Origin of the sequence: Amycolatopsis sp. lyj-23, assembly GCF_046549135.1 — a bacterium.
Taxonomy (GTDB): Bacteria; Actinomycetota; Actinomycetes; order Mycobacteriales; family Pseudonocardiaceae; genus Amycolatopsis.
Window position 1 is genome coordinate 1 of the sequence record NZ_JAJPWN010000033.1, and the last position, 54,612, is coordinate 54,612.

At 69.7% G+C, this 54,612-nt stretch carries 65 protein-coding genes (1 of these 65 only partly in view); 24 read left to right on the forward strand and 41 right to left on the reverse strand.

What is annotated here, in order from left to right:
- Positions 1-91 precede the first annotated feature (91 nt).
- A complete protein-coding gene (locus tag ACLJPY_RS48565) occupies positions 92-313 on the reverse strand; it encodes a hypothetical protein (RefSeq protein WP_410597797.1) in 222 nt (73 codons plus the stop codon).
- An 837-nt stretch (positions 314-1,150) separates the two neighbouring features.
- Here ACLJPY_RS48565 and ACLJPY_RS48570 point away from each other — a divergent pair.
- Positions 1,151-1,597: a hypothetical protein gene (locus ACLJPY_RS48570; protein WP_410597798.1), complete on the forward strand. Its 447-nt coding sequence runs from the start codon at positions 1,151-1,153 to the stop codon at positions 1,595-1,597.
- A 233-nt stretch (positions 1,598-1,830) separates the two neighbouring features.
- Here ACLJPY_RS48570 and ACLJPY_RS48575 read toward each other — a convergent pair whose 3' ends face one another.
- Positions 1,831-2,334: an ATP-binding protein gene (locus ACLJPY_RS48575; protein WP_410597799.1), complete on the reverse strand. Its 504-nt coding sequence runs from the start codon at positions 2,332-2,334 to the stop codon at positions 1,831-1,833.
- Positions 2,331-2,753, reverse strand: coding sequence for an STAS domain-containing protein (locus ACLJPY_RS48580; RefSeq protein ID WP_410597800.1), 423 nt, complete (start codon positions 2,751-2,753; stop codon positions 2,331-2,333). The genes ACLJPY_RS48575 and ACLJPY_RS48580 overlap by 4 nt, the downstream gene beginning before the upstream one ends.
- Positions 2,754-3,062: 309 nt before the next feature.
- On the opposite strand from ACLJPY_RS48580, the gene ACLJPY_RS48585 reads away from it, so the two are divergent.
- Positions 3,063-3,356 (forward strand): ANTAR domain-containing protein, encoded by a 294-nt coding sequence (locus ACLJPY_RS48585; RefSeq protein WP_410597801.1) that lies wholly within the window; start codon positions 3,063-3,065, stop codon positions 3,354-3,356.
- Positions 3,357-3,490: 134 nt separating this feature from the next.
- Here ACLJPY_RS48585 and ACLJPY_RS48590 read toward each other — a convergent pair whose 3' ends face one another.
- Positions 3,491-4,363, reverse strand: a complete 873-nt coding sequence (locus ACLJPY_RS48590) for a recombinase family protein (RefSeq protein WP_410597802.1) — start codon at positions 4,361-4,363, stop codon at positions 3,491-3,493.
- A 215-nt stretch (positions 4,364-4,578) separates the two neighbouring features.
- On the opposite strand from ACLJPY_RS48590, the gene ACLJPY_RS48595 reads away from it, so the two are divergent.
- From ACLJPY_RS48595 to ACLJPY_RS48605, 3 genes are read left to right on the forward strand one after another with little or no spacing between them, the layout of a single operon-like run.
- Positions 4,579-5,007 (forward strand): hypothetical protein, encoded by a 429-nt coding sequence (locus ACLJPY_RS48595; protein ID WP_410597803.1) that lies wholly within the window; start codon positions 4,579-4,581, stop codon positions 5,005-5,007.
- 5 nt (positions 5,008-5,012) lie between these two features.
- On the forward strand, positions 5,013-5,348 hold the full coding sequence (locus tag ACLJPY_RS48600; protein WP_410597804.1) for a hypothetical protein: 336 nt from the start codon (positions 5,013-5,015) through the stop codon (positions 5,346-5,348).
- 55 nt (positions 5,349-5,403) lie between these two features.
- Positions 5,404-5,850 (forward strand): ASCH domain-containing protein, encoded by a 447-nt coding sequence (locus ACLJPY_RS48605; protein ID WP_410597805.1) that lies wholly within the window; start codon positions 5,404-5,406, stop codon positions 5,848-5,850.
- Between the two features lie 108 nt (positions 5,851-5,958).
- Here the strand turns inward: ACLJPY_RS48605 and ACLJPY_RS48610 are convergent, their stop codons facing one another.
- From ACLJPY_RS48610 to ACLJPY_RS48645, 8 genes are all read right to left on the reverse strand, one after another.
- The gene (locus tag ACLJPY_RS48610) at positions 5,959-6,426 is read right to left on the reverse strand and encodes a hypothetical protein (protein ID WP_410597806.1); all 468 of its coding nucleotides are present in this window, start codon (positions 6,424-6,426) and stop codon (positions 5,959-5,961) included.
- Positions 6,423-7,358, reverse strand: a complete 936-nt coding sequence (locus tag ACLJPY_RS48615; RefSeq protein ID WP_410597807.1) for an NYN domain-containing protein — start codon at positions 7,356-7,358, stop codon at positions 6,423-6,425. The genes ACLJPY_RS48610 and ACLJPY_RS48615 overlap by 4 nt, the downstream gene beginning before the upstream one ends.
- A complete protein-coding gene (locus ACLJPY_RS48620) occupies positions 7,355-7,729 on the reverse strand; it encodes a hypothetical protein (RefSeq protein WP_410597808.1) in 375 nt (124 codons plus the stop codon). Before ACLJPY_RS48620 ends, ACLJPY_RS48615 begins: the two co-directional genes overlap by 4 nt.
- Positions 7,730-10,882 (reverse strand): Tn3 family transposase, encoded by a 3,153-nt coding sequence (locus ACLJPY_RS48625; protein WP_410597809.1) that lies wholly within the window; start codon positions 10,880-10,882, stop codon positions 7,730-7,732.
- 275 nt (positions 10,883-11,157) lie between these two features.
- The gene (locus tag ACLJPY_RS48630; RefSeq protein WP_410597810.1) at positions 11,158-13,161 is read right to left on the reverse strand and encodes a helix-turn-helix domain-containing protein; all 2,004 of its coding nucleotides are present in this window, start codon (positions 13,159-13,161) and stop codon (positions 11,158-11,160) included.
- Between the two features lie 315 nt (positions 13,162-13,476).
- Entirely contained in the window at positions 13,477-13,611 is a 135-nt protein-coding gene (locus tag ACLJPY_RS48635) for a hypothetical protein (protein WP_410597811.1), read from the reverse strand.
- Between the two features lie 594 nt (positions 13,612-14,205).
- Positions 14,206-14,379: a hypothetical protein gene (locus tag ACLJPY_RS48640; RefSeq protein WP_410597812.1), complete on the reverse strand. Its 174-nt coding sequence runs from the start codon at positions 14,377-14,379 to the stop codon at positions 14,206-14,208.
- Positions 14,376-14,663, reverse strand: coding sequence for a hypothetical protein (locus ACLJPY_RS48645; protein ID WP_410597813.1), 288 nt, complete (start codon positions 14,661-14,663; stop codon positions 14,376-14,378). Before ACLJPY_RS48645 ends, ACLJPY_RS48640 begins: the two co-directional genes overlap by 4 nt.
- Before the next feature lie 179 nt (positions 14,664-14,842).
- On the opposite strand from ACLJPY_RS48645, the gene ACLJPY_RS48650 reads away from it, so the two are divergent.
- From ACLJPY_RS48650 to ACLJPY_RS48660, 3 genes are all read left to right on the forward strand, one after another.
- A complete protein-coding gene (locus tag ACLJPY_RS48650) occupies positions 14,843-15,676 on the forward strand; it encodes a ParA family protein (protein ID WP_410597814.1) in 834 nt (277 codons plus the stop codon).
- A gap of 161 nt (positions 15,677-15,837) precedes the next feature.
- On the forward strand, positions 15,838-16,092 hold the full coding sequence (locus ACLJPY_RS48655; RefSeq protein ID WP_410597815.1) for a hypothetical protein: 255 nt from the start codon (positions 15,838-15,840) through the stop codon (positions 16,090-16,092).
- Positions 16,093-16,180: 88 nt separating this feature from the next.
- Positions 16,181-17,494: a hypothetical protein gene (locus ACLJPY_RS48660; protein WP_410597816.1), complete on the forward strand. Its 1,314-nt coding sequence runs from the start codon at positions 16,181-16,183 to the stop codon at positions 17,492-17,494.
- A gap of 120 nt (positions 17,495-17,614) precedes the next feature.
- Here the strand turns inward: ACLJPY_RS48660 and ACLJPY_RS48665 are convergent, their stop codons facing one another.
- Positions 17,615-19,273: a 2-oxoglutarate dehydrogenase E1 subunit family protein gene (locus ACLJPY_RS48665; protein WP_410597817.1), complete on the reverse strand. Its 1,659-nt coding sequence runs from the start codon at positions 19,271-19,273 to the stop codon at positions 17,615-17,617.
- A 242-nt stretch (positions 19,274-19,515) separates the two neighbouring features.
- Between ACLJPY_RS48665 and ACLJPY_RS48670 the strand changes: the two genes are divergently transcribed.
- Positions 19,516-19,707 (forward strand): hypothetical protein, encoded by a 192-nt coding sequence (locus ACLJPY_RS48670; RefSeq protein WP_410597818.1) that lies wholly within the window; start codon positions 19,516-19,518, stop codon positions 19,705-19,707.
- Positions 19,708-19,850: 143 nt separating this feature from the next.
- On the opposite strand, the gene ACLJPY_RS48675 is transcribed toward ACLJPY_RS48670, so the two are convergent.
- Both ACLJPY_RS48675 and ACLJPY_RS48680 read right to left on the reverse strand, forming a co-directional pair.
- Positions 19,851-20,063 (reverse strand): hypothetical protein, encoded by a 213-nt coding sequence (locus ACLJPY_RS48675; protein WP_410597819.1) that lies wholly within the window; start codon positions 20,061-20,063, stop codon positions 19,851-19,853.
- Between the two features lie 10 nt (positions 20,064-20,073).
- A complete protein-coding gene (locus tag ACLJPY_RS48680; RefSeq protein ID WP_410597820.1) occupies positions 20,074-20,322 on the reverse strand; it encodes a hypothetical protein in 249 nt (82 codons plus the stop codon).
- Between the two features lie 528 nt (positions 20,323-20,850).
- On the opposite strand from ACLJPY_RS48680, the gene ACLJPY_RS48685 reads away from it, so the two are divergent.
- The gene (locus tag ACLJPY_RS48685) at positions 20,851-21,744 is read left to right on the forward strand and encodes a hypothetical protein (protein WP_410597821.1); all 894 of its coding nucleotides are present in this window, start codon (positions 20,851-20,853) and stop codon (positions 21,742-21,744) included.
- 80 nt (positions 21,745-21,824) lie between these two features.
- Here the strand turns inward: ACLJPY_RS48685 and ACLJPY_RS48690 are convergent, their stop codons facing one another.
- From ACLJPY_RS48690 to ACLJPY_RS48710, 5 genes are all read right to left on the reverse strand, one after another.
- Positions 21,825-22,190: a hypothetical protein gene (locus ACLJPY_RS48690; protein WP_410597822.1), complete on the reverse strand. Its 366-nt coding sequence runs from the start codon at positions 22,188-22,190 to the stop codon at positions 21,825-21,827.
- A 40-nt stretch (positions 22,191-22,230) separates the two neighbouring features.
- Positions 22,231-23,400 (reverse strand): hypothetical protein, encoded by a 1,170-nt coding sequence (locus ACLJPY_RS48695; protein ID WP_410597823.1) that lies wholly within the window; start codon positions 23,398-23,400, stop codon positions 22,231-22,233.
- 890 nt (positions 23,401-24,290) lie between these two features.
- Positions 24,291-24,497: a hypothetical protein gene (locus ACLJPY_RS48700; protein ID WP_410597824.1), complete on the reverse strand. Its 207-nt coding sequence runs from the start codon at positions 24,495-24,497 to the stop codon at positions 24,291-24,293.
- Between the two features lie 55 nt (positions 24,498-24,552).
- Positions 24,553-25,488, reverse strand: a complete 936-nt coding sequence (locus ACLJPY_RS48705) for an NAD(P)-dependent oxidoreductase (protein ID WP_410597825.1) — start codon at positions 25,486-25,488, stop codon at positions 24,553-24,555.
- Positions 25,489-25,519: 31 nt separating this feature from the next.
- Positions 25,520-26,371: a GntR family transcriptional regulator gene (locus ACLJPY_RS48710; RefSeq protein WP_410597826.1), complete on the reverse strand. Its 852-nt coding sequence runs from the start codon at positions 26,369-26,371 to the stop codon at positions 25,520-25,522.
- A 199-nt stretch (positions 26,372-26,570) separates the two neighbouring features.
- Between ACLJPY_RS48710 and ACLJPY_RS48715 the strand changes: the two genes are divergently transcribed.
- The 5 genes from ACLJPY_RS48715 to ACLJPY_RS48735 all read left to right on the forward strand — a co-directional run bounded on the left by ACLJPY_RS48715 (position 26,571) and on the right by ACLJPY_RS48735 (position 30,595).
- A complete protein-coding gene (locus ACLJPY_RS48715) occupies positions 26,571-26,765 on the forward strand; it encodes a hypothetical protein (RefSeq protein WP_410597827.1) in 195 nt (64 codons plus the stop codon).
- Positions 26,762-27,064 carry a hypothetical protein gene (locus ACLJPY_RS48720; RefSeq protein ID WP_410597828.1) on the forward strand — a complete coding sequence of 101 codons (303 nt, stop codon included), beginning with the start codon at positions 26,762-26,764 and terminating at the stop codon, positions 27,062-27,064. Before ACLJPY_RS48715 ends, ACLJPY_RS48720 begins: the two co-directional genes overlap by 4 nt.
- Positions 27,051-28,796: a type IV secretory system conjugative DNA transfer family protein gene (locus ACLJPY_RS48725; protein ID WP_410597829.1), complete on the forward strand. Its 1,746-nt coding sequence runs from the start codon at positions 27,051-27,053 to the stop codon at positions 28,794-28,796. Before ACLJPY_RS48720 ends, ACLJPY_RS48725 begins: the two co-directional genes overlap by 14 nt.
- Entirely contained in the window at positions 28,793-29,710 is a 918-nt protein-coding gene (locus ACLJPY_RS48730) for a hypothetical protein (protein WP_410597830.1), read from the forward strand. Before ACLJPY_RS48725 ends, ACLJPY_RS48730 begins: the two co-directional genes overlap by 4 nt.
- A 195-nt stretch (positions 29,711-29,905) precedes the next feature.
- Positions 29,906-30,595, forward strand: coding sequence for a hypothetical protein (locus ACLJPY_RS48735; protein WP_410597831.1), 690 nt, complete (start codon positions 29,906-29,908; stop codon positions 30,593-30,595).
- Positions 30,596-30,608: 13 nt separating this feature from the next.
- On the opposite strand, the gene mobF is transcribed toward ACLJPY_RS48735, so the two are convergent.
- The 9 genes from mobF to ACLJPY_RS48780 all read right to left on the reverse strand — a co-directional run bounded on the left by mobF (position 30,609) and on the right by ACLJPY_RS48780 (position 42,686).
- On the reverse strand, positions 30,609-35,558 hold the full coding sequence (gene mobF / locus ACLJPY_RS48740; protein ID WP_410597832.1) for a MobF family relaxase: 4,950 nt from the start codon (positions 35,556-35,558) through the stop codon (positions 30,609-30,611).
- A 550-nt stretch (positions 35,559-36,108) separates the two neighbouring features.
- The gene (locus tag ACLJPY_RS48745; RefSeq protein WP_410597833.1) at positions 36,109-36,618 is read right to left on the reverse strand and encodes a hypothetical protein; all 510 of its coding nucleotides are present in this window, start codon (positions 36,616-36,618) and stop codon (positions 36,109-36,111) included.
- Between the two features lie 126 nt (positions 36,619-36,744).
- Positions 36,745-38,772: a UvrD-helicase domain-containing protein gene (locus ACLJPY_RS48750; RefSeq protein ID WP_410597834.1), complete on the reverse strand. Its 2,028-nt coding sequence runs from the start codon at positions 38,770-38,772 to the stop codon at positions 36,745-36,747.
- A 114-nt stretch (positions 38,773-38,886) separates the two neighbouring features.
- Positions 38,887-39,141, reverse strand: coding sequence for a hypothetical protein (locus ACLJPY_RS48755; RefSeq protein ID WP_410597835.1), 255 nt, complete (start codon positions 39,139-39,141; stop codon positions 38,887-38,889).
- Complete coding sequence (locus ACLJPY_RS48760) at positions 39,142-39,477, reverse strand: DUF6247 family protein (protein ID WP_410597836.1); 336 nt, start codon at positions 39,475-39,477, stop codon at positions 39,142-39,144. It lies immediately after the preceding gene.
- Positions 39,478-39,567: 90 nt separating this feature from the next.
- Positions 39,568-40,329: a hypothetical protein gene (locus ACLJPY_RS48765; RefSeq protein ID WP_410597837.1), complete on the reverse strand. Its 762-nt coding sequence runs from the start codon at positions 40,327-40,329 to the stop codon at positions 39,568-39,570.
- A 109-nt stretch (positions 40,330-40,438) separates the two neighbouring features.
- Positions 40,439-41,068 (reverse strand): hypothetical protein, encoded by a 630-nt coding sequence (locus tag ACLJPY_RS48770; protein WP_410597838.1) that lies wholly within the window; start codon positions 41,066-41,068, stop codon positions 40,439-40,441.
- 255 nt (positions 41,069-41,323) lie between these two features.
- On the reverse strand, positions 41,324-41,611 hold the full coding sequence (locus tag ACLJPY_RS48775; RefSeq protein ID WP_410597839.1) for a hypothetical protein: 288 nt from the start codon (positions 41,609-41,611) through the stop codon (positions 41,324-41,326).
- A 31-nt stretch (positions 41,612-41,642) separates the two neighbouring features.
- Complete coding sequence (locus ACLJPY_RS48780) at positions 41,643-42,686, reverse strand: sigma-70 family RNA polymerase sigma factor (RefSeq protein WP_410597840.1); 1,044 nt, start codon at positions 42,684-42,686, stop codon at positions 41,643-41,645.
- Between the two features lie 106 nt (positions 42,687-42,792).
- Here ACLJPY_RS48780 and ACLJPY_RS48785 point away from each other — a divergent pair, with 106 nt between their 5' ends.
- Positions 42,793-43,017: a hypothetical protein gene (locus ACLJPY_RS48785; protein ID WP_410597841.1), complete on the forward strand. Its 225-nt coding sequence runs from the start codon at positions 42,793-42,795 to the stop codon at positions 43,015-43,017.
- Between the two features lie 183 nt (positions 43,018-43,200).
- On the opposite strand, the gene ACLJPY_RS48790 is transcribed toward ACLJPY_RS48785, so the two are convergent.
- From ACLJPY_RS48790 to ACLJPY_RS48800, 3 genes are all read right to left on the reverse strand, one after another.
- Complete coding sequence (locus tag ACLJPY_RS48790) at positions 43,201-43,485, reverse strand: hypothetical protein (protein ID WP_410597842.1); 285 nt, start codon at positions 43,483-43,485, stop codon at positions 43,201-43,203.
- A gap of 501 nt (positions 43,486-43,986) precedes the next feature.
- Complete coding sequence (locus ACLJPY_RS48795) at positions 43,987-44,385, reverse strand: hypothetical protein (RefSeq protein ID WP_410597843.1); 399 nt, start codon at positions 44,383-44,385, stop codon at positions 43,987-43,989.
- A 5-nt stretch (positions 44,386-44,390) separates the two neighbouring features.
- Entirely contained in the window at positions 44,391-44,648 is a 258-nt protein-coding gene (locus tag ACLJPY_RS48800; protein WP_410597844.1) for a hypothetical protein, read from the reverse strand.
- Between the two features lie 135 nt (positions 44,649-44,783).
- On the opposite strand from ACLJPY_RS48800, the gene ACLJPY_RS48805 reads away from it, so the two are divergent.
- Positions 44,784-45,812 carry a tyrosine-type recombinase/integrase gene (locus ACLJPY_RS48805; protein ID WP_410597845.1) on the forward strand — a complete coding sequence of 343 codons (1,029 nt, stop codon included), beginning with the start codon at positions 44,784-44,786 and terminating at the stop codon, positions 45,810-45,812.
- Here ACLJPY_RS48805 and ACLJPY_RS48810 read toward each other — a convergent pair whose 3' ends face one another.
- The 3 genes from ACLJPY_RS48810 to ACLJPY_RS48820 form a co-directional block, all read right to left on the reverse strand.
- Complete coding sequence (locus tag ACLJPY_RS48810) at positions 45,813-46,163, reverse strand: hypothetical protein (protein WP_410597846.1); 351 nt, start codon at positions 46,161-46,163, stop codon at positions 45,813-45,815.
- A gap of 128 nt (positions 46,164-46,291) precedes the next feature.
- Complete coding sequence (locus ACLJPY_RS48815) at positions 46,292-46,528, reverse strand: DUF397 domain-containing protein (RefSeq protein WP_410597847.1); 237 nt, start codon at positions 46,526-46,528, stop codon at positions 46,292-46,294.
- Positions 46,529-46,530: 2 nt separating this feature from the next.
- Positions 46,531-47,391, reverse strand: coding sequence for a helix-turn-helix domain-containing protein (locus tag ACLJPY_RS48820; RefSeq protein ID WP_410597848.1), 861 nt, complete (start codon positions 47,389-47,391; stop codon positions 46,531-46,533).
- 366 nt (positions 47,392-47,757) lie between these two features.
- Between ACLJPY_RS48820 and ACLJPY_RS48825 the strand changes: the two genes are divergently transcribed.
- From ACLJPY_RS48825 to ACLJPY_RS48855, 7 genes are all read left to right on the forward strand, one after another.
- The gene (locus tag ACLJPY_RS48825; RefSeq protein ID WP_410597849.1) at positions 47,758-47,880 is read left to right on the forward strand and encodes a hypothetical protein; all 123 of its coding nucleotides are present in this window, start codon (positions 47,758-47,760) and stop codon (positions 47,878-47,880) included.
- Positions 47,873-48,181, forward strand: coding sequence for a hypothetical protein (locus ACLJPY_RS48830; RefSeq protein ID WP_410597850.1), 309 nt, complete (start codon positions 47,873-47,875; stop codon positions 48,179-48,181). Before ACLJPY_RS48825 ends, ACLJPY_RS48830 begins: the two co-directional genes overlap by 8 nt.
- A gap of 49 nt (positions 48,182-48,230) precedes the next feature.
- Positions 48,231-48,548: a hypothetical protein gene (locus ACLJPY_RS48835; protein ID WP_410597851.1), complete on the forward strand. Its 318-nt coding sequence runs from the start codon at positions 48,231-48,233 to the stop codon at positions 48,546-48,548.
- Positions 48,545-48,871 carry a hypothetical protein gene (locus ACLJPY_RS48840; protein WP_410597852.1) on the forward strand — a complete coding sequence of 109 codons (327 nt, stop codon included), beginning with the start codon at positions 48,545-48,547 and terminating at the stop codon, positions 48,869-48,871. The genes ACLJPY_RS48835 and ACLJPY_RS48840 overlap by 4 nt, the downstream gene beginning before the upstream one ends.
- Positions 48,868-49,095, forward strand: coding sequence for a hypothetical protein (locus ACLJPY_RS48845; RefSeq protein WP_410597853.1), 228 nt, complete (start codon positions 48,868-48,870; stop codon positions 49,093-49,095). The genes ACLJPY_RS48840 and ACLJPY_RS48845 overlap by 4 nt, the downstream gene beginning before the upstream one ends.
- A 23-nt stretch (positions 49,096-49,118) precedes the next feature.
- Positions 49,119-49,565 carry a helix-turn-helix domain-containing protein gene (locus ACLJPY_RS48850; protein ID WP_410597854.1) on the forward strand — a complete coding sequence of 149 codons (447 nt, stop codon included), beginning with the start codon at positions 49,119-49,121 and terminating at the stop codon, positions 49,563-49,565.
- A 95-nt stretch (positions 49,566-49,660) separates the two neighbouring features.
- A complete protein-coding gene (locus ACLJPY_RS48855) occupies positions 49,661-49,984 on the forward strand; it encodes a hypothetical protein (protein ID WP_410597855.1) in 324 nt (107 codons plus the stop codon).
- 18 nt (positions 49,985-50,002) lie between these two features.
- On the opposite strand, the gene ACLJPY_RS48860 is transcribed toward ACLJPY_RS48855, so the two are convergent.
- The 6 genes from ACLJPY_RS48860 to ACLJPY_RS48885 form a co-directional block, all read right to left on the reverse strand.
- Positions 50,003-50,896 carry a hypothetical protein gene (locus ACLJPY_RS48860; RefSeq protein ID WP_410597856.1) on the reverse strand — a complete coding sequence of 298 codons (894 nt, stop codon included), beginning with the start codon at positions 50,894-50,896 and terminating at the stop codon, positions 50,003-50,005.
- A gap of 112 nt (positions 50,897-51,008) precedes the next feature.
- Complete coding sequence (locus ACLJPY_RS48865) at positions 51,009-51,137, reverse strand: hypothetical protein (protein ID WP_410597857.1); 129 nt, start codon at positions 51,135-51,137, stop codon at positions 51,009-51,011.
- Between the two features lie 25 nt (positions 51,138-51,162).
- Complete coding sequence (locus tag ACLJPY_RS48870; RefSeq protein ID WP_410597858.1) at positions 51,163-51,630, reverse strand: hypothetical protein; 468 nt, start codon at positions 51,628-51,630, stop codon at positions 51,163-51,165.
- Between the two features lie 16 nt (positions 51,631-51,646).
- Entirely contained in the window at positions 51,647-52,753 is a 1,107-nt protein-coding gene (locus tag ACLJPY_RS48875; protein WP_410597859.1) for a hypothetical protein, read from the reverse strand.
- Positions 52,750-53,568, reverse strand: coding sequence for a hypothetical protein (locus ACLJPY_RS48880; RefSeq protein ID WP_410597860.1), 819 nt, complete (start codon positions 53,566-53,568; stop codon positions 52,750-52,752). Before ACLJPY_RS48880 ends, ACLJPY_RS48875 begins: the two co-directional genes overlap by 4 nt.
- On the reverse strand, positions 53,565-54,612 hold the 3' portion of the coding sequence (locus ACLJPY_RS48885; protein WP_410597861.1) for a hypothetical protein. 512 nt of this gene lie beyond the right edge of the window; 1,048 of the gene's 1,560 nt are visible here — the last part of the coding sequence; the start codon falls outside the window, past its right edge; its stop codon occupies positions 53,565-53,567. The genes ACLJPY_RS48880 and ACLJPY_RS48885 overlap by 4 nt, the downstream gene beginning before the upstream one ends.

Here is a 54,612-nt window from a genome sequence, read left to right on the forward strand (position 1 = left end):
CGAGGTGACGCGCCGTTTGAATGGGGTTCCCGCTGTCTCGCGCGCTGGTTGCGCACCAGGCTTGCGGGGCGGTGGAAGACGGCGCCCTGGGTCAGGGGCGGTAGTCGAGGTACTCCTCGGGCAGCTCGTCTTCACCGTGCGCCTGGGGGCACCAGGCGGGAAAGCGGGCGGCGAGCTTCGCTTCGGTGGTCGGGTCGTGGGGGCTCAGGCGCCAGGCGCCGGAGCCTAGGTGGCCAATCTCGACGTGGGCCAGGACATCGTCGCCGAGTTCCTGGTCGTTGAACTGGGCGTCAGGCACAACGAACGAACGCATCAGGTCTCCTGGGGTCGGTGGTGTGGAGTGCAGGGCCGGGCTTCCGGGGCGCCGTCTTCCGCTCTGGAGTTGTCAACCTGCTGCGGCTGTCCTCAGCAGGGGCCGGGGCGGGCCGGAGCTCGTCTGTCCGGGTGGACCGGCGCGCTTTTCGCCGGTTCACCCGGACGGATCGGTCGGAGGTTCGCCCCGGCCCCTGCTATGCCGTGAGCTGCGGGTCGATCGGCTGCAGAGTGGGGAGGTGACCCGGGAAGCGCGGACCGGAACGGAGCGCCACCGACCCCAGGAGACCCGTCGCCGGCCTGTGGTTGGCGCCGACACGATGCGCTCGGCACCACTGCGCACGCCCGGCCGTATCAGGTGTTCGCGTTACTCAGCTCGCTTTTCGGCGGCGGCCGCGGTGGTGATGTTTGCCGTGAGCGGGCTGGGTGGGGGCCCGCCGGGATACGAGCGAAATGGGCAATATGTGAGGCGACAGCTCGCTGACCCGACAGACGACATCGGGTGTCAGTAGTTCGGCGACACGGGGTGTCAGTGGTTTCGGGTCCATGGGTTGGGCTCGCGGTGCCAGTGATGTCGCCTCGGCGTTGACACTTCGCCCGGTGGGGTCTCCTGGTTCACTTCGGTGAGTTCGGGCGGAGCATCCATGACGGCGCCGTAGAAGCGAATCCGGCGTCGGTGGCGCCGGAGCCGAGCAGCTCGCTTGGACGGGGCGGCAAACAGCGGGTCTGTGGGGCGTAGGAATGCCCGTTGGCGGGTATGACACGGGGGGCTCGTTGTTCGACGTTTTCGAGACGGCCGGGTCCAACGTTGAAGACATCTGGGTGGAGAGGTTCGACGATGGGCCGTACCGAGTTCGCCAACAACCCGAATCGCCCGTGGGCCGACGTGCCGCATGTGCGCGAAGACCTCCGCATCCTGCTGACGCTGCTCACGGCGCCGCAGCAGGCTTTGCTGCTGCGGCTGACTCGACCCGGCTGGCACCCGATCAGCCCTGATCAGGCCTATGCCGCCACGGTTATCAATTGGTGGACCGACACGTTCTGGTTCGCTGACCCGCTGATCCTGTGCCGCGACGGCAAAGCGGTGATGGCGATCAGCGCGCGCCCCATCGTGGCCGCCGTCGTGCGCGCCTGCCCCGCTGTCCCGCCGGCGCACCCCCAGGTGGAACGCCTGCCGGTCCCGGTCCCGCGCCGTCATCCTGCCGGGATGGCGCACCCTGCCCGCGGCTCGCGGCAGCCCGGCCACGGCATCGCTCGCGTGACGTCGGTGGCCGGGCTGGCGTGAACGGGTGCGCGCCACGCGGACGAGTGCATCGATAGCGGATCGTTTCCCGCTCATCACGGGCAGGGAATCGGTGCGAAGGCCGCGCGAGTCCGGCGGGTCCACGGCGACGCTGGTCCACGGCGACGTCGGGCCGGGTTCGTGGTGGACCAGCAGGCACCGGGACGCCCCGGCCACACCGGCGGTAGGAGAAGCGAGGCCGGCCGGATGGGCAGGAGACGAGGTGGTGTCCGGGGTCAGCGGAGTGCGGTGCAGTGCCAGCTCAGGTCGACGGTGGTGCCGGCGGGGCTGGTGGTGAAGGTGGCTTCGTCGGCGAGGGTGTGGATCAGCGGCAGGCCGCGTCCGTGCAGCGCATCCGGTGCGGGCACGGCGGCCGGGCGCCAGGTTCCGCGGTCGGTCACGGTGACGGTGATCGTGTCGCCGTGGCGGCGGGCGTGCAGGTCGAGGGCGCCGGGGTGGCCGTTGTAGGCGTGCGCCACGACGTTGGCCATTGCCTCATAGACCGCCAGCACCAGATCCTGGATCCGGGCTGTGAGCAGCCCGGCCCGGGTGGCCCAGTCGGCCACCTGCCGGCGCAGCCCGTCCAGGATGTGCGGGCTCGCTGCTGAGACGCTGCGTGCGAGATTCTCGACCGGACCGGCCGGTGCTGCCGCACCGGGCTCCTTGCAAGATCCGGCGTCGTCGTCGGCGGCGGTGGGGTGGGCAGGCATCAGCACCGGCCTTTCGTCATCGGCTGTCACCGGCTGTTGCTTGCCGGGCCCGGCGTGCTGCCGGCGGTGCCCGCGTCGCCGCGCAGCGCTTGCTCCAGGGTGGCCGACACCGCGACCAGCTGGTCCACGCCGGTCACGGTGATCACCCGGCCCGCGACCGGGCCGCCCACCACCCGCACCACGGTCCGGTTCCCGGCGCGCTGGCGGGCGGCGACCAGGACGGTCAGGCCGGCCGCGGAGAAGAACCGCACCGCGCTCAGGTCCAGGACCAGCCTCGCCGGTGCCTGATCCACCGCGGCGAACACCAGCTCCTGCAGCACGGGTCCGGTCTGCAGGTCCACCTCACCGGTGACGGCAAGCACCCAGACGCCGGCGGTTTCCCGACGCTCGACCGCCACCCACGCCGACGAGCCGGCCGGGCCGGGCTGCGCCGACGGCAGATCGCTCACCTGCTCATCATGCCCGTCACCGATGATGACCGGTGCGGACCCTCCGGCCTCTCCCGGAAGCGACGCGCAGCCTCTGATGTGGCCGAGAGTGGTGGAGGTTGGCCAGCCGAGGCGGTCGACCCCGCCGGCCGCTTCTTGACCACCGGGGACGACCGCCACGGCCACCGCAGCCCGCCGGTGTCCGCTGCGATGGCGTGGGTCGGCTACCCGTCGCGGTGAGCCACAAACGCGTTCGTGGCCGGCCCCGGCAGGGTGGCGGGGACCCACCGGGGTGGTGCCGCGGCGGGGGAATGCGGTGAGATTCATGGTGTGTGGAGTGCACCGGAGGATCCGGGGTCCGAGGTGGAGCAGCTGCGGGCGGCGTTGGTCACCCAGCCGGTCATCGAGCAGGCCAAAGGCATGATCATGGTGCTGCGGTCTTGCTCGGCCGAGGCCGCGTTCGCGCTGCTGCGGGAGGTTTCCCAGCACATCAATCTCAAGCTCCATCAGGTCGCCGAAGTCCTCGTCGCGACCGGCAGCCACACCCCCGCCGCAGATCCGGAGCGGTCCGCGATCGTGCTGGCGGAGCTGCGCCGGCGAGGACTGGGTGAGGTGTCCGGCTGAATGCACGCTCGCGTGGGCATCCCTCACCCGCCTCGGCGGCGTCGGCTGTGGTCGGAACTCCGTACGCGGAAAGACCGCCGGGACACGGGGAACCTGCCACGGGCCAGGTGGTGCCTGGCCAGGGTGGTGCCTGGTCACGCGCCGGTGTCGGCGAGGGCGCGGTAGAGCGAAGCAACTGAGGGATGCTGTCCGGCGTTCTTGCCGGTTTTGATGGTCAGCTTCTTCACGATGTCGGGCATCGGGGTGCCCTTCTCGCGCAGGGCGCGGGCGAAGAGCACGTCGTCCTCGTCGATCACCTTCGGCCGGCCGCCGTGGTTGCCGCGGGCTGCGGCGGCCTGCTGGCCTTCGAGGGTTTTCTCCCGGATGTAGTCGCGGTCGAGCTGGGCGGCGACGGCGAGCACGGCGAAGAGCATGGAGCCCATGCCGTGCGGGTCGTAGATTCCGGTCAGCGGCCCACTCAGCAGCTCCAGCTGCACCCCGCCGCCCTGCAGCTGAGCCGACAGCGTCATCAGCTCGGCGGCGTTGCGGGCCAGCCGCTTCATCTCGTGCACGGTCAGGATGACCGGCTGGTCCGGTGCGGCGGTCTTGATCTCGTGGGCGAGGGTGAGCGCCTTCTCCAGCTCGGGGCGGATCTTGATGCGGGTGCTGATCTTCTCGGAGAACACCCGCGTGCAGTGCGCGGCCGCGAGCGCGTCGAGCTGGGACTGGAGTTCCTGGGCGGCGGTGGAGCAACGGGCATAGCCGATCCGGATCGGCGCCCCGCTCGGCTCCGGTGCCGCCGCGGCGAGCTCGGGGCCCTGCGTCCACGTCCGGCCCGGTCCGCGGTCGGCGGGGACTGCCACGGTGAGGTCGTCGCGCAGCGCGGGCACGAGGATGAACCGGGCGGTGTGGAACTTCGCGGCGGTCTTCCCGGCGCGGGTCCGGCAGGCGCTGCCGGCGGGCACGCCGCATTGCGGGCAGGGGTGGCGTTCGACCGCGGCCGCGGCGTCGGCGGATCCGGATTGCATGCCGACAGTGTCGCAGAAGTCTGTCAAAACATAGGGCAGTTTTGCGAGGTGTTGTGCGAATCGCGACCTGCGGATCTTCGGCCCGGAACGGCCGGTTCGCAGAACTGTCACAACTGGTCATTTGTGAGAACCTCGCATGAGGTCGCTCGCCGCACCGAAAATCAATCAGTGCACCGTGTTGCGAACACTGAAACGTGTAACGTAGAGTGCATCGCATGGTGAAGAAAGACATCATTGACGAGCTGGTTGACATCCGGCACCCGATGCCGCGCGCGGACGAGATGCTTGAGGGGGACGGGGACGTCTTCAGCGACTGGTGTGCCGAGGTCGCCCGGGAGCGGGACGCCTACGAACGGGAGCTGCGGATGCACGAAGAGCACGAGGAGGGCGACTGGGACCCGCTGTTGTCCGAGATCTACGCCGCGCGGCAGGAAATGCGGGCCGCGGAGGACCGGATGCGGACGCTGGTCGCCTACGGGCGGGAGTTCATCAAGCCCCATCCCTATCAGTTCAAGCAGCTGGCCGAGGCGACCGGTATGTCGATCTCGGGCACCCGCAGCTCCTACACCGTCGACGAGGTCGCCGCGGTCGCCCGCCGTATCGGCCGGCAGCCCCGCTTCCGCACCGACGACACCGGGGAGTGAGCACCGTGGCCGACACCGACGCGACGGCCACCGCGGCCGCGATCGCGGCCGGCTGCGCCTGCAACCCGGCCTGGCCCGCGCTCGCGGTCACCCGCGACGACGGCAGCACCGAACCCGTGCACGCCGCCGATACCCCCGGCCCGCTGGCCCTCCTGTACTACGCGCACTGCACCCGCTGCGGCGTGCAGTATCCCGGCCCCTTCCGGCTTCCGCCCCGCGCCCCGGTCACCGCGCCGAACCTGGCGTGTGTCCAGGGCCGCACCGGCCCGGGCCCCGGCTGGGCGCGCCACCACGCCGCCGCGCACCGGGCCGCGGGCGGGGAACCCGGCGCGGCCCGGTGATCACCTCGGCCGGACTGACCGGCAATGGCCAGACGGCCCAGGCTGGTCAAGGCTTGTGGTTGAGCAGCTGCTGACCGACCCGAAGCACTTCTTCCGCTCGTTCACCGTCAAGGAACTAGGCCGCCTGATGACCGCACGTCCCGCCGAGACCGTCGTCCGCGCCCACGAGATGGGCATCTACAAGCGCTACTTCGACCTGATCGCCACCGGCCGCAAGACCACCGAGATCCGGGTCAACGACTCCAGCCGCCGCAAGATCAAAGTGGGGTCGCTGATCCGGTTCCGCTGCCAGGGCGATCAGGTCCTCACCCGCGTGACCGCGGTCAACCGGTACGCCAGTTTCGAGGAGATGTTCGACCACCAGGACGTCGCCTCGGTCAACCCGACCGCCACCCGCGAGGACCAGCTGGCGAACATCCGCCAGATCTACCCGCCCGAACGCGAAGCCCTCGGCGTCGTCGCGATCGGCATCGAGCTCATCGACCCGCCCCGTCCCGCCTGACCAGCTGAGGGGAAGGTCCCCGGCGCCACCGAACTCCGGAGCGCCGGGGACACCCACCACCCCGGACCTTGGTGCCCTGGGCAGACGACATCTTGCCTGACCAGCGCCTCAGCGGCGGAAACCGGCCCGTATCCCGACCACGACGGCGGGGTACGGGCCGACGTGGTTGAGGGTGTACCAGCCGCAGATCCAGCGCAGCAGCGCGATCCGCGAGAGCCGCCACTCGTCGGCGGCGTCGATCAGCACCTCGCGGCAGAGGTCTTCCCGCAGCCGGACCAGCATCGTGTCTTCGAGCTGGCCCTCCTCCGCGCGGCTCATGGTCATCCACCACAGGTCACGGGGCAGGTCGAGCACGTCGGTGAGGATCGCCGCGGCGGCGACGCTGGTGCCGTTGCCGTTGTAGCCCCAGCCGAAGGTGTGCCCCTCCATACTGCTGATCTGCGGGCGCAGCCGGCGCAGCACCGTCACCAACTCCCGTTGCGTCGGCCCGCTCGCCGAGGTCTCCACCTCGATCTGGCGCGGCCCCTCCCAGGGCTCATAGCCGTGGTACACCCAGTCCTCGTCGACGTCGCTCACGCCGGGGCACCTTCCGCGATCAGGGCCGTCCCGTCGGCCGGCGGGACGGCGGTCGGGTCGATGAGGGCGAGGGTGATGTCGTTGCCGGACCGGCCGACGGTCCGCACCCGGTGGGCGAGCTGGGCGAGAAAGTCGCGGAAGCTGCGGCAGCCGTAGTTGAGCGTGTCGAACGCCGGGTCCAGCGCGACCATCTTCGACTTCACCTGCGAAGCAGTCGGGGTGGCCGCGGTGATCTGCTCCATCGCCGTGACCAGCAGCGCCTCGGCATCAACCAGCCGGTGCTCGGGTGCCGCGGCCGGCGCCGCGGTCCTGGCCGGGCCGGTCTTGCGGCCGGTCTCGGGCGGCGGGTCGAGCCGGGCGACGATCGAGCCGAACAGCTTGTATTCCGAGCACACCGACACCAGCCGGGCGCTGACGGTCGTCTCGGCGCCGACGCCGATGACGTGCTTGCCGTGCTCGCGCAGCTTCGCCACCAGCGGGGAGAAGTCCGAGTCGCCGGAGACCAGCACGAACGCGTCGACGCTGGGGTGGATGAGCAGGGTCTCCATCGCGTCGACGGCCATCCGGATGTCGGCGCCGTTCTTGCGGGCCGGGCCGTGCCCGATCTGGACCAGGTCGATGCCGTTGCGTTCGAGGGCCTGCTGGTAGCGGCCGAAGCGCGGGTCGGCCCAGTCGGCGTAGGCACGGCGGATCGTCGTGGACCCGTAGGCGCGGCACAGCCAGGTCAGCGCCGTCACCGGCACTGGCTCGTCCCGGCCGGGCAGGCTGGCGATCGCGCCGAGAACCAGGTTCTCGAAGTCGATCAGCAATCCGACTTGCTCGCCGCGGGCCCGGATCTCCGGGACATACGGGCCGCGCCGGGCTGCGGCGGCTTCGGCCTCGCGCACCATCCGCACCGCCTCGCTCTCGGCGCGCAGGTTATCGCTGGTCACGAGCCGCCACCCCGCCGGCGTGGCGGCTCGTACGGGTCGCAGTTGCCGTAGCGGTCTTCCTCGCAGAGCCCGTCGGCGTCGAACCCGTCGAGGTCGAAGCTGTCCTCCCAGTCCATCAGGTCCGGCCAGTCCTGCGGCGGGCCGGGCAGGATCCGCCCGTTCGGCGGGTTGGCCACCCACAGCGCGTGCACCTCGTCCGGGCCGTCTGCGTGGCGGCGGACGAAGTTCTCGTCGTAGATGCAGAACTGGCCCGCATCGTCGCGGTCCTCCCGGGCCTCGCCGGGCAGGGCGACGATCCGGTCGATCGCGTCGTTGTCGCCGTCGATCTCGACCATGACCGGGACGACGTAGCGAACCCAGCGGGTGCTCATTCAGGAACCTTTCCTCGAGGCGGCGCGGAGCAGTTGCCGGGCCGCGACCACGGCCGGCACCGCGGCCGGGGCGATGTCGCCGGGGAACAGCGCGCCGGGCACCAGGTCCAGCGTGGTGACCGGGACCGCGTCGGGCGGGGACAGGTCCAGCACCCAGTCGCCGAAGCGGCGGATGGTGTGGGTGATGTACGGGGAGATCGTGGCCAGGTCGTCGGGGTCGATCGGGTGCCCGTCGGCCGCCAGGGCGTTCGCGGCGGCGGTAATGTCGCAGGCGTTGGAGTAGATCACGCAGTTGGCCAGCAGTTCGTTGAACTTGACGATCTTCTCCTGGTAGTCGGGGTCGTTGCGGCCGATCGCCTCGCCGCCGAAGCGCAGCCACGCGGAGAACCCGTGGAACGCCTCGGCCTTGTTGGTGATCGCAGTGATCTGCTCCCGCAGCTGCGCGTCCGCGAGGAACCGCAGCAGCGTGATCGTCCGGATCACCCTGCCCAGCTCCCGGAACGCCCGGTACAGCCGGTTCTTGCGGGAGTTGTTGCCCAGCCGCCGCAACAGGGTCACCGACGACAGGCGGCCCTCGCTGATGGAGATCGCGGTGCGCAGCAGATCCGTCCAGTGGGTTTCGATCAGGCCCCAGTCGATCACGTTGTCGCCGAACAGCGTGTCGATGTGCTCGTAGCGCGCGTCCGCGGACGGGCGGTAGAAGTTCAGGTCGTGCCAGTTGCGGATCCGCGGCAGCAGGTCGAACCCGAGCAGCGCCGCGAGCCCGAACACCGGCAGTGACTGGCCCTGGGTGTCGGCGTGGATCGTGTCGGGCTGAAGGTCGGAGTCGTTGCGCAGCAACCCTTCGATGATGTACACCGCCTCCCACACCCCGCACGGGATGAACCGGCTGAACAGGGCGATGTAGGTGTCGGAGATGTGCCGGTAGGCGATCCCGCCGTACCCGCCGTAGCGGATGTGCGACTCGGCGAGGATGTTGTTCTCCCAGGTGTCGACCTGCGTGCCGTCTGCGGCGACCACCCGCCCGTCGCCCCACATCCCGGCGACGTCCAGCTTCGCGAACTCGTTGATCACGTCCGTCGAGGCGGCGTCGATCTTCGCGGACGTGGTATGCTTGTTCGCCGCGATCGACAGCTCGTGCGCGGAGACCTGGTCGCGCATGTGCCGCGCGACCTGCGCCGGGCCCAGCAGCGTGCCGTTCGCGAAGACGGTGAGCACGTAGCGGGCCATCGCGTCGCGGATCTTCGGATCCGACCCCGACGCAGGCCCGAAATGCCGCGTCCAGCCCAGTAGGTGCGCGGTACGGGCCAGGATGTCCAGCAGGCCCCGTTCCGGGAGCCGCTGGTGGATCGCGTCCTCCAGCGCGAGCGCCGACGGGCGCCGGTCGGCGCCCTTGCGGCGGCGCAGCACCGGGCGGCCGTCCTCGAAGGACAGGTCGGTGTTGTGCGGGAACCCGGCGTCCACCACCGCGGCGATGTCGCCCAGCGCGGCCCGGTAGTGCACGGTGAGCTCCTGCGGGTCGGCGGGGATCCCGGCCTGGCCGCAGAACTTCCCGGCCAGCGGCTCGCACTCGTCCCAGGACATCAGCTGTGCGTGCAGGTTCGCGAACGAGTCCGCCCCGGCCACCGCAATGTCCCCCGACCGCAGCTCGGAGGCGAGGTAGGAGAACACGCACACCTCCAGGTGCCGGCGCACCAGCTTCCCCGGCCGGTCCTTGACCAGCAGAATCTTGCGCCACGCCTCGGTGACGAAGTCGATATCGATCGCCGCCGTCACCGCCTCGGCGCCGTGTCCGACGGTGACTTTCTCGGGGACGTATTCGCCGGTGCGGCCGCGGATCGCGCGCAGGAACTCCACCGCGTCCAGGACGCTGTGATCCGCGCTGGTCGGCTCCAGCTCCAGGGTGTCGAGCAGGGTGAACAGCGCCGAGCGGTAGCTTTTATAGAACTTCTCCAGCAGCGGCAGGTAGTTGTTGCCGTGATGGGCGGCCACCACCTCGTGCGCGGCCGAGAGCCGTTCGATCCCGCCCGCGTCGGAAAGGGTCTTGAGCAGCAGTCGCCCGGCCCGCTCGGCCACAACAGCCGCGGGTTCCGCCGCGGCCGCGCCGACGGCGTTCTCGGGCGGGTCGGTGGCTTCCCGGGCGCCGGCCAGGACGTCGCCGAACACGTCCAGCAACCGCTCGGATTCGGCCCGGTGCTGTTCGTGCAGCTCGGCCAGGCGCTCCTTGCCCTTCTTGTGGATCACCGCCATCCGCTTGCAGAACATCGTCGCGACCTCGTCCCGCGCAGTGGTCCGGCACTCGTGGATCAGGCTGGCGAGCAGGGTGAGCCGCTTCGCGTCACCGACGTCGCGCATGTCGCCGACGTCGGTCACCCGGGCCTCCCCGGCGAAGTGCGCGATCTTCGTGGCCGGGATGCCCTCCAGCCACTGCTCGGTCGCGCCGAGCTCGTCGAGCGCTTGCAGGTGGGCCAGGCGCAGCTTGAACTTGCCCAGCGACGCCGCCTTCGCCGGCGCCTTCAGCCGGTCGAACTCACTGCGTCCCGACGTCGGGTCCAGCCACAGCAGCCGCGTCAGCCGGGCCTTGGCAGCCAGGTCGATCCGGGCCGCCACCATCGCGTACAGCGCGGTGTTCGTCTCCGCGCGGATCGCCGCGACCAGCCGGTCCAGCGTGGAGAACCCGGGCAACTCGCGCCGCGCCCGCACCAGCTCCTCCAGCGCCACGTTGATCAGGTCGGCCGGGTTGTCCTTCGTGGTGACCGCCTTGCGGATCGCCTCCTCGGCGACCGCGCGGGACATGCCCGCGTCGTACTTCACGCCCACCAACGCCCGCACCAGCCCGCGATGCCACTTCGCGGTCCGGTCCGCGTCATGCTCCGCCCTCACCTCGCCGGGCAGCTCCAGCAAACCGCGTACGTGCTCGACCACCACCGCGGGGATCTCGTCCAGCTTCGGGAAATACCCCAGCCGCTGATACGACTTCAGCCACACCACCAACGCCAGCAGATACTGATCGCTCTGCGTCTTCTCCCGCGCCCACGCGACCTCGGAGACCGTCGGCGTGAACGCCTCAGCCAGCTCCCGAGCGGGAACCACCCTCTTGAACCGCGGATACGCGGTCCGATCGATCGCCGTCACAACCCAGACCCCGAGCACCAAGCCGACGTAACGCAGAGGAGCCTATCCAGCACGCGCGGTCCGTTGCCGCGCGGGTTTTGCTACACCGAACTGATCAACCACGCAAGTCGCGGACCTCTGAGCACGTCTCCCCGACCAGCAACGTCGCCGACTCATTGCCCGTTTCGCTCATATCCCGGCGGTCCCCCTGGGTGGTGAGCGGCGGGAGCTGCGCAGGGTGAGCACGCTGGAAGTACGACGGATCGGTTGCTTCTCTTGGGTTTCGACGGTGGCGACCGCCTGCAGGCCGGGCATCACCGGCTCCACCGACGCCGTGACCAGCTGTTTCGCGCGGACCCCGTCTGACCGCGGCGGAACCCTGCGACCGCCGCGCGAGCCTTCTCGTGGCGCTGCTGCGGCGTGAGCGCGTCCTGCTCGGCGAGCACCTGCGGGTCGGCGGCCGGAGTGTTGACGGCGCCGGTCGCGGTGGCCAGCTGGGCACGGGCCTGCTCGAGCTGCTCGCGGTGGCTGTCCACGATCGTGGCGTGCCGGTCGGCGGCTGCGCGGGCACGTTTCTCGGCGGTCGTCGCGTCGAACTTCTCGCGTGCCTGGTCACGGGTTTGCTCGCTCGCGGCCGCCGACGGGGCCGGCCGATTCGATGCGCGCTCGTCGACGGCCTGGTGCTGGCGGAGCTCGGCGGCGACGCGGCGGCCGAACTCGGCGACGACGTCGGCGGTCAGCCCCGTCCCGGTGACGACGTCCGGTCCGGTGTGCTGCAGCAGCCGAACGCCGGCGCGGCCGTGGCGGTCGGCGACGGCGCGGCGGATCGCGACCCGGCGGCCGCGGTTCTGGTAGTAGCCGGGCAGGACGTGCCCGTCGGCGTCGCGCCAGGCGTCGAGCCGTCCGGTGATCCAGTTCGACACCGCGGCGTAGTACCGCCACGTACGTGGCTGACCAGCGGAAACGTTGCGGAGGATCGCGTCGGGGCCGCGGCGGTGGGGCGCGAGGGTGGTCGCGCCGAACGGGCTGGGGGCGTGGTCCATCGCGTGGACGATGTCGAGGTTCGACCATCCCGCTTCGTATAACGACTTACACGCGGTGCGGACGGCGAATCGGCTCAGCTGGGCGAAGATCGGCAGCCTGTGGCGCAGCCAGGCGGCAGCGCACAGCATCTGAAAGTCGCTGGTCGGGACTCTAGAAGCCCAGTTCACGGGCTCTTCGCGGTCTGAGCGCGCCCGGAGGGCGCTCTTTTGATCGTTTCCGCCCCAGCGGTCGCTGATCGGTGCTCCGCAGTCATCCACAGCGGTGGCCTCGCGCGCGAAACCACCTTCTTCGGCGACTTCCCCTTCGGGGAAGTCGAAAGTAGGCCACCCCTTTTTGTCCCCACCGGAAAAGGGTTCGGCCTGGTCAGTGGCGGTTTCCGGGTCGCGGAGCCGGTCGAGGTAAGTCGCCAGCATCGCGCGGATCTCGGGGTCGTCCTGCAGCGCCAGGAGGCGCAGCTGCTCGGCGGCGGCGCGGGCTTCGTCGCGACGCCGCCGGGCAGCGTCGATCTCCGGGTCGACCAGTTCGTCGTCGGTGAGGCTGTGCTCGGCGATCAGCTCGCGGGCTTTGGCCTCCAGGGCGACGCGCTCGGGATCGTAGGCGGTGCTGAGGGCCTTGAGCAGCAGGCCGCGGGCGCGGGCACCGGCGCGGGCTCGCCGGCGGGCGGCGTCGGCCTCGGCGGCGCGCGCGGCTTCGGCGGCGGCCTCGGCCGCGATGGTCTGGGCGGCCCAAGCGATCGCTTCGTCCGGGGAGAGCGGGATCCGCAGGGCGTAGACGGCGCGGCGGTTGCCCTCGAGGAAGACTTCGGTGCCGTCGAGCAGGGTCATGCTGCGCAGGGCCATCGGCCTGGTCAGCGGGGTTGAGCCGGTCTCGACGACGACCAGCCATCCGCGCAGCTTCAGCTCCTGCAGCCAGCGCTGGATCGTGGTCTCCGACAGCCCGGTGCGGGCGCAGAGGGTTTCCCAGCCGGGCCAGGTCTCCAGCGTCTCCCAGTTGGCAGTGAGCGCCAGGACGCGGGCGATGGCGAGCAGGTTGTCCCGGCCGTCGATGCGGACGTCCTGGACCCAGTCGGCGCGGGCGAGGGCGGCGAGGTAGCCGCGCTGGCCTTTCGGGTAGCGCAGCGGCGCGGTGGTTTTCGGCGCGGCGGCGATCTCGCCAGCGTCGGGTTTGCCGCCGTGGGCGGCCCAGCAGGGTCCGCAGACGACGGTGAAGAGCCTGGTCAGACGGCGTCGACCAGGGGAAACATGACACGTAACACAAGGACCGTCGAACGACACACCAGCCGGTGCCTGGTGTGTCGGGGCCCCAGGACTTATCCTGGGCACGCGAAAGGACCCCTTTCGTGGGTGGGCATGAGAAAGCCCGCTGTGTCCTGGGAGGGACATAAAGCCCGGTTGACAGCCGGGTATCTGGCCAGTCAGCCGGGGTGGTGCCCGGCACGGTTGACCAGTGCATACGGCGATCTGGGGAGTCAGATCGCCCGCAACGTTCGGCGAGGCGGTTCCGTGGGTAGCGGAGCCGCCTCGCTGCGTTAGATGACCATCACGGCCTCCGGACGTCGGGGTCGCCGGAGCTTTGCGTCACGCATAACGTCACGCGCTCTCGGCGAGTTCAGGCTGGGTGGGGTTGGCAAGTTCCCTGGTCACCCACTGCTCGAACAAGTCGACCGGCCGGACCTTGCGCGCCTTGCAGTAGGCGATCAGGTCCCGCTTCAGGTCCGACTTCACCGGGATCTTGATCTCGGCGTCTCGGCCTGTCGGGGGTCGGCCTCGGCCTCGTCCGTTTGCCATGCCGCTTTTTTATCGCCTGGGCGGGAACTCCCCCGGCCCGACACGCCGTCGGTGATCAGTTTTTTCCGGCCCCAATAATTGTCCCGGGGTAGAACTCACGCAGCTGGGCCCCGGCACGCTGCGTGCCGGGGCCCAGCTTTGGCGCAAGATCGTCAGCGGGGGCTGATCTCCAACTCTGGTCCGGACTCTTCGCGCTGGTCAGCACGCTCGGTCTGCCGCTCGTGGTGGCGGTGCGCGGACCATGCGGCGTGAGTGCCGGATTCCTGTTCGACGAGGCAGCCGTGCCACGCTCCGCTGTCGCCGCTCACCGGGCGGCCAGCTTCCCAAAGATCTTCTTGACGTCGGTCCAGCCGGCGTCGTCGTCGTCGGGCGTCCGGTTGGCGAGGGTGGTCGATACCATGGGGTGCTCCTTCGGAGTGGCGCTTGGCCGGGTGGGTCTTTGACGGGAATCACCTGGTCGAGCGTGCTTTCTTGGTCCGGACGGACCCGGCGGCCCCCAGCTCGGGGCTGAGCTGGCGGCCACCGGCTCGATCAGGACTCCGGGACGACGTCCTGCAGCTCGGCGAGCAGGTCGAGCTGGCCGGCGACCGGGTCACGCGGCACGCCGGTGCGGCCGGGCGGGCGCGGTGCCGGGACGTCCCGCTCGGCAACTGGTGCCTGTTCGAGGCGTTGGCGGGCGCGTCGATCGAGATCGCGCCTGGTCACGGCTGCTGCCCCTCGGCGGCCGCGAGTTCGCGGGCCCGACGTTCGCGGGCGGCGACGACGTCACGGCCGCGGCGGGCGTACTTCCGTTCGTTGGAGATGGTGCAGAAGGTGTGCCATCCCGCGGCCGAGATCGGCAGCAGAGCGAGCGCGCCGACCCACCACAGGCCGGTTCCGGCGGCGGCCGCCGCCAGGCCGGTGGTCACCACGGCGGCCGGCGTGTTCTCGATGCACAGGTTGCGTGCGGTGCGCGGACGAAGATCCTGGTCAGGGGCGATACTGGGCACGGGCGTCCTCGATTCCTAAGTCGGGTGGACGTTCATGCCTCGGCGGTGTGTCCGCACCGTCGAGGCCCTTCCGAAAGTTGCTAGCAACTTTGCTAGCAACATTGCTAGCAGACTTTCGGGCTTCGACACAAGCTCGCGTGTGTGCCTACATTCGCGCCGGGGTGCTACCGTCCTCGCTTGTGAGCGCGCCACTTGTGCCGAAACCCCTGGTCAAGCCGTGGGTGATCGCTGTTGCGAACCAGAAGGGCGGCGTGGGCAAGACGACCTCGACCGTCAACCTCGCCACCGGATTGGCTGAGTTCGGGCTTCCGGTGATCGTGGTGGATCTCGATCCGCAGTCGAACGCGACCGACGGTCTCGGCGTCACGCTCGACCGGAAGACGCCCACCATCTACGAGGTGCTCGACCCGGAGTTCGAGAATCGCGTTCCGCTCGCGGGCGCCCTGGTCAGGACCGAGTACGGACCGGGCCTGATCGCCGGCGCGACCGCCATGGCAGCGATCGAGAAGAACGGCAACGGCGCCGGGGGCGATACGTCACTGGCCATGGCGATCGCCGATGCGCCCGCGCCGGCGATCTACGTGATCGACACCCCGCCCAACCTCGGCCGGCTGACGACGATGGCACTGGTCGCCGCGGGCGCCGAAGAGGGCGGCGGCGAAGTGCTCGTGCCGGTCTCGCCGGGGCCGTACCAGATCAAGGGCCTGTACCAGCTGATGACGACGGTCGCGGCGTTGAAGAAGAACGGCCAGGCCCGGCACCTGTCGCTGGGCACGGTGATCACGGCCAACTTCGACGGCCGCAACCAGGTGAGCCAGGAAAGCCGGGCGCACCTGCGGAACACCTTCGAGCCGGAGTACCTCGGCGAGGTCAGCCACACGGTGAAGGTCGACGAGGCCGCCGGCCGCCGGATGCCGCTGTGCGTCTACCGGCCGGACTCCACCGCGGCGAAGGACTACCGGAGGCTCGCGCGCGCGTACGCACTCAAGAAGGGTCTGGTGACGGCCGGATGAGCCCGGCAGCGGGGATGGGCGACGCCTTCAAGGACTGGGTTTCGCCGCGCGAACGTGCGGAGCAGGATTTCTTCCAGCCGGATCCGCCACCCGAAGAGCCTGACCAGGCGAAACAGACTGCTAGCAAAGTTGCTAGCAAAAGTGCTAGCGAAACTGCTAGCGTGAGTGGAAACGAAGATCGAGGGGAGACCCACGACGTGTCCACTCCGCTGGCGGAAACCCCGCAAGCACCGCCACCGCCGCCGACGAGGCGTAGTCCCGGGCGGGTGCAGTTCAACCACCGGATCCGCGCGGATCGGGACCGGCTGCTGCAGAAGTACAAGAACAAGCACGAGACGTCGATGCAGGCGATCGTCGACCAGATGGTCGACGAGTACCTCTCGGCTCGTGGCTTGCTTCCGCAGGATTCCGAATAAATAGGTCAGCCCCGGAGTGCGGGAACACGGACCGGGGCTGAGCGGACAAAACGAAAGGATCGGCATGTCCGTCACCCATGATAGGCCCTTGGAGACCAGGGCAAACGCACCCGAGGGCCGTCGGCGGTGGCTGCGCCGCGCTGCGCCTGCTGAGCAGGCGGAAGTGCCGGCGGTGCCGCTGTCCGAGCGTGTCGCGGCCGCGGAGGAGCGGGTCCGCGTCATCGAGCGGAGCAATGCGCTGTTTGAAGCGCCGTCCGATGACGAGATCGACGCGAGGATCGCGGCCGGTCGGCGGCTGCGGGCGCTCGCGCTCGATCAGGAGGTCCGCGAGGGCGAGGCGGAGATCGAGGCGCGCGAGCTCGAGGCGAGCCGGCTGCGGGCGCTGGCGCGCAAGGACGCGGCCGAGCAGGACCGCCGGCGGGCCGAAGAGGCGGAGATCCGCCGGTGGAAGCTGCGGGCGGGGGACAAGGCCGAGCAGCTGACCAGCAAGTCTGCGCAGCTGGCAGAGACGGCGAAGCTGCTGGTCACCGGGAAGCGCGCGATCATCGCGGGGATCGTGTTGCTGCTGATCTGGAGCGGGGTGAACGTCCAGCAGCAGCTGGTGCCCGGCAACGACGTCGGCGACCCGCTGTTCTGGATTTCCTACGCCTTGGACGTGACGCTCGGCGGCACGCTGGTGCTGCTGATGCTGACGTCGGCGACGACGGCGCGGGCCGGGATGAACCACCGGAACGAGCTGGTCAAGGGCTGGAAGTGGTCGCGGTACCTGCAGGAGGCGGCGATCCTCGGCGCGTCGCTGGCGCTGAACACGGCGACGCATCTGCGCAACGGCGAGCACCTGCTGGCGGCGAAGAGCGCGATCCCGCCGATCATGGTCGGGATGCTGGTGTGGGCGTACAACCACATCACCAACCAGCTGTCGGAGACGCTGCTGAAGCTCACCGACGACCTGGAGACGCACGAACAGCTCGTCCGAGACCTGGAAGCGGCCCGCAGCGAGATCGACGCGCAGCGGCAGCGTGAGGAGGCGCTGCAGGGCCAGCTCGCCGAGCAGGCCGCGGCGCTGCAGTCGCTGAACGCGGAGACGGCGATGCTGGTCGCCGAGCGGGACAGCCGCGAGGAGATCGTGCTCGACGAGAAGACGCTGCCGCTGCTGCCGCACGCGCTGCGCGGATTCGAGGGCATGGCCACCGGCGCGCTGACCGCGTCGATCGTCGCCGACGGCGGCGGGGTGCCGGCGGGCAGCCAGCTCGCGTCCCGGCTGGGGCTGTCGAAGCCGGTCGCGAACGATGTGCGCGACCTGATGAAGAAGCTGGCGACGGGGAACGCGAAGCTCGTCGTCGGCGAGCCGGAGACCGTCGAGGAGGCGCCGGTGATGCCGATGCTGACCCGCGCCCTGTAGTCCGAACGTCAACGAGGCCTCCACCGAGCTTGGTGGAGGCCTCGTTCACGTTTCTCGGGGTCGAGCGTGCCTTCGGCCGTGCGGCCACCCGCGGCTGCTGACCGCCAGCACGATCCGCACTCAAGAGGTTTGAGGGGCAGCTGCGAGCGTCGCGTACGGCAGCGGACGCTCCTTGTTCAGGCGGGTGAGGATCAAGGAAGCGGCGTAGCTTCCCTCCTCGCGGGCCTCCTCAAGTAGCAAACGGGCAGCGGCGATCGGGGTCGCAAGATTCTCGGTGTTCGTCGACAGGAGGTGATACGCGCGCCGAACAAGGGGATTACCCGCCGCGCTCGCGTCGTCGAGCAACTCCAGAACATGCCCCGGGGATTCAATTTGTACGGCCTTAAGCATCCTGAGGGCGTCGCGAGGATCACCCTCAATGATAGCGTCCTGGAAGGCCGCGACGGCCTTTTCGAACCTCTTGCGCTTCAGGTATTTCTTTCCCCGAGTGAGAGCTTCACTCGCGCGTCTGCTCGACTCGTGCACCCAGTCTGCTGGAAGCGGCCTGTCTCTCACGAGCCGTGCCAGGTGAGACGCTGCGTCCTGGTTGTTGACCCGCTTGACGATTCGGTTGCCCGGCATGGCGTTTCCACCGTGGCGGGCGAGCAGCTCAGCAACCGTCCTCTGCCTCTGGTCCGGTTCGGGTGCTGAGGTCTTCTTCAACCCGAGCTTCTCGCTCATCGTCTTTTGCCCCTTTGGCACGAGCAATTCGCTCAGCGGGGTGCGGCGCGCAGCAGCCAGACGCTCGCCGACAGTCTTTTCCTTCTCATGCTGAGATGGCTCGGCCTTCGCCTCGTCGTCGAACGGGTCGCCGAACGGCGTGAGGATGCTCTCGAAAGGATTCACAGGCACCGTGGGGCCGTCGGCCGGCAGATTCTCGGCCGGTATCACTTCCAGCACCTCGGTACGCGGCCACTCGATAGCGTCCTCCTGGTCAGGCGCTTCTGCGCCGGGCTCGGAGGTCACCCGGGCGGCTGCAGCTGCGGCTACGGCCGCAGCCGACGGTGTGAAGTCGGCGAACAGCTCTGCCCAGGCTGGGTCGACCGAGGTCGGGTCGGTGAGGAACTGCTCGTAGATCTCTTCGACGAGCCATTGGTTGGCCCCGAAGTCGGTGCCGGGCTTGGCTTTGGCGTCGGGGAGAACCTGCACCGCGTCTTCCTTGGTCACGACAGCGACGTCGGTGCCGCCGGGTTCCGCGGTTACCACGGCGGCGTTGAAGGGCTCGCTCTCGTCGTTCCGCTCGCGCTCGCTGGATGACGCGTTCGCTGGGGGGCTGTCGTTGGTCGGGCCTGGTGTTGACGGCTGTGCTTCGTCGACCGGGCTGGGTTCGACAGCTGCGGCTTCTGCTTCTCGATGCTCCGCTGCGGTGAGGGCAGGGTCCGAAGAAGGTTCTGCGGTGAAGGCGTTGTGCCAGTCGAAGGCCTGGCCCCACAGCTGTTCAATCTTGTCGCGGAGCAGGCGTCCGTCCTCGTCTCGGAGTCGGCCGAGTGCTATGAGCGCTTCGACCACGCCGATCATGACGGCCCGGTTGGGCAAATCTGGCTTGATGAGGATGCCGTGCACCCGGGTGTGCGATGGCGCCGGCCAGTCGCCGTCAGGATCAATCTCGCTTCGGGCTTTCAGCCATGCTGCGATCCGGTAGCTGCTGTGGTGCCCGGTGAACGCGTGGAGTCGGTGCAGCTCGTCGTTCAGGTCGCGCAGCGGTCCGGCGGGCAGGTCAGGTCTTCGCCACTTACCCACGGCTCTCCTTGGTGCGCCTCTAGCAGCATGCAGAAGGCAGTGTAAAGCGCCATAAATGATCACTCTTTGTAGGAGCTGTCCAGGTGCCCTGCCGTACGGCCCAAAATCGGGCGAAAACTCTTTATTCAGGCATGTCGTGCTGTAAAGGATCAGCATCTTAGAGGGTTGACCTGCGTAGACGTTCTGCAACACCTCGCGCCAGTCGGGTTTGCGAGGGCACGCAAACTCGGAGGACGACGGCGATGGGTAACTGGCTGTGGATCGGCTCGTCGATCGCAGCGGTGGGGGCCACGGTGACGCGATGCGTGCTGGCCAAGATCCGCGCGGAGAGCCGGCGTCGAACGCTCGAAGTCACCTTGGAGAACGCGACGCCGACCGAGCGCGTGGCGATACTGCGCGCCTTGCGTGACTGGGAAGGACGGGAGCGAAAGTGATGCGCGGTCGCGCCCGTGGCGCGTAACGCGGCTGCTCTCCGGGCGTCTTTCCAGGTAGCGGCTTCACCGCGGCTGGCACGTCGGCGGGCTTCCCCCCACCCGCCGTCGTGCCGGTTATCCGTTCGACGGAGGGTTCCGGGTCCTCAGAGTGCGTCGCCCGGTTCGCTCGGTTCCCCGCGGATCCGCCGGACGTAGGCGGGCGCCTCGCCGCGGCGAACCTCGTCGGGGCTGCGTCGCACGATCTCGTGCATCGCCCAGTACGACCCTGGCATGGGCTCGACGGCCGCGAGTTCGGCGGCCAGGCCCTGCTTGGACGCCGGCGTCGGCGGATGCCCGGGGTTCTCCATCTCGTCCACGTCGAGCACCCTACGCGGCTGACGAACGAAACCGCTGGTCAGCCGCTTCGCATCGCGTTGTCCCGCTCGTGCGGCGTTCCGTCACGGACGTCCGCCGGGGCGGGAGAGGGTTCTTGGCCGGGGTGTGGCCGAGGGCGGCGACCAGCTCTTCGGCCTCCTGCTGTGGCAGTTCGAGCCAGCGCCAGCCGTCGGCGGTGTGGAGGTCGACCGGCTCGCCGATCTCGTCGACGAACACGGGCCAGCCACTTTTGCGATCCACGACGGCCTACGTGCTGGTCAGACGCACCGTGCCGTACCTGGGAGTGATGGTCATCGTGGGGGTCCTCCCTCGGGGTCCGCGCGTCGGTCGATACCGACGCTAGCCGGGAGGGGGACCCGGGTGACAGGGCCTCGATGCCGAAAACCCCGGCCAGGCTGGCTGCCTGGTCCGGGGCCTCGGTGCTGCGCTGCCCGACCTGGCGGGCCGGTTCAGGTACTGCCAGGACCTGTCCGCGCCACGTCCGGCCGCGGCCGGCGCGCCAGCGGGGAGTACTGCCCCGACGTGGCTCCGTGAGCTTCGATGTCCTGCGAGACTGACTGTACACGCAGGTCAGAGGCCCGCAATCCTGCGGGGGTCACGAACCGCAGATGCGTAGCGACGCTAAGTAAAGTTTTCGCAGGGAGACCTACGTTTGCGCATCGAAAAAGTATCTAGCGAAGCGGAGCGGTAAGATACGCTTGCGCATGGGTCTAGCACCGCTTTGTGCGCTGGACTATGAAGAGCTACGAAGTACGGAGGATACCGCCCATGTCAGAGCAGGTTGCGGCCGATGCGCAAGCGCCACGAGTTTCGCTGGCGCCGCTCGGTGGCACCGCGGCGACCGCGGCGAAGGAGTTCGCGGCGAAGCTCGGGGCGAAGCGCCGCGACGCCGGCGCGCCGGTGCGGACCACGTTCGTCGCCGACGACCGGGAGGGCGCGAAGCCGACGATGGCGCGGCTGCTGAGCAGCAGCCCGACCGGTGGCGGCGGCCGCGGCGGCCAGCTGCGGCTGAAGCTCTACCTCTCGCTGTTGTGGGTGTGCGCGGCCGCGCCGTACGAGGCGGTCCGGCCGGCGCGGGCGTGGGCGGCGCTGCTGGGCCTCGAGGACCCCGAAGGGCGCGGCAGCCGTCGGGTCCAGGAGACGCTGCGGGAGCTGCAGGAACGGAACCTCGTGCGGCTGCGCAATCGCGGCGGCGCGGCCACCGGCGTCACCGTGCTGGTGGAGTGGGGCGATGGGCAGCCGTACGAGCCGCCTTCCGAGACGTACAACCGGGCCAAGAAGGCCGGCTACCAGAGCCAGCAGCTGGTCGGGCACCGCTACTTCCGGGTGCCCTCGACGTTGTGGACCAGCGGGCTGATCACGGAGCTGAACGGGCCTGCGTTGGCCATGCTGCTGGTCTTGCGCTGCGAGCAGCAGGGCAAGGACGGTTCGCCGGTGTGGTTCTCGCCGGACCGAGCGGCGTCGCGGTTCGGGCTGTCGGAGAGCACGCGGCGGCAGGGCCTGCAGAAGCTGCGCGAGCTCGGCCTGGTCGTGACGACGACGATGAAGCTCAGCGAGTCCGGCGACTTCATCGATCTCGTGAGGAAGCGGAAGGTGCACACGCTGTACCTGACGCAGGAGATCCCGAAGCCGTCGACCTCCGACTTCTGGGGCTTGAAGTAGCTGGTCAGCGGCTGCGGGTTCGGTAGCCGCTGACCAGGGTCCATGCGTCGCTGCCGGAACGTCTCGGCGTCGTGTCGTTCCTACGTCACCTTCGTCCTGCTGATCTGAGCGCGACGACCGGTCGGAACGGCTCGGGCCGGCCGCGGGCTCGGTTCCTCGTTGCTTGCCGCCCGGCGTTCCAGCTTCTGGCGCCGCCGACGACGGAGCAAGCGATACGTCGCGATGCCGCCGCCGGTGGCGGTGATGCTGCCGCCGGCGGTAAGCCAGCCGGAGGGCGTGGCCGTGGCCGCGGTCTTGCTGACCGTGGTGGCGAGTCCGCCGAGCACGCCGGCGGACGTAAGGCACAAGATCACGATGACGGCCGCGACGATGAGCAGAGCGAATGCGGCGAAGAGCATGCACGGCTTTCGGATGCGCCGGTCGTGCATCCAGCCGTCCACGATCATCTTCCATGACTTTTCGGGGGCGTGGCGGGGATGACGGGTCTTAGGCACGGTCGCTCTCCGCCACCACGACGGTCCTGCTCTCCAGCACTTCGAGCAGCAGGCGGGTTGCTTCTTCGGCACGTCGTTGCACCGTGCGCACATCGCGATCGAGCCAGATCCCCAGCGCGGCGAAACGTAGGTGCAGGGCGGACTGCCTCATCTTGCGCGGCGCGCTCGGTAGGTTCAGCATCGCCGCCGCGATCGTGTCCATCGGCTCCGGGATTTCGTCGACGGCCGCGGTGAGCAAGCTGATGATCGCCTTCTGCTGCATCAGTTCTGGCGCGCCGGACACCCGAGCCAGACGTGCCAGCGCGGGGAACTCGCCGAGGTTGCCGCGCATCACTCCTGCGCCCTTGCGCAGGTAGTAGATCTCGTCGCGCAGGCGACGGTCGCGGAGAAGCGGCTTCGTATCCAGATGCAACACCCGCAAGGGTGTTTCGGTCAGCTTCGGTGTCGGCAGAGACGGCGCCTGCCCACGCGCACGACTTTCGGCCGCCCACCACTCGAGGAGCTCGGCTCCCTCGTCCGAGCGTTCCGGTCCGGCGGTGTCGGGTGCCGTGGCGGCCGTCTGCTCCGGCGCGGTGGCCGTGCCGGGGGGCGCGAACACGTCCTCGACGCTGCCGGGCAGGCCGAGCAGCGACATCCGCGCCGTCATCCAGACCTGCAGCTCCGAGTGGGTTTCCAGCGCGAGGCTGAGCAGCACGGCCAGCGTGTCCCGGGTGGGGATGGTAGCGCCGGTGAGGATGCGGTGGACGGTGGAGCGCGACAGTGTCCCGGTGGCCTTGGCCACCTCGTTCGCGCTGGTCAGCCCCTTCCAGCGCAGCAGCGTGCTGAGCCGCTCGGCGAACACGGCGACGCCTTCGGCTCCGGTCGGAGCGGCCGGCTTGACCAGGTTGTTCAGCTGGGCGTGCGCCTCGATCCACCGCGTTGTCCAGGTGTCCACGTCGCCGCGGCAGCCGGCGACGTAGTCGATCGTGATCGCCCGGCTGGGCAGCCTGTCACCGGCGGCGGCGGACGCCAGGGCCGCGACTGAATAGCCGACCCGTTGGGCGAGCTGGGGATAGGACAGTCCGGCCTGATGGCGCTCGACGCGCAGGCCCATGGCGATGCGCCGCACTGGCGGCGGCGCGGTCGGGTTGATCGGCTTCTCAGGGCGCCCCACAACGGTCACCGCCCATGCGCTGGGCGGCCTCGTCAGGCGGAGCGCCTGCCGACGACAGCAACTGGCACAACCTCACCTGAAGCACGTCCTTCCGACGATGTAACACGAGTTGGTCCGGGCGAGCCCGATGGAGCAGGGACTCGGAGTCGACGACACGGCTTCGGTGTTGGCGCACCACCGCGTCGAAGCGAACACTCCAAAAAGAGCAGTCTCGACCAGCGGGGACGTCTTGACAAGGCCTCCGCGAAAGAAGCCGCAGTCCCGTTCTTCCACATTCCCGGGCGTCTCGATTACAATTATTTGTGCGTTGTTTCTCGTTCTATACAATTAGGTTCGCGAACCTCCTTTTGCAGACCGCCGACTAGACTTTGACGTGCCACATTGTCCAGTTTGCGTCGCATCTGGATGCACGATGCCGCCCGCGTGGCAGCAAAACTGCTGGTGATGGCCTGGCTTAGCGGGCCTGAGACTGGACGCAGGAGTTGTCCGAGTTTTGTCCGAGTGTTGTCTTTCAGGCGCTCCGCCGCAGGTCGCATAGTGGTTGAGCGCTCTGGCAAGAGACGCACCTGAGCAACCCGAATTGGTCCGGGCGAGCATCAGGACAGGGGCCCTGTCGTTGGCGCGACGGACCCAACATGCGCGAAGAGGCCCCGGAACTGCATAGTCCCGGGGCCTCTTCGCGTCGGCGGGTCGAGAAGGATCGAAAGGTATCGCCCGCCATCCGGCCCTGCTGCATCGCCGCGCTGGTAAGCGGGAACCGGCCAGGAACTGGACATCGGACCTGGCGGCCCAACAACGTGTCCGGATCGCCTGGCGAGCGTGGTCACGCCGAAAGGACTCTGCAGCGCCCCCTGACCGGGCACGTGCGTGTGCCGAGAGGTCAGCAGGCGCGTGGGTATCTAGCGTGGAAGACGTGGCTGGTGACGAATCACGAACTCGACGTGCTCGCCGCGCTCAGTACGTTCGACCGCTTCGGCCAGCGCAGGCTGGACCTGCTCCTTCATGACCGTGGCGACCTGATCGGGAGTCAGGCCCTTGCTGGCCAGAAGCGCGCCGAGCCTGGCGGTCTGGACGTCGACGTCCGCGCGGTCCGGGTCAGTGCTCATGGTCATCTCTCCTCGGTTTCTCGGGTGACGACGCGAGCTCACGCGGTCGAGTCGGCTACTTCGCGCGGCGCTCGAGGACGGTGTTCGTGGGCGTCTGGCCGTCGAGGTGCTGGCGGATCTGTTCGGCGGCGACGCGGTAGCACAGCTCGTTGGTGCCGGGCACCGTCCGGGACATGTGCGGGCTGATGATCACCCCCGGGCTGGTCCACAGCGGGTGGTCTTGGGGGAGTGGTTCGGGGTCGGTGACGTCGAGGGCGGCGCGGATTCGCTCGCTCTTCAGCTCGCTGACCAGGGCGTCGGTGTCGACGATGCCGCCGCGGGAAGCGTTGACCAGGACGGCGTCGTCACGCATCGCGGCGAGGAAGTCCGCGTCGACCAGCCCGGTCGTGGCTGGGGTGAGCGGGAGGGTGAGGACGACGACGTCGTGCTCGCCGAGCAGCGCGGGCAGCTCGTCGGGACCGTGGACATCGGCGCGGGCGGTGCTGGCGACCAGCGTCGTCTCGGCGTCGAACGCGGACAGTCGACGGGCGACGGCCCAGCCGATCGCGCCGGCGCCGACGATGAGCACGCGCTTCCCGGCGAGGGTGTCAGCCTCGACGCGGCGGTGAGCCCACGTGCCGGTGGTCTGGAAGCGGACGAGGTCCGGCCACTGCCGGTAGAGGGTGAGAATCGCCGAGAGGATCCACTCGGAGACGGGGCCGGCGACGGCGCCACGGGCGTTGACCAGGATTTTGTCGGCCGGGACGTCGCCGGACCACTCATCGGCGCCGGCGGTGAGCAGCTGGACGTAGCTCAGCTTCGGCAGCTGCGCGAGCAGGCCGAGCGGGCGGTGGCTGCCGCGGTACGGCGGGATCAGCACGTCGGCGCCGCGCTGCTCGGCGGTGAGCTCGGCCGCGGTGGGGTCGTAACGGACGACGTCGACGCCGGGCAGCTGGGCAAGCAGGCCGGCGCCGACCTCGTCGTCGGGCTCGCTGCTGACGAGGATGCGCACGGTCGGGTTCTCCTTCGCTGGGGTCGCCGGCTTATCGGCGGACCTGCACGCCCCACCGTTCCAGCAGGTCCTCGACCTGCTGCTGCAGGGGCGGGTCCTGGACGCTGTTGTCGAGGATCGCGTGGTCGGTGGCCGGGGTGTACTGCAGGTTGACCCCGGCGAGGTAGGTGTCCCAGTTGGCGAGCTTGTTCGTGTCGCGAGCCGCGGCGCGGCGCTTGAGGTAGACCTTCATGCTCTCGGCGTCGGTGCGCACCCACGCGACGCGCAGCCGCGCGTCGAGGGCGTCGGCGTCGGCCGCGGCGCGGCGGCACCACACCGGGTTGGCCAGCTCGCGGATGAACGGCGCGGTCTGGATCACCGAGTTGCCGCACGAGACGTTCTCGACGACCGCTTCGCGCAGCGACTCGTACTCGGCCGGCCGGACCTGCTCGAGGTAGGCGTCGGACTCCCGGTCGTGCGGGGACTGGCCGAGCGAGGAGAGCATCGCTTCGACAACGGGCCTGGTCAGGGTGTCCTTGTCGAGCATGGCCCAGCCGGTGAGGCGAGCCATGATCCGGCCGACCTCGGTCTTGCCGGATCCGGCATAGCCGCCGACGACGACGATCGTGGGCCGGGTGCGGCGGCCGCCGGCCTCGGCGCGGTCGGGCGTCGGGTGGCTGACGAACACTCCGACCCGCGGCCGGGAGACGACCAGGCCGTCCTCGGCGAGCACGTCGAGCGCGCGGCTGATCGTCGCGGTGCTGGTGTGGAACTGGTCGGCGAGGACGCGCTGCGTGGGCAGCTTCTCGCCCGGCCGGTAGCGGCCGGCCTCGATCTCGGTCCGGAACGTCCGGGTGACCTCCAGGACGCCGGTTCCACGCGCCAGCTCACCGGGCTCAGTCACAACACCCCTCCAACCGTCGTACGTCAGCGTGTATCAGAGAGTATCAGGCTGAATCAGCGCCGGACAGAGCCTCTCCAGGTGATCCGCCATAAGAGCACGTCGATCTAATAGAGAAGATCGACGGGGCTTGTGTATCACTGATTCATCTTGGTACGTTGTGATACAGCAAGGCGGTAAGGCACGAGGGCTGGAGACGACGATGACGGTGATCTACTGGCTGGCAGGGGCGTTCGCGATGGCGGCGTTCGTGAGCGCGAAGTACGGCCGGGGCGCTGCCCCGGCGGTGCTGTTCACGATCGTCTCGCTGTGCCTGATGGCGGTGACGCCGGTCGGCCACGACGTCGTCAACTTCGTCGCCAACCTCGGTGGCAAGGTTTCGGAGGCGAGCAAGTGATCGCACGGCTACAGCACGTCATCGAGGTTCTCGACGAGCGTCTCTTCGACACCGAGGACGCGCGAGCGAAGGCGCACGGCTGGAACGTCCGGCGGGCCGGTCGGTTCGACCTGACCCGGGTTTACCGCGATTCGCGCTGGCAGGGGCGTTGTTCGACGCCGGAACTGTCGGACGGGTCGCTTACTGTGGAAGGTGCCGCAAACGATCTTTGCGGCGAGGAAATGGACGCGGTCGGACAGCGAGGGGTGTCGCTGCCCGACCACTCGAACAGGGAGGGCTTGCTCCATGTCCGACGATAAGGATGCCAGGAAGTTCGAACGCCGCCTCGGGGCCACGGGGGTGATTGTCGGCGGGTTCACAGGCGTCATGGACGCCATCGCCGACCCCGCCGGCGCGTTCACGCCGCTCTACGACATGGCGGCGCCGGTTGCGATCCCCGCGGGCGTGCTCGCGGTGGGCGCGGCGATCGGCCACAACCGGTGGTACTTCAGCGAGCGGCAGACGTTGCGGCGCAACCTCGGTGACGACGGCTGGGTCACCCCGAAGGACCTCTCCGACTTCGCCGGGGCGAAGGCGCTGTACAAGAGCGCGGAGTTCCTGCGCCCGGACCTGCAGTACCGGACCGGCCGCACGCGGCGCCGCCAGGCCCCGACCGAGTACGGCTTCGACCTGGGCAAGCTGGCTTCCGGGCACCGGCCGGTCCGCGGGAAACACGTGTACAGCCCGTACGGGCGCAGCATGCTCTTGCTCGGCCCGCAGGGTTCGGGCAAGAGCCAGATGCTGATCAACCAGATCCTCGACTTCCCCGGCGCGGAGTACGTCGCCAGCACGAAGCTGGAGCTGTTCGAGGCCACCGCCGAGCTGCGCGCCCAGCGTGGAAAGGTCTGGTTGTTCAACCCGACCGGCCTGGGTGGCGTGCCCAGCACGTTCTTCTGGGACCCGGTCTCCGGCTGCCGGAACCAGGCGGTCGCCGACGCCCGCGCGTGGGCTCTTGTCCGCGGTGGCGGCGGAGCCGAGGGCATCGACCGCAGCGACTTCTGGGCCCGCAAGGCCCAGGAGATCATCCGCTGCTACCTGCTGGCCGCGGCGCTGATGAACTGGGACATGGGCGCGGTGCACTACTGGGCGACCAACCCGGACGACACCACGCCCGTCGGGATCCTGCAGGCCAACCCGGACTTCGTCCCGGCCGGCTGGATCGGCACGCTGCAGTCGAGCCTCGACGCCTCGCACAACACCCGCACCGGGTACTTCGCGACGGTCGTCTCGTGCGTCGGCTTCATGGACAACCCGCACGTCGCGGCGGCCTGCCGCCCGCGGCCGCAGGACAACTTCGACATGGCCGAGTTCCTCGCCTCCGGCACGCTCTACGCGGTCGGCAGCGAAACCGACCGACGGCTCGCGCCCCTGCTGACCGCGCTGACCGAACACATCTTCACCAGCGCCAAGCAGGCCGCGGCGATGGTCGGCGGGCGGCTCCCGCTTGGCCTGGCGATGCTGCTGGACGAGGTCGCCCAGCAGACGCCGGTGCCGCTGCCGCAGTGGTCGGCGGACTCGCGAGGCGCGAACATCCTCGTCGAGGCCGTCGTGCAGTCGCTCGCGCAGATGCGCATGACCTGGGGCGACGACGGCGAGAAGATCATCTTCGACAACCTGCCGACGAAGGTGATCCTCGGCGGCATCAGCAACGAAGACGACCTGAGGCGGCTGGCGTTCCTGGCCCGGACCAGGATGGTCGCCGACACGTCGGAAAGCGAGAACCACAACAGCGGCGGCGGCAAGAGCCGGGGCAGCAGCAAGCGGATGGTGCGCGAGCAGGTCCTCCGCCCGGAGGTTCTCGGTGGTCTGCCGATGGGGTACGCGTTCGTGACCAGCCTGAACTGGATGCGCGCCGGCATCGTGAAGTACGAACCCGGCCGCAAGCGGATCGCGCGGGAGATGAAGGAACTGGAAAGCGCCCAGGGAACGAAGACCCCGCAGGTCCAGTGGGAGCAGCAGCCGGCACCGGTGGACAACCGGGTGAGCCTGTGACCAGCGGACACGACACCGGCGACGGCGGGACCAAAGCGGTCCCGCCGTCGCGGGATCGGCTCCTGATCGACCTCGGTCAGGAGCTTCGCGCCATGCGCGTCGAACTCGGCGACGCGACCGGCAAGTTCTCCGCCGTGGTCAAGGACGTCTCCGAAGTGATCGGCCCAGACCTGGCCACGCTGCGGGCCGACGTCGCCGAGCTGCGCGGCGTCGTCGACACCCTCGTCGGTGAGGACGAAGCCGAGGTCGAGCCGGAAGAGCCGCGGCTGCACTGGCCGGACCTGACCACCGCGGTCGCTGAGGAGGAGTGGGAGGCGCTGGGCAAGTGGGTCCACACCACCCTCGGCTACTGGTACGAGGTGACGCGCGGCCAGCTGCCGGACTGCTGGCCGCTGCACCGCCCGGCGTTCCTGCAAGTGTGGTGGCTGCGGTTGAGCTACGACGACGCCCACACCGGCAGCCGGGCGTCGTCGGTGAACATGGCCGAGTGGAACACCCGGTGGCTGGACGCGGCCCTGGAGCGGATCGCGGCCGCGATCCCGTCGACCATGTGCCGGGCGGTGCCCGGCGCCCCCGGGCAGCACCTCGTGCCCGCCCACGAGGCGCAGCAGCAGGCGGAAGCCGCGCGCGCGCCTCGCGCGACCGCGCCGGCTGGCGGTGGGCAGTACTCGATTCCGTCGTACATGCAGGCCCAGCAGCAGGCTCAGCGGGTCGTGAGCCCCCCGCAGACGTCGGTGCCGGGGGAGCCGCAGCCGGTGCCGGCCGACAAGGCGAAGGCGGCGTCTTCGGACGTCACCGATCCGAGGTACTGGGGCGAGTTCTTCGAGCAGGCCCGCCGTGCGGATCTGCAGTGGCGCCACGAGCGGGACCGGGCGGCCGCGGCCGCCGAGCAGCAGGCCAATCAAGCGCCGTGACCAGGGCGTAGGGCGGATGAGGTGGGCCCTCGACCTTCGGGTCGAGGGCCCGCTTTGTGTCCAGGATCTGTCCGGCTCGACCGGGTTCTGTCCGGTCTTCGCGTGCGGATTCGGCTTCGGCGCTGTCGGTGTGGGGCCGTACCATCGGTAGCTGGTCCGTGACCCGCACGGATCGCTGCCAGGAGGTTCGTCCCGATGATCGGCGACACGAACGTCGAGCCGGCACCGCTGTTCGACCTGCAGACCGGCCGGCCGCCGGCCGACGCGCTCGACGTGTACTTCTCGGTGCCGACGAGCTTGTCGCTGTTCGGTGACGCCCTGGCGCAGACTCCGAAGATGGAGCACCTGCTCCCGCGGCTGGCGGACGTCTACCACGACGTCCTGGCCCAGACCCTCGTCCAGCTGCAGCGGATGGGCGGCTACGTCGAGCACCCGACGGGGGGCGCCTCGACGCCGGCGCGGCTCGAGCTGACCGCGCGCAGCGAGAATCAGGCCCCTGGCGAGTCGATCATGCGGATCCACGGGCACATCTACGTAGGCCGGACCGCGACCGCCCTGTCGGATGGCAGCCGGTGCCCAGTCGACCTGTACGAGCTTCGCACCGCAGCTGACGATGCGTGGAGGTCGTACTTGCGCCTCCTGCAGAGCACAACTGCCTCGGAGTTCGGCCTGACCTGGGGCACGCTGCCGAATCGCCACCCTTCAGACGTGGAAATCGTCGAGCCGCCGTTCGCTCCGCACGTCAGCCAGCACCGGACGCCTGACCAGGCCGTTTGCCCGGGGTTCTACGGCCCGCTGGAGCGGATCGCCGCTGACGAGCAGTGGCGATCCGGGATCGCCGCGTCCGTGGAGCGGATGGCAGCCGACCGCCGCCGGGCCGGCTAAAGACGCCCGTCCTCTACAGGCTCGGACCGTGGCCGTGGCCGTGGCCAGGGCCGTCGTGCCGCGCGCGGTCCTGGTAGGACCGAGCACCGCGGTCGAGGTCGTTGAGGTGGCGGCGGATCCGCTCGGCGGACTGCTGCGGGCTCGGGCGCTGGGTCCGCTCGATGGCCGGTTCGTCCTGCTCGCGGGCGGGCACCGTCACCTTCTCCTGCTCGCGATTCGCCTCCTTCGACGTCTCGGGCTTGACCGGCTCCATGCCGCGGTCACGGCGGGCGCGCTCGGCGGTTTCCTTCGCAGCGTCCTGCTCGGCGGCCGCCGTCCGATCGGTGCGCGCCTGCCGGGCAGCGTCGGCGGCTTCCCGCCGGATCCGCTGAGCCTCGACGGCGCGGGCCTGGCGCCGCGCTTCGGAGAGGTTGACCCGCTCGTCGAGCGACTCGCGGCGCGTCGCCGGACTCGCGTCGACTTCGACGTCGCGCTCGTCGACCGGTTCGGGGGCGTGGTCACGGACCGGCTGCTGCTCGACGCGGTGCTCCACCGACTGCTCGACTGGGAACATCTCCAGCTGGTCAGGGTCGGGTTCGGCCGCCAGCTCACGCTCGGGCTCGTCGACGACCGGCGCCGGCGCCGTTTCGGCCCCGATCTCCGCGGCTGCGGCGCGCTCCTGGTCGACGACGTCGGGCTCCGCCTGGTGCTCCGGCTCGATCGTCTCGGCGCGCTCTTCGGCAGCGGGCGGCTGGACGTCGAACAGGAACATCTGCTCCGGGTCGACGACCGGCTCCTGGTGTTCGTCGCGCTCGGGCTCGGCCGTCACGGCCGACTTCGCCGCCGGACCCGCGTCGAAGAGCGGGATCTGGTTGCGGTCGACGCCGTCGGGCAGCTCGGTGCCGGGCCCGGTGAGCCCGTCGGCCCAGCGCTGCCACCAGAGGACATGCTCGACCGGCTCGGCCGCAGGAGCGGGCTGGTTAGCCGGGTCGAGTTCCCAGGCCCGGGGAGCGGGCTCGACGTCGGGCTCGGGAACGGGACCGACTTCCTGCTCGATGACGACGTCGAACAGGGTCGTCTGCTGCGGCTGGGGCGTCGGCTCCAGCGTGGCTGGCAGGCCGCGGCGCTCGAGTTCTTCGGCGGCGAGCTGGTCGGCGACCCGGGCGGCCTCGGTGCTCGCGTACCAGCCCTGGCGGGCGCGGTGGACCTCGTCGAGCTGCCGGGCGCGCTCGGCCCAGTCCTGGCTCATGCGCTCGGCCCGCAGCACCTCCAGGCGGGTCTGGTCGTACTCCGGCGTGCCCTCGGCCAGCGTCTCCAGACGCGCGGCGAACAGGCTGGCGTCCTGGTGGTAGTCCTGCGCGAGCTTGTTCGCCTGCTGCAGTTCCTCGCCGACGAACTCCGGCGCCCAGTTCTTCTCACGCTCCCACTGGGCGCGCTTCTCACGCAGCTCGCCCTCGGTGGCGCCCTCGTAGTCCAGCGAGTCGGCCGGGTTGCCCAACGCGCGGTGCGCGGCCTTCCAGAGCGCGCGGTGGAACTCGTTCTCCGGCGACGGCGCCGGACCGATCGACACCTGGTCCTCGGGGATCGCGTGCAGCTCGCGGTACGCGGCGGCCACGCCGGCGCGGTGCAGCCACTCGGCGCGCTGCTCCGGCTGCTCCGGCGGCGTGCCGAGGTACTGCTGCGCCCACGCCGGCATCTCGGCCGCGGTCTGGGCGGCGAGCACGGCCTGGCGGTCACCGGCGAGCACCGCCATCTCGTGCAGGAACTGCCCGACCGGGCCCTCAATCGGGGCCTGGAAGGTCGTCCAGTCCCTCGCGTCGACGCGCTGCTCACGCTGACGGCCGTCGATCTCCTTGAGCACTCGGTGCCGCAGCACCGCGGAAACGCTGTCGGCGCCGTCGAGCGCTCGCTTCGCCACGGCTTCGGCGAGTACGGCATCGACGTTGTGGCCGCCGAGCTCCGCGCCACGCACCGCACGCATCAGCGCCGGGTACGCCTCTTCCTTCTCCATCGCCGCGGCCTTCTCGGGGCCGACCAGCATGCCCAGCACGCGGGTGTAGCGGTCGGTGCTGTAGTCCTTGGCGACCAGTTCCCACTGGGTGCCGATCCAGGCGAGGCTGCGGCCTTCCTGCTGACTCGCGCGGAACTCCAGCTCGGCCGCAACCGCGGCGCCGGAGCGGTCCAGAACGCCGGCCATCAGCTCGGCCGGGGTGACGTCCAGCAGCTGCTCGTGCGCGTCGGGCGGCCGGTTGGTCGCCAGGTACGCGGTGTTGCGCCGCGACCCGCGGGTGAGCGCGACGTAGGCGTCTTCACGCTGGGACTCTTCGCTCAGCAGCGCGTGCGAGGTCTTCACCGTTCGGCCCTGCGCTGCGTGCACTGTCGAGGCGTAGGCGAGGGTGACGTGCTCGCTGACGTAGGCATCGGGGAGGTGCGCCTGCACGCCGTTCTTGTCCTCGACCAGCAACTGGCCGTACTCGTCCCGGCCGACGACGGTGTACGTCAGCCGGTTCGTGACCAGCCCGTCGCCGTCCACCTTGATCGACCAATCGTTGCGTCGGGCCTGGATCACGTCGCCGACGCTGACCTTGTTCCCATCCTTGAGTTCGGCGAGGACTTCTCGCTGAACTCGTCCAAGTCGAACAAGGTCACGGCGGATAAGCCCGGACAGGTTGGCGGCCTGCCCGTTGTCGCCGACGATCAGCAGCGACTCCATACCCGCGAGAGTGTCGGCGAGGTACGCGCGCATGGCGGCGTCCTGCATCTCGTCGACCGTGCCACCGAGCAGACGGCCGCGAGCGTCGTACTCGTTGATGACCGACCGGTCGCCCTCGCGGAGACGGAGGCTGGCCTTGCCCTCCCACGGGTTCGGGCTGCCGTCGGCTTCGCGGAACCGGTGAATGTCTTCCAGCGTGAACGCGCCGTTGTCGGTGGCGAGCAGGTCGAGCATGCCGCCCGCGCCGATCGCCGCGAGCTGCTGGTGGTCACCGGTGTACAGGATCTTGCCGCCGCCGGCCTCGACAATCGCGCTGATCTTCGCGAGCTCGTCGCGGTTGGACATGCCCGCTTCGTCGATGACGAACAGGTCGCCCTTGCGCACGAAGTCGGCCACCGTGCCGTTCGCGTCGGCGGCGAACCGCTGCAGGAACTGCGTGGTGTTGATGGCCTCCATGCCCTCCTCGGTGAGGATCTGTGTCGCACGCTGCGACGTCGCCAAGCCGAGGACGCGGCCGCCGAACTCCTGCTCCCACACCTGCGAAACAACACCGACGACGGTCGACTTTCCGGCGCCGGCCGGGCCGATCAGGACGTCACCGGCGCGGCCAGAGGAGACGATGGCCATGATCGCCTCGACCTGGTCGGAACCGATGTCCTTGCCGTTGATCTTGATCGAAGTGACCCGCGCGCGGAGTAGCTCCAGGTCGACGCCGTCGAGCTTCGGCGCGGTCAGCTGCTGGGCTCCGGCCACGATCCGGCGCTCGGTCGACAGCGCCGCCTCGGTCGCGTAAATCTCGTCGATGTGGGGCCGGTACAGGCTGCGGTTGTCCTCCTTGCGGCGCAGCTGCTGCGGCACCTCGACCAGGTCCGGCGTCGTCAGCGTGAGCACGCCGAACTGGTTCCCGGGTTCGAGAACCTCGCGGGCCATCGCCTCCACGACCTGCGGCCTCTTCTCGGCCGGCCCGTCGACGGTCAGCAGTCGCTTGTCGATCGCGGCGGTCAGGTTGCCGATCGTCCACGTCGGGTACTGCCGCTCGACGTCCTGCAGGGCGGCACGCTGGATCGCGACGCGGTCGGTCTGGTCCGGCAGGAACTGCAGGTCCGGATGCTGCCCTTGCTTGATCTGGAAGGCGGCCTCGGCGACGCTCTCCAGCTGCGCGTTTAGCGCTTCGGCGTTGCGCTCGCCCCAGCTCGCGACCGCGGCCGGTCCCTGTTCGCCGGACTTCCGGGCGCGGGTTTCCAGCGTCGCGGCCTGGTTGATCTTCTTGAGCGCGGCGGCCGACGGCTCGTAGCCGTGGCGGTCGACGTACGCCTCGATCAGCTCGGCCGCGCGTTCCTCGACCTGCTCGCGGCGAGTGCTGGCTGACTTCGCGAGGTCCAGGTCGGCGCCGGCGATCTCGCGTGCTTTGCCGTCCGGGCGGGTGACCCATTCCAGGCCCAGGTACTCGCGGGAGAGGTCTTCGACCGCGCGCTCGTACGCCGACGCGGCGGCCTCTTTGATGGGGCGGAACGCCTTGCCGTCGAGCGCGCGGAACTTGCCGTCGGAGCTGGTGATCGCCCGGTTCAGAACGCCGACGTGGGTGTGGACCTGGGGCTCGCCGTTGCGGTTGGTCGAGTGCGGCCAGACGGTCATGATGAACCCGTCGACCTTCTCGTACTTGCCGACCGAGCGGCCGTTCACGGTGCGGCCGTGGTAGCCGGTTCGGGTGTAGGCGGCGTGCTTCTCGGCGTAGCTCATCGCCAGCGAGACGGCCTCGCGCTGCACTCGCAGCATCGTCTCGGCCTCCTGCAGCCGGCCCGCGGCGAGGTACGCGGCGTACTGCGTCGAGAAGGTCTTCGGCGGGCTGAACGTCCAGTCGTAGTACGCGACGGCCTTGCGACCGGAGTCGCGGATGTTGTCGGCGATCTCCTGCTGTCTGTCCGGCGTGGCGTCCGGTTCGGCCTCCAGCGCGGCCGCCAGGCGCTCCTCGAACTTCTTGAAGCTCATCGGCGCGCGGCCCAGGTGTTCGTCGGTCTCCGGGTCTTTCAGTTCGCCGAAGATCTTGCGCACCATGTCTTCGTTGACGCGCTCGCCTTCGGTCACGCCGAAGGCGCTCAGGCCTTTGCCCATCCACCGACCCGGGGCTTCGCCGTGCGCGGTGGCGGACAGGTAGTAGTCGGTCGAGTCGTGCTCGACGCCGGGCTCTGGCGAGCGCTCGTGCTCAGCACAGCCCGACCCCTTGACGAGGTAGTCGACGGCGTTGGCGCCGACGGGCGTGATCCGAAGCACGAGTCGATCATACCTCAGCTCGGACCATGATCATTATTAATGCATAGGTGTGTGGATTTGAAGGGCGTAAGAAGACAGGTGGTGAGGTGAGAGCGGGCGAGCAGGAGTGGACGTGATGGAGAGGGAGAAGGTGATGGGGCTGGAAGTGAGGAGGTGAGCAGAAGGGGACGTGAGGAGGTGATGAGAAGGTGGGCAAAGTGAGATCGGCAGGTGGGCAGGATCGCGACTGGACGACCATGTCTCAGGGCACGGAGTCGCGGCACGCGGCGACCGGCGGGGGGCCTCACCATGCGACCAGCCGCGATAGAGGGGGTCTGGGAGAGATGGGCTCACCCAGAAGGGTTCGGTGACTCACGAACTTCGCCGGACGATCGGGGAAGCGCCGATGCGCTGACCTCGTTTCCACGCACTTAGAGGGTCGCGAGTACGCGACCCGGCCACGAAAAACATCATCGATGCATACCCGCCGCGCGACCGAAACGCGGTCCAACGAACGAAGCCCCGGCGCTGTCCGCACCAGGGCTTCGTTTTCGTCACACAGCCATCACGGTCACGAACTCGCGGCCGTCTCCTTCGCCACGGATGCCACCGACGGCGCATCGGCCGGCGCGGCCGCACGTGAATCCATCGGCTTCGACCCGGCACCGGCTCGCGACTCGTCCGGCGCCGCCTTGCGGGCGTCCCGAATCATTGAACGGACCTTCTTCACTGGCACGCCGGTCATCTTCGCGACCTGGTCGGCGTTCCGTCCCAGCTCGGTCAGCTGCAGGAGGGTGACAGCGACACGTTCGTCGATTCCGGCGAGCTTCGGTTCCGCCTGCTCGCGGATCGTTGTGGCCCGCTTCTCCAATTTCGCGAGCTCCGCGTCGCGCGTGGCGATGACCGCGTCCCGGTCCACCGTGGCCTGAGCGAAGGCCGCCAAGACGGCTTCTTCGCGCTCGCGCAGGCTGACCGTATCCGCGTCGACCTCGTCGCGTGCGGCGAGCAGCTGCTCCAGCGTCGACTTCGTCGCGGACGCGCCGCGGCCGCGGCCAGTAGTCCTCTTCTTCGTTTCCGCCATCCCCCGAACCTTCCTCACGCCTCGTGCCCTGAACTGCTGGTCAGGATATCCGACGGGACAGGTTCAGCGCGGTCACCGATTCCGTCACGCGGCCATCTGCGTGACGGAATCCGTGACGTCTGCGGGTCAGGACCAGAAGGCGGCCGAGTCGTCGGTCATCCGGGTCGGCTTACGTCGTGCCGATGGGCCGGGAACGCCGGCGAGGTGGTCATCGATCCAGGCGAGGCCGCCGCGGTCGAGGACGTGCTGGGCGCGCGTCACCGACACGTAGGCCAGCATGGCCTCGGGGCGGGAGAGCTTGCCCGGGTTGCCGTCGTCGTCGGCCTTCGGCTGGCGGAAGTCGCCGGCGGCCTGGACTCGGTGCCACTCGCGTCCCTTGGCCTTGTGGGCCGTCGAGATCGTCAGCTGGGCACGGTCCTCGTTGACCAGGCGGCTTGCCGCGCGGATCAGTTCGGCGGCACCGTGCTGGTCGACCAGGCGCACGAAGACCCCGAGATCGGCGCCGGCCTCGTCCTGCTCGACGTAGTCCTGCACGTCGCTCCAGCTGGCGAACGCGGCCAGCTCCGGGTGCTGGGTGGTGCGCCCGGCCTGTAGGTCCTGGGCGGCCTCGGCGAGGCCCTTGACCGTGGATCCGCCGCCGACCAGCGCGACCCGGCGGCCGTGGTCCATCGCTTCGATGGCCTGCCCCATCGCCGCGGCGTTGGTCCGGCACAGCACGGCGTCGGGCGTGGACAGCGTCGCGATCGAGGAGGCGACCGAGGGCGTGCCGGTCAGGCGCAGGTCTGACTCCAGTGCGGTGAGCCACTTGTTCGCCTCGTCGGCGATCGCCGGGCCGAACCTCCAGGACTGCGACAGACGCAGCCGGTCGTCGGCCGGCCAGTTCTCGAGCGCGTCGATCGCACCGCGCCAGGCGTAGATCGCCTGGTTGCTGTCGCCGACAGCGACCAGCTGCGCGCGCTGGGCCTGGACCACCCGGGCGATCACCGGGTTGGCATCCTGGGCTTCGTCGAAGAACACGACGTCGGTGCCGAGGTCGGGGTTCGTCAGGGCCCACATCTTGAGGTAGTGGTCGTGGGCGAAGCGCAGCTGCCCGCGCTTGCCCTGCAGCTCCTCCCACATCTCGACGGCCTTCGGCAGGATGAACTCGCGCAAGGTCAGCTGCGCGATGCCGTCGATGCCGTTGACCGGCGGTACGTGGTGGGCGGCGATCTCCAGGTCGGCGGACATGCAGTAGCGATCGACGGTGTTCGCGGCGATCCGTGCGAGGACTGCCGGGTCGAGGCTGCGGGCGCCGGCGGTGGTGGTCAGGTCCAGCGGCCGCGTGATCTTCATGATCTTCGCGACGTCACGGGCAGGAACGCGGGGACCGTTCAGGCGCTGCTTGTAGGCGTAGCCGAGGGCGCGGTAGGCGAGCGAGTGCGCCGTGGCGCACGTGACGCTGCCGGGAAACTTCGACTTGGCCTCGGCCGCGACGGCCTTGTTGAACGCGACGTACAGGCCGCGGCGGCCGCGGGGAAGCGAGAGCGCGGCCATGCGCAGCGTCGAGGTCTTGCCGGTCCCGGCGCCGGCCTCGATGACGAGGTTGCGGCCGGACACGCACGCGTCGATGATCGCGGCCTGCTCGCTCGTCGGGCGCACACCGCCGATGAGTGCGGTCCGCACCGCGGCAGCCGTCCTCACGGTTTCCTTCACGGGTGTCTCCGTGACGCTTTCCGTGCCCGGCTCGGCGACGACAGGCGTCGAGTTCGTGCCCGTCCGATTTGAATCAGGGGCGTCGTCGTGCGACTCGATTGCCGCTGGGACAGGTCGCGTTTCTGCGGCCGTCGGCTGCGGGTCCGTGACGGCGTAGTCGGGGAGAAGGTCAAGCAGCGCGCGCACGTGCCGGACCACGGCGGACAGGTGTTCTTCGTCGATGTTCTCGGTGCCGAGGGCACTGATCCGTGACCCCAGGGACTGAAGAGCGTCCTCCGCTTCGCGGCGGATGTTGTCGATCGGAAGTGCGGTTCGCTGACGGTAGGACGCCTGCTGGCAGGCGCGCGAGCAGTACTTCATCTTGCGGCCGGGTCCGGACATGCGGACGTAGAAGTCGCCTCCGCACTTGATGCACTGCCGCTTGATCGGGGCACCGGCTGCTACCGTCGCGTTTTTCGTCACATCAACCATTGTGACGAAAAACGAAGGCCTACTCAAGCCGCTTTCGGGTGACCTCGCTGGACAGATCTTGGACACGAACTCGTGTCCACTTCTCGCGGATTCCGGCCGCGCTGTTCAGCCGATCCACTGCACGAGCAGCAGGTGCACCTCGGCGACGTCGTCGAGGACGAGGTACACCACCTGGCCGACGTCGCCGGGGCCGAATGGCATCCATCGGACTTCGCTGTCGGGCTTGGCGACGTGCTGGGGATGCCCGCGCCAGGGCACCAGTTCCAGGACCTTGAGCAGCTCGCGGAACGCGGCGAGCCCTTCGGCCGGAAGGTCGGCGACCTGGTCGAGCACTTCGTCGTCGGGGACGATGCGGTACACCTAGCGGCCCAGCCGCTCCTCGATGAGGTCCCGAAGATCCTCGACGCTGCGGGCGCCGGGGTGCTGCCCGGTCGCGAGAATGTGCGAAGCCTTCGCCAGCAGCCGACTGTGGGAGCCGGGTGAGCGCTGTTCGGCGGCGGCGATGCCGCGCCACTTCGCCAGCAGCTCGCGGATCCCGTCGAGCGTCTTGTCGGCCTTGGCCTGGTCGAGTACGGTGTCCCACTCGATGTCGAAGGCCTCGCGCAGCGCCGGCGGCAAGCACCGGCGGATGGCGACCGGGTCGGCCGCCGGCGGCCGCGGTGCCCCGCTGTCGGCGGGAACTGCTGGGGAAGCCATGCGGCAACGATAGCGGGACTCGCCGGAAGGGTGGGCCATCCGAACCCACACTCGACCCACGTTCGACCCACGCGCCGGGCAGGGCGGGCACTACTCGGCGGGGCCGTGGGTGTCGCGGTAGAGCTGCAGCAGCCCGTCGAGGCCGGCGGTTTCCAGCAGCAGCTCGACGAGGGAGTCCGCGGGCGGGAGCGCTTCGGCGTTGAGGGACTCCCCGATCTTGCGCAGCGCGGCCGCGGGTATCGACGAGGCGGCGAGCCCGTCGACCAGGCGCCGGTACCGGGCCCGGGTGGCCGCGGTGAACACCTCGTCGAGCTCGGCCTGGCGCTCGGGCGCGAAGAGGCGCTCGCGGGCGGCCGGCGGCAGCTCGGCGGCCTCGTCGACGGCCGGGCCGGTGTAGGAGAGGACCTCCCGGATGATCGGCAGGGTGCTGAGGCCGACGTTGCGGACGCCGAGCAGCGCCGCGTCCGGTGTTGCCTGGACTTCTTCGGTGTGGACGAAGCCGCCGCGGGCGAGCGGGGTGTAGCCGCGGCCGGTCCCGCCTGCGGCTTCCCGGATCCGCTGCTCGACGGTGTGCAGCGGGGTCCGGGTCGCGGCCATCGGCTGCAGGGTCCAGCCGGTGATCTCGCCGGAGCCGTAGAGGCTGCGCAGCTGCTCGGCCATCTCCGTGGCGCCGACGACGTGCAGAACCCGGGCCGGCCAGACCCGGCAGACCCTGGCCTGGCCGAACGGGCTCTCGTCGTCGCCGGCGGTTTCCCAGTGCCGGCCGGTCTGGTCGTAGGACTCGAAGGCGTTCGCGATCCGGATCGCCTCGCGCTCCGGCGACGGGGACTGACCAGGGCCTTCGGTGCTCATGCCGGGCATCTTCGCGCACGTCGACGTCGGGTTCGGGGAACTCGCGCCCGTGTCCGGCCGGAGGGTGGAAGGGCGGGAGCCCGTCGCAAGGACGGGCTCCCGCACTCGGTTACGCGGCGTCCCAGAAGGACCGGTAGGCCACGGCCTGCGCCTGCAGGTAGCCGTCGAGCGCCTGGCGGCTGGTGTTGCCGTGCAGGCGGTAGGCCGTTCCGCCGTTGAAGCGGAGGTCCCAGACCTGCGGCGTGGCGCCGGGCAGGGCGATCCCGACGGCCAGCTCCATCATCCGCAGCAGGGCGTCCGCGGCGTCCTGGGTGAGCGGGTCGGCCTTGGGGTTCGCCACCACGTACAGCGTCTTCCCGTTCTTCAGCCGCACGCCGACGGCGTTGCGGAGGGCGACGGTCAGGTCGTTGGTGTTCCAGGCCGCCGGGTTGACCCGGACGCCGGTGGCCCCGGCGGGGACCAGCTTCAGGAACCCGGCGGAGGCGTCCCGGAACGCTTCGCCCTTCGCGGTGTTCTGCGCGGCCGCCCGGGCGGCGATCCGCTCGAGGTGCGCCTCCGGGTCGGTCGCGTTGAGCGCCCCGCGCAGCCCGTTGTTGAGCGGGCCGTAGTACGACCATGCCGGGGCGTCGCCGAGGTAGAGCTTCTTCTGGTCCGTCACGACCTTGCGCGACTGGCGCGCGCCGGCGCCGATGAACCCGGCGAACTGGATGCCGCCGATGGTGATCATGTCCGTTGACATGGGGTGTTGCTCCTTCATGGGTAGGAGCACTCCATGCACGACGCTCGTGCCTCCGGTCACAACCGGGTGATTCCGGTTGACTCACCCCCCGGTGGGGGGTTAAGTTATCAGTGTCGAAGCTGATAGACCTGATAGAGTGCTCACACCTGCGCATACAGGTGTTCCAGCCATTATAACACGAGCGTCCCGAGCGGTTCAACCGCCGGGACGCTTTTGTGTTCACGGGTACCGCTTTTACACCCGTTTGGCCTAGCGTCAGGGTTGCGCCTGCGGGGCCGGCCAAGGGGAATTGAGCGCCGCGGCTGGGCCGGTTTTCGTCTCGCCCGGCTTGGCCGGTGGCCAGGCGTTCGGGCTGATCAGCTCGGTTTCGGTGATCAGGTACAGCGCCACGTCGCCGTGCTGGGTGTCCACGAACGCGGCTTGTCCGCCGGTGGAGCGCAGACCGAGCTCGGCCAGCTGGCCCCCAGTGAACAGGAACGGCGGGGCCTGACCACTGCGGTAGCAGGGCAGCCCGGTCGCGGACCACTCGTACGGCGCTCCCATCGGATGCTTCCCTTCCTCGGGCCAAGAGCTGTCACTGGTGCGGGTCTTCGCGTGGCTCTGTCTCCGGCTGTAGAGAGAGAGTGGGCACGAGGCCTGCGGCGGCCATCTTCTGCCGCAGCCTGGTGAGAGCGCGGTGCTGCATCACGCGCACCGCGCTGGCGCTGATGCCGAGTGCATCACCGGTTTCCTTCGCCGAGAGCCCGCTTGCGATGCGCAGAACGAGCACGTCCTGCTGTTGCTCGGGTAGCTGCTCGAGGAGTCGGTCCACCGCCCGGGTCATCGGTTCCAAGCGTTCAGCCTGCGACGATGCAGACGGCTCCGGCAACTCGTCTACGAGCACTTCAGCAGGACGCCGGCGTGCGGCGCGGGCAAGCTCGTCGAGCTTCTGCCGAGCGATCTGCACCAGAAGCCGCATCACCTGTCCGGCGGGTATTTCCCCGCCGACGCTCCGTCGGTACGTCAAGTAGGTCACCAGGGTCTCCTGGAGCAAGTCTTCGGCCGACATCCCGGGCAGAGCCCACGATTGTGTCCGCGCCGCGACGTAGCGGTAGAGCGCGTTGGTCGCCCCTTCGGGAAGCCACAACGACAGGTCATCGTCGTCAAGATCGTGAGCGATGCGGACCCCGGCAACGACGGTCGTGTCGAGAGACTGCGGCGCAGGGATGAGGCCGTCTTCGACGGCGCGCTCGTACAGGTCGACCCGAGTGTCGGCCTTGCGTCCGGCCTGCCGGTACTTGTCGCGAGCGCGGTTGAGGTACGCGCGGACGGTGCTGACCCGCAGGCGCATCTCGCGTGCGACGGCGTCAACTGTCTTGCCGGAGACGTAGGCCTTCAGCGCCACTTCTTCCCGCGGGCTGAGCTCGATGCCTCGCTCACGACGTGCCGGGGCGCTCTCCGGTTCGGGCGCGCGCTGCCGCTCGACTCGAGCGGGCGGGCGCTCCGCCGGCACCTGGACGATGGTGGCGTTGCGCCACTTCACGAAGGTCTCCGTGCAAGCGCGGCAGGCGCGTACCTGGCCGACATCGGTCAGGAAGATGGTCCCTTCTGCAGGTTTGCCGCACCGCAAGTTCATCATCGTGACTTCGCACGGTCCCAGCCCCACGCCGAGCGGTTCGGCGGCAGGTTCAGGTGGTGCAGGCCGGGCTTCGCGGTCGCGCTGCCGCCGGCCTGCAGAACGGCACGTGGACGAGCAGTACTTCCGCGGACGACCACGGCCGTCGCTACGCGGCGGCGGCAAGGGCGTGTTGCACTGCTCACAGGCCAACATGGGCGCACTTTCGGGTGTTTTCGTGCTGGACGAAGGTCCCGACATGCCAACAGGCTACTTTAAAAGTAGCCCTATCACCAGGGGAAACGCTATTATCGTGCTGTTCGCCAACGAAAGTGACGACGGGTTGAGCCGTTGACGGCGGAGCCTGCCGGAACCCAAACTGCTCCCAACGGCCGCTAGCGAGACTCACCGAGCAGGCTCGGAGCGTCGATGCGAGCGGCAGTGAAACTTTTGTGGCCCCACCTGCGACGTACTCAGGAGGGGACATAGAAGCAGGGCCCAGCCACCGAAATGACTGGGCCCGCCCCTGGTTATGTGATCAGTCCTGGACAGACTGTGTGATCACGTCACCGGCCATCACGAGCGCCCTCGCCCCAGCGGCGAGGGCTTCGTGCTGTTTCAGCACCCCCACCGCTTCGACGAGCAGCAGACCCGGACGAACGAACGTCCGCCAGACCCACCGCAGGCCGCGCGCGTTGTTGTCTCCCTCGGGGTCCTCGCCGGCACTAGGTGCCAGTTCGTCGCCGTCCGGAGGGTCGTACCCGGCGGTCATCACCTTCTCCTCTCTTCGGATCCCGGCTCGCTGCCGGAGCTCCTTGGCCACGAGTTCGCGACCTCGAAGAGCGGAGGGATCAAGGTGCCGATCCACCGCGAGCTCCACCCGAAGGCGGAGCCCGAAATAACGATGACGTACGTCAGGCGTAAGCACAAGCAGCGCCGACGCGCGCTTCGTGCCACCGAAGCGGTGTCACACAAAAAACCGTACGCGCGGTCTCGTTCAGCCAGACGCGAACGAGGCCATTTCACCAGGTGGGACGCCGAAATTGGTCCGAACCAATGGGGCCACAAGATCGGAAATCACCCTATCGGGGAGCCGAAAAATTCTGTGACGCAGCGTTAAAGCGTCCGCGTGTGACAACTGAAACGGAGCCTGCCTCCGGTGATCTGGATGGCTTATACCAGACGCTTCCGCGCGCTATTCAGCGGGGGTGCGGGAACTATTCTGACCGGCCGGTCGTTCCCCATTTCCGTCTACGCGGCCACCCAACGTGACCGCCCCACGATCGAGCTACCTCACCCCGCGCAGCCGCATCCTCGGCAGTGATCAAAGAGGCTTGCCGTAGTAGCTGGCGACCTTCGTGCGGGCGTAGTCGGTCAGGGCGGCGAGCTCGGCGTCCTCGGCCGTGGGCGGCCAGGCGAGCCGCAGGCCGGTGAGCACCTCGGCGAGGCTGACCGGCGGGGTGACGTCGCCGGAAAGGGCGTGATGGTCGCGGAGTTCGGCGAGGAAGTCGGCCAGTAGCAGCATGGTCTCCTCGCGGTCCTGGGTCCACATCCAGGCGACGATCCGGCCGAACGAGTCGCCGGGGTGGACGACCCGCGGCAGGCCGCTGGTCGCGTTGAGCCTGAGCATCCCGAGCAAGTTGCCGGCGTTGCCGGTGATCGCGCCGGCCTTGAGGGACTGGTACACGCTGCGGGGAACGGTGACAGTGTCGGTGCTGGTCATCGCGGTCAGTCGGCCTTCTCGGCGACGGTGTTCTTGTCGGTCGCGGGCAACTCGATCTCGTCGGTGGTCGACCACCACTCGTAGGACCAGCTGTGGTTGACCCGGATCCGGTCGGCCCAGGGGAAGACGGTGCCGGCGAGGCCTTGGGCGGCGCCGATGAACGCGGCGATCGCGGCTTCGACGCGGTTGGTGTGCACGTTCGCCCGCAGGCCGGGCGGGATGCGGAACTCGAACGTCATCCGCAGCACTCGGGGAGTGTCCATGAAAACCTCCAAATTCTCTACTTTCGAGCAAGTCTAGGGCTTTCGCCGAAATTGTCCAATGTGCTCGAAGTAGTGACTTCTCGAAGAGTGTGGCCTACTTCCGATACTTGTGAGTATCGGAAGTAAACTCTTGTCGTGACTTCCGATATTTCGGACCAGGCGGATCCGCAGGGTGCCGGAACTACTTCCGATATTTCGACACCCGTCGACGGCCGCGCGGCGGGTGGAGCTCGGCGGCGGCCGGGCGCGGCCGCAACGGCGGTGCCGGCGGCGTTCGCCGAGACCTTCGACGGGTACGTCGCGGCGAAGACTCGGCCGGGCGAACCGCTCGACGGCGACACGGTCCGGGCGTACTGCTCGCGGGTGCGCCAGTTCCTCGCCTGGCTCGACGGGGCCGACGTCGACGGCAACCCGCTCGTCGACGCCCACGCGCGCGACGGTGCGGTTCGGGACTACCGCGCGTACCTGTTGACGGTGGCGAAGCGGAAGCTTTCGACGGTCAACGCGCACCTGACCGCCGTCGACGACCTCCTGCGGCACGTCGGCGTCGGGCCGGCGGCCGCGAAGCGGCAGGAGGTGCCGAAGTCGGCGCCGCGGGCGCTCAACGACCGGAACCGCACGCGATGGCTGCGCGCGGCGCAGCGGGCCGACGCACGGGGGAAGGCGCTGGCCTACACCGAGTACTACGGCGGGCTGCGCGGCGGCGAGGTCGTCGCGCTCGACGTCGGCGACGTCCGGATCTCGGCCCGCAAGGGCGTGCTGATCGTGCGGTACGGCAAGGGCGGCAAGTACCGGGAGGTGCCGCTGCACCCGCAGCTGCGCGCGGCCCTCGAGGAGTGGATCGCCGAGCGGGCTACCTGGCCAGGCGCGGTCGAGACGCCGGCGCTGTTCCTCAACCGCCGCGGCGGCCGACTTTCGACGCGGGGCGCCTACGACCAGCTGAAAGCGATCGCGGCGGATGCGAACCTGGAGTTCGGCCGGGACGGGGACCTCACGCCGCACTCGCTGCGCCACACGACCGGGACGAATCTGGTCCGCGACGGTGTCGACCTCGGTCTGGTGGCCGAGCTTCTCGGCCACAGCGTGGAAACGGCGCGGCACTACAGCCTGCCGAGCGAAGAGGACAAGCAGCGGGCGATCGAGCGCCTGGCCGTCGACGAGTGATCAGGTGTCGTCCGGCTCCCAGCATGGCGGCGGCGTGGGTATGCCGTCGTCGTGGCGCAGACTCTTCACCGGTCGCACGCGCTCGTCGAACCACAGCTCGACGCTCGCGATCGGCGGTGTGTCCTCCGCGCGCGGCGCGACCTGCAGACGCCAGCGGGCAGCGGGACCGCCGCGCTGCTGGAACCACGCGCGCAGCAGCTGCTCCAGGTCCACGCCGTCCGGTGGCCCGCCAATCAACCCGCTCTGGGGCGACCAGTACTCGCCGTTACACAGGAAGTCGATGTCCCACCGGTACGCAGGCCCGTCCCCGACCGGCGGGCACCACGAGGGTCGTGTCCACGTCGAATTCATGACACCGAATCGAACACCTGTTCACGTCGTCGGGCAAGGCCCGAGCCTGGCCAGATTCGCGGTGAACGACAACGCCCCCGGCATTCCGTCGAGGGAATTCCGGGGGCGCAAGGTGCCGAAACGGACTGCTACTGAATCCGTCCGTCGAACTCGCCGGCTCGTGCTCCGGCGAGCATCGCCTCGAACTCGATCCTGTTGAACACCAGCACTTCTGAGTCGTGGCCGAGCTTGGAGTCGCGCACGCCGACCCAGCCGGCGACGTCGAAGTTGAACTCGAAGCACCCGTTCTGGCCCTGGCTGGCCGAAGCTTTGCACCAGCCGGCCACAAGACCGCTGAGTGCATGGCGTGCTTCTGTGTGGTCCATCCCTACTTTTCCTTTGCTCTACGGGAAATCTCGGCCGCAGTGTCCTCCGGCCGGGTCGCGGCGAGCTTCAGCTGATCCAGTGCGTCGCGGTAGTCGCGGACGTCCTCGGGCAGCTCGTAGTAGATGCCGCGACGTCGTGTTTCGACGTACGCCGTGCCCGGGTCGGGCGCGAACTCGTCGGGGTAGTCGAGGATCGTGAAGGTCCCCTCGATGCCCGCGTGCGCGCCGCGGTCGGCGGGCAGCAGCTGCAGGTCGATGTTGGGCAGCTCGGCCATCGCGACCAGGTGGTCGAGCTGGGCTCGCAGGACAGCCGGGCCGCCGACTTGCCGGTATAGCACGCTTTCGTCGAGCACGGTCCACAGCTGGGGCGGCTGCTCGTCGCGGGTGAGGATGGCGCTGCGGGCCATGCGCAGCTCCACGCGTCGCGTGACCTCGTGGTCGGGAAGGCGCCGCTCACCGGCACGGATGACGGCCTCGGCGTACTCGGGGGTCTGCAGCAGACCGGGGACGATCTGTGCGTCGTAGCTGGAGATGCGCGCGGCGGCGGCCTCCAGGCCCAGGTAGAGCTGGAACCACTCCGGCACGGCGTCGGTGAAGTCTTTCCACCAGTCGGTGCCCCGCTTGGCGGTCTTGACCAGCTCACGGAAGAACGGTGTCCGCTCGGCCACTCCGTAAAGGTTGAGGAGCACTTCCAGGTCGGCCGGCGCGGGCAGGTTCCGCCCGGTCTCGATGTGGTGGATGACAGTCTTCGCCTTGCCGATCCGCTTGGCCGCGTCTTCGGGCTTCACGTCGGCTGCTTTGCGAAGTCGCTGCAGCTCGATGGCGATCCAGCGCTTGAGCGCGGTGGGGCTCGACGCAACCACCGTCGTACCTCCGGGCTCGTCAGCGTACGAGGACAACAAGGGTTCACCCGGATAGGCCATGACCAAAATGTAGACGTTCACAATGTGACCGTCTACATTCAGACGTGGCTACCAACCGAACCAGTTACACGGTAGCCGCTGGCGGTGCGGTGAGCCGGAACGGGCTCGGCGAAGGGGTGCTGAGGCTGAGTACCGGCTGGCCGAAGCCGCACCGCCAGGACTGAACCGCCTTCCCGACGACGTCGAGCGAGCGCACGAACCCTTTCGCGCCCGTTCCGCCGGGAAGCGACAGACGGTGGTGGTCCGTCCGGGGGTTCCTCCCCCCTCGCCCTGGGCGGACCACCGCCTTCCAGCGAGGGATCCCTTATGTGGCAGACACTGCGCGATTTGGCACCGCTGACGTTCGTGGCGCTCGGCACCGCGGCGTGGGTCGTCGCGGGGATCGTCGGCGACGTCCGCGCTCACCGCCGAGGCGGCCGCCGTGGCTGAGCGCCTCTTCACTATCCCGCTGACCAGCGATCTCGACGGCTTCGAGCACGAGGTAACCGACGAGGTCGTCCAGGCGAACCTGCGCACGGACGGCCAGTTCCGCGCGGTGTGCGGCATCAACGTCCGCGTCGTCTCGCTTCTTGAGCCGTCTGGGCGGCCGTGCGCGGCGTGCCGGCGGATCGTCGTTGCCGCCCGCCGCGCTGCTGCCGCGTCGACGGCCACCGACGTCGTGATCCCTGAGCAGTCCCGGGGACGGCACCGTCGACGCGGCTTTTCCCTGCTGCAGGGCAGTCGTCGATGAACACCCGGCGCGACGGCTCGCCGCAAGCCCAGCAAGCGGAGGTGGCGCGATGACGCCCGTGGAACGCGCGCTGATCATCAGCGCCTGCGCGATCGGCTGGACGCTGGTAGAGCACCCCGGCGACACCGAGGCCGGCGTGGTGCTCACCCGCCGCCGCGGCGACCGGGTCGAGATGCTGACCTACGTCGACGTCGCGGGGCCGGCGGTCGTGATCAGCCGCTACCTCGACGGCCGCGAGCACTGGCGCCACGAGGTACCAGCGCTGACCGCGCTGTACTGGGCAACCGGCGAGCACGCCGACGACGCACCGCTGGTCGAACACGAGCGGGCCCGCGACGCCGCGCGCCGACCCGGAACCTCGCCGTGAGCGCGATCGCGAAGCTGCTGGAGCAGCTGGAGCACGTCGGTTTTCACGGGCATGTGCTGCTGGACCGCCACGGCGAGGCCACCACCGTGGAATACCGGCGGGTATGGCGCGTTCGCCCGGTCGCCGACGTCGTACTCGCCTTCGGCGAGGCCGACGCGCACGCCTACCGCGCCGACGAACGAGCCGACCCGGACGACCCGTTCGCACTTCAATGGCCCGTGCTGGTGGAGGACTCGGCTCACGGCACGCTCCTGGACGTCGTCGCCGTCGTCCGCTCCTGGCCGGCCCCGGCCGCCGCCGCACCCGCCGGTGATCCGCGATGACCGGGCCTGAGGAGCTCGAGCCGATCCCGTCTCATCGGCCCGGTCACGTCCTGCTCGGCTGCGCGCTGGTCCTCGGCGCCGCCGCGGCGATCGTCGCGCTGGCGCTGCTGACCGTCCTCGTCGCGGCGGGACCGCCCACCGACACCACCACCCCCTCGTCGTCGACCACCGCAGCGCCTCCGAGCCCGACCGACCACACCCGAGGTCACCGGGGCGCGCCGTGACCACATCGCGGGAAGGGCCTGCCATGCTCGACGCCGAGCTGTACCAGAAGCTGCTGGGCGAGGAACTGCGTGCGGTGCGGCGTGCGCGTGGGTGGACGCGCAAGCAGCTGCGGGCGCGCATGAAGATCGACCTGTCCTTACAGACGCTGGCCACGTACGAACTGGGGACGCGGCAGTGCTCGGTGGTCCGTCTGGCCGAGCTGTGCTGCGGGCTTGGCATCCGCCCGGAAGAGGTGCTCGCGCGGGTCGCGCGGCGGCTGCCGGTGGGGGACGAGCTGGTGGTGTCCCTGGTCAGGATCATCGCCAGCCCGCGCCCTGAGCTGGCTCCGTTGCAGCGCTGGGCGAAGGCGACCGCGACCAGCGCAACGGACGTCGTGCGCTTCGAGGGCGACATGGTCGATCGTATGGCCGAGCTGTGCGGTGTGCCCGCCGCCGAGCTGGTTCGGACCCTGCGGGCCCTCGGTTCCTGACTGCTGACCGGCTGTGGCCGCCCCTGGCTTTCCGCGCTACGGTCGCGGCACTCCGAGATACGCCCTCGGCTCCGCGTCGTCACGAAGGACTTCCCTTGCCCTACAACATGAAATTCGATCTGCCGGTCGGCGACCGCAAGATCCCCCAGGTGACGGCACTCGTCAACGTGGTGCCCGTGCCAGAGTCGCGCCGGGACCTGCCCGGCGCTGGCTCAGGTATCGCAATCGACCTGACCGCCGTGCAGCAGCTGGTCGAGCTCATCGCCGAGGACGTTGTCAGCCCCGCTGCAGCCGCTTCGGCGCTTCGGACGGTCGCGACTCGGCTTCATGAGGGCAACAACGAGTTCGACGGCGTGCCTGGACACGAATCGCCGGGCGGTGTGCGCCGCGGGGCGCCACCAATAAGCGACGACGTATAGGTCGTTATACAAGCCTGGTCAGGGGCACGGCCGGTACTCGGTGATCAGGTATCCGTTGCCGTGCTGCTGCTGGAAGGTCAGCAGGCCGATCTGAGGGCCAGCGCGGTCGTCTCCGCCGCTGATGAAGTTGCTGAACTCCAGGTGGCACGCGTCGAGGCGCCGCGGCGCCCCGGCCGGCGGCGGGTTCTTCTCCTCGTCCTGGGTCGGGATCGACACCTGGTTGACGTAGTCGTCGAAATTCCGGACGTCCTTGCGCAGCTTCGCCAGGGCGCCGAGACAGTCGGCGGCCTGGTGGGCGACGGCGAACTCGGCGGCCGCGGTCGGGCTGAAGGTGAAGCACGCGCGTTCGGCCTTCGCCTCGACGGCGACGGCCTCGACCAGGCCGATCACGGCCGAGCGTGGGCTGGTCGGCAGAAGCTTGGAGACGTTGTCCTCGTGCGCGAGCTGGGCCTGGCGCTGGGCCTCGGCGGCGCGGTCCTTGGCGTTGACGATCCAGACGATCCCGCCGGTGACGACCAGGACGCCGGCGACCGACAACGCGGCGATCGGCACCCACTTGCGCCACCCGAAACCGCCTTTGACCAGCATGAGCCCGGCGACGGCGGCGATCGCGGCGCCCCAGGCGACCGCGACCAGCTCGCCCGGCACGGAGGCGGTGAGCGCGAACGCGGCGACGAGCAAGCCGACGACCAGGCCCCATGACTCGTCGATCAGCCGACGGACGCCGGGTAGCACGACGACCAGCGTCGGGATGACGGCCCAGATCACCGTGGGGAACCAGCGCCATCCGCTCCACCACAGCAGCAGGAACGCGAGCACGGCGACGCCGAGCAGGGTCCGCCGCAAGATCGCCAGCCCGGTCGGTCCCGGCGCCAGAACGCTCAGGACCTGCTTCCCGCTCCCGCCCTTCATGCCTCCATCGTCCACGCTGGATTGATCTTGGCCAGCGGGTTTCTACTCATCACCGCAGGTCCGAGCGACGGATAGCGTCACCGGTGGCCGCGTGACGAAAAGCGAAGGGTGGTCAGCTGGTCGTCGAGGCCGCGCGTCGGTGTGGCCTCGTTGTCGATCCAGCGGGCCGGCCATGCGCGGCGATCAGCTCGGGCTTGTCCGGGGCGTCGGTGTCGATGGCCACGACGGCGTACAGCTTCACGGGGATGTCCTTCCTGGTCAGGAGGTCACTCCGGGTCTTGCAGGCGGCGGTGGTTGACGTGGCCGAGCGTCTGGAACGCGCCGGTGAAGTCGCGCGCGAGCTCTTCGGCCGCGGCCACCGCGCGGGCGAGATCGGCGGCGGCCGCGGTGGTGTGGGCGCCGGCTTCCTCGGGGCTGTCGGTGTAGAGCGTGGGGTCCTCGGCGGTCAGCGTGGTCAGCCGGTCGGCGAGCTTCCGCGCGAGCGGAGCAAGCTGCCTGGCCACCCTGGCCAGGTGGTACGCGGCTTCCTGGACGTCGGTGACCTGCGGGACCGTGGCCACGATGCGCGGGTGCGCCGCCACGGGACCGACGTCCGTGGCGTGGCTGGCGACGCCGAACAGCTCGGCCGCAGTGCTCAGCGCGTCGGCCAGGCCGTCGCGGTCGTAGGGGCGCTGGTGCGGCCAGTACGTCGCCACCAGCTCCTCCGGCGACGGCCGGTTCTCGGACGGAGGCATCGGGGGTTCTCCCTGGTCAGGCGATGGGGAAGTGGGCGCCTTCGGCGCGGATGACGTCGGTGGCGACGCCGCGGAACGACTCGCGGGCCCGGTGCCGGAGATCGGGGCTGGGGTCGTCGAGCAGCAGCCCGGCGTAGGTGTCGAGGTCCCAGGTGACCAGGGCGCCGTGGCGGGCGAGGTAGAGCCCGACGGCGCGGATGTGGTGCAGGTCGCCGGTGTCGAGCCAGGCGTAGAGCAGGATCTGCCAGCACCAGCGGGCGATCCGGTCCGGGTTGGACAGGGAGATCACGGTCTTCACGTCGAGCAGCGTCGTCGTCTCCGAGGTGCCGACCAGCAGGTCGCCGTCGGCCCACCCGGGCACGAAGGTCGGCGCGGCGACGCCGAGCGGGTCGCCGGGCGCGGGGTGGCCGGCGAGGCGGTGGAGCTCGTCGAGCACGCGGTGGGTCTGCAGGCGCCCGGCGAGCTCGACGAGTTCGGATACCGCCTGGTCAGAGGCGATGGCGCGGAGGGCACCAGCGGGGCCGCCGCGAGCCATGACGTTCGAGAGATCCGGAGCGATCCGGCCGGAACGGTGGATGCCCTCGCACGCGGCGATCACCCACGCCGAACGGGCAAGGCCGGCCTCAGCGCCGGGGGAGCCGAGCGTCCCGACCGGCGCGTGCGCGGCCTGGTAGGCGCGCGTCCGCTCGAGCAGCTCGGCGAGCGCGGCCGCCGCGGCGGGGTCGGGTTCCAGATGGTCACGGGCTGGTCCGAGGTCCAGCCAGCCGTCGGGCGTGCGGCGCAGGGACAGCGCGCGGGCGCGGTGCTCGGCGTCGAGGTCGCGGTGGGTCGGGTAGGCGGCGGCCTGCTCGTGGGCGACGTCCCAGGTCAGCCACCCGGCGCGGATCATGCCGAGCAGGGCACCGTAGGGCGGGGCGGGGTCGACGAGATCGGCCAGGCGCTGCCCGAACGCGCCGCCGATGTCGGCCCAGTGTGAGGGTTCGACGTGCCCGGTCGGTCGGACCGGGCGGCCGGCGGCGCGGGCTGCGGCGACGACCTGGTCGACGACGGCCGGGGTGCCGGGGAAGGCCCCGGCGCACCAGTCGGCGAGGTCGCGGCCGTCGAGCTGCGTGGTGAGGCTCATCGCCGCGCCCGGGGGACGTCGTTGCCGGGGCCGCGCAGCTCGACCGGCACGATGCCGCCGACGATCGACCCGGCGCGCACGGCGGCCTTCACGGCGGCGCGGCCGCGGCGCTCCCAATCGGTGAGGTAGCGGCTGCCCTGCAGCAGGACGGTTTGCCCGGAGATCGCCACCCCGGGGCGCCAGTACCGGCCGGGCGTGACCTCGACAGCGGTCTCGACCTGCCCGGCCGGGTCGAGCAGCTCAAGGACGCCGGGCGAGGCCGGGGCGGGGCGCTCGTGGGTGAAGCGGAGGCGGAAGCCGGCGGGTCCGGGGCCGGGTGGGTTGGCGAGGTTGCCGACCAGGTGCCATCCGAAGCTCATCAGGCCGGAGACGACCAGGTCGACACGCTCGGGGCCGGGGGAGTCGGCGATCAGCTCGGTTCGGTAGCTGAACATGACGACCGGGTAGGCGCTGCCGCGGCCGGTGTCGAGCACGGTCGCCACGGCGTCAACGTCGTCGCCTTCGTCTTCGTCGCGCTGGGTTGCCAGAGCCCCGCGGCGGGCACGGATCTCCGGGTCGGTCGTGACCAGGATTTTCGACGGCGAGCAGGCCGGGTGGCTGTGCAGGGCGAACGACGTGCTGGCGCCGGTGTCAGGGTCGACGAGGTCGGTCACGCGCACGAGCAGCACGGCGACGTCCTCGCCCGTCTCCATCCAGCCGTCGCATTCCCAGCACTGGACGCGCTGGTCGATCCACTCGGGCCCGGTCAGCCGGGCGACCTGCTCGGGTCCGAGGGCGGCGGCGACGTCGGCGGCGATGTGCACGGTCCGGGTCACTTCGGCGTCCCCTTCCCGGCGGTCTTGCCGCCGGTGGTCTCGGTGGCCGCGGCCGCGGCGGTGAGGGCTTCGATCCGCTGGTTCGCCTGGTCAAGGGCGTTCTGCAGGGTCTCGACCTGGCCGGCGTGGGCGCGCTGGATCTCGGCGTTCTGCGTGCGCCAGGCGTCGCGGTCGGCGGTGTGCTGCTCGTGCAACCGCGTCACCTCCTCGCCGTGCCGGCTGACGGTCTCGTCGAGTCGAGCCTGGTGCTTCGCGGCGGCGTCGTCGAGCTTCTGCTGCAGCTGCTCGGCGCGGCCGGTCAGCTTCTCCAGCTCGGCCGCGTGGGTGCGGGCGGTGTCGTCGAGCCGCCGCTGCAGGCCGGTGGCACGCTCTCGCTCGGCGGTGAGGTCGGCGCGCAGCGCAGCTTGCTCCTGGTCGTGGCGCTGCTGGTCGGCCTGCTGCTCCTGCTTCAGTGCCTCCAGCTCGCCGAGCACGCGGCTGAGCTCGGCCTGGGCCGCTTCCAGCCGGCCACGATCGGCTGCGGCTCCGTCGCGGGTGGTCTGCAGGTCTTCTTCGAGCTGGTCAGCGCGTCCGCGGGCGTCGGCGGCGTCGGCCTGCGCCTCGGCGATCTCCCCGTCCTTCTCGGCCGTGATCGTGTCGATGCGTGCCTGCGCCTGGTCCTTCGCCTCGGTGATCGTCTTCTCGGCCGCGTCCCGGATGGCGGTGATCTCGTCCTCGGCCTGCTGCCGGACCTCGGCGAGCTCGGCCTGGTGCCGCGCGGCCAGCTGCTCCAGGGCCTGCTGGTGCTGTGCGCGCTCGGCCGCTGCGGCCTCCTCGACCTCCTGGGTGCGCGCGACGGCGTCTTCGGCGGCTTCGAGGGCTTCGTCGCGCACCCGGCGGGCTTCGTCGGCCTCCGCGGCGGTCTGCCGAGCGGCCTTCTCCGCGGCCAGGCGTGCGGTGTTCGCCTCGCCGGTCTTGCGCTTCTCCTCTTCGCGGATCGTCTCGATCTCCGCGTCGCGGGACTCGTCGTCGCCGATGGTGGCGACCTGGCGGCGCAGCTGCTCC

Bases quoted from the DNA above. Each gene is read 5' to 3' on its own strand.
- ACLJPY_RS48690 (WP_410597822.1), bottom strand. From the start codon at position 22,190: ATGATCGTGGACGGCTGGATGCACGACCGGCGCATCCGAAAGCCGTGC.
- ACLJPY_RS48725 (WP_410597829.1), top strand. From the start codon at position 27,051: ATGTCCGACGATAAGGATGCCAGGAAGTTCGAACGCCGCCTCGGGGCC.
- ACLJPY_RS48780 (WP_410597840.1), bottom strand. From the start codon at position 42,686: ATGATGAACTTGCGGTGCGGCAAACCTGCAGAAGGGACCATCTTCCTG.
- ACLJPY_RS48835 (WP_410597851.1), top strand. From the start codon at position 48,231: ATGACGCCCGTGGAACGCGCGCTGATCATCAGCGCCTGCGCGATCGGC.
- ACLJPY_RS48850 (WP_410597854.1), top strand. From the start codon at position 49,119: ATGCTCGACGCCGAGCTGTACCAGAAGCTGCTGGGCGAGGAACTGCGT.
- ACLJPY_RS48760 (WP_410597836.1), bottom strand. From the start codon at position 39,477: ATGGCTTCCCCAGCAGTTCCCGCCGACAGCGGGGCACCGCGGCCGCCG.
- ACLJPY_RS48570 (WP_410597798.1), top strand. From the start codon at position 1,151: ATGGGCCGTACCGAGTTCGCCAACAACCCGAATCGCCCGTGGGCCGAC.
- ACLJPY_RS48770 (WP_410597838.1), bottom strand. From the start codon at position 41,068: ATGTCAACGGACATGATCACCATCGGCGGCATCCAGTTCGCCGGGTTC.
- ACLJPY_RS48795 (WP_410597843.1), bottom strand. From the start codon at position 44,385: ATGACCAGCACCGACACTGTCACCGTTCCCCGCAGCGTGTACCAGTCC.
- ACLJPY_RS48825 (WP_410597849.1), top strand. From the start codon at position 47,758: ATGTGGCAGACACTGCGCGATTTGGCACCGCTGACGTTCGTGGCGCTC.
- ACLJPY_RS48775 (WP_410597839.1), bottom strand. From the start codon at position 41,611: ATGGGAGCGCCGTACGAGTGGTCCGCGACCGGGCTGCCCTGCTACCGC.
- ACLJPY_RS48715 (WP_410597827.1), top strand. From the start codon at position 26,571: ATGACGGTGATCTACTGGCTGGCAGGGGCGTTCGCGATGGCGGCGTTC.
- ACLJPY_RS48810 (WP_410597846.1), bottom strand. From the start codon at position 46,163: ATGAATTCGACGTGGACACGACCCTCGTGGTGCCCGCCGGTCGGGGAC.
- ACLJPY_RS48845 (WP_410597853.1), top strand. From the start codon at position 48,868: ATGACCGGGCCTGAGGAGCTCGAGCCGATCCCGTCTCATCGGCCCGGT.
- ACLJPY_RS48870 (WP_410597858.1), bottom strand. From the start codon at position 51,630: ATGCCTCCGTCCGAGAACCGGCCGTCGCCGGAGGAGCTGGTGGCGACG.
- ACLJPY_RS48700 (WP_410597824.1), bottom strand. From the start codon at position 24,497: ATGAGCACTGACCCGGACCGCGCGGACGTCGACGTCCAGACCGCCAGG.
- ACLJPY_RS48860 (WP_410597856.1), bottom strand. From the start codon at position 50,896: ATGAAGGGCGGGAGCGGGAAGCAGGTCCTGAGCGTTCTGGCGCCGGGA.
- ACLJPY_RS48875 (WP_410597859.1), bottom strand. From the start codon at position 52,753: ATGAGCCTCACCACGCAGCTCGACGGCCGCGACCTCGCCGACTGGTGC.
- ACLJPY_RS48565 (WP_410597797.1), bottom strand. From the start codon at position 313: ATGCGTTCGTTCGTTGTGCCTGACGCCCAGTTCAACGACCAGGAACTC.
- ACLJPY_RS48620 (WP_410597808.1), bottom strand. From the start codon at position 7,729: ATGAGCACCCGCTGGGTTCGCTACGTCGTCCCGGTCATGGTCGAGATC.
- ACLJPY_RS48815 (WP_410597847.1), bottom strand. From the start codon at position 46,528: ATGGACCACACAGAAGCACGCCATGCACTCAGCGGTCTTGTGGCCGGC.
- ACLJPY_RS48745 (WP_410597833.1), bottom strand. From the start codon at position 36,618: ATGGCGGAAACGAAGAAGAGGACTACTGGCCGCGGCCGCGGCGCGTCC.
- ACLJPY_RS48735 (WP_410597831.1), top strand. From the start codon at position 29,906: ATGATCGGCGACACGAACGTCGAGCCGGCACCGCTGTTCGACCTGCAG.
- ACLJPY_RS48800 (WP_410597844.1), bottom strand. From the start codon at position 44,648: ATGGACACTCCCCGAGTGCTGCGGATGACGTTCGAGTTCCGCATCCCG.
- ACLJPY_RS48765 (WP_410597837.1), bottom strand. From the start codon at position 40,329: ATGAGCACCGAAGGCCCTGGTCAGTCCCCGTCGCCGGAGCGCGAGGCG.
- ACLJPY_RS48670 (WP_410597818.1), top strand. From the start codon at position 19,516: ATGGGTAACTGGCTGTGGATCGGCTCGTCGATCGCAGCGGTGGGGGCC.
- ACLJPY_RS48590 (WP_410597802.1), bottom strand. From the start codon at position 4,363: ATGCAATCCGGATCCGCCGACGCCGCGGCCGCGGTCGAACGCCACCCC.
- ACLJPY_RS48595 (WP_410597803.1), top strand. From the start codon at position 4,579: ATGGTGAAGAAAGACATCATTGACGAGCTGGTTGACATCCGGCACCCG.
- ACLJPY_RS48685 (WP_410597821.1), top strand. From the start codon at position 20,851: ATGTCAGAGCAGGTTGCGGCCGATGCGCAAGCGCCACGAGTTTCGCTG.